The sequence below is a fragment of the Derxia lacustris genome, assembly GCF_002105195.1.
GTDB classification, from domain to species: domain Bacteria; phylum Pseudomonadota; class Gammaproteobacteria; order Burkholderiales; family Burkholderiaceae_E; genus Derxia; species Derxia lacustris.
The window spans coordinates 170,242-226,503 of sequence record NZ_MUHU01000002.1; the positions used below are offsets into that span (position 1 = coordinate 170,242).

The following is a 56,262-nucleotide window of genomic DNA, read 5'->3' on the forward strand; positions in this document are numbered from 1 at the left end:
TGCGGTAAGACTGGCGCCGGGCGCCCGCATCCTCGACCGCAACAACCGCTTCGTCACGCCGTCCAGCGTGCCGGCCAATTCGGTCGCGCGCCTGCGACTGGGCAGCGACAGCGCCATCAGCGACGTGTGGCTGCTGACCGATGAGGAGATCGCCCAGAGCGATCCCCTGCCAGCCTGGCCCCAACCCTGAGTCGACGCCGGCAGCCGCCGTTATCACCTGTTTGCGGGATGACTGCAAGCTTTTGCAGCGTCTGCCAGCCACGTCGTTTCAATTCCACCTTGCGGCATTTCGGCGCCCTTTCGGCTGCCGTCCGCCACCTCTGCAAGACCTCAGCACCATGACGAAGAAGCTCTACATCCGCACGTTCGGCTGCCAGATGAACGACTACGACTCGGCCAAGATGGCCGACGTGCTCGGCGAACATTTTGCGGCGATGGCCGAGACCTGCGAGCGCACCGAGAACCCGGAGGACGCCGATGTCATCCTGTTCAACACCTGTTCGGTACGTGAAAAGGCGCAGGAAAAAGTCTTCAGCGACCTGGGCCGGGTGCGGGCGCTGAAGCTGGCCAATCCCAACCTCGTGATCGGCGTGGGCGGTTGCGTTGCGAGCCAGGAAGGTGAAGCCATCGTGGCGCGTGCGCCCTATGTGGACGTGGTGTTCGGCCCGCAGACGCTGCACCGCCTGCCCGAGCTGATTTCGCGCCGGCGCGAAAGCGGCAAGTCGCAGGTCGACATCAGCTTTCCCGAGATCGAGAAGTTCGATCACCTGCCGCCGGCGCGCACGGAAGGCCCGAGCGCCTTCGTGTCGATCATGGAAGGCTGCTCCAAGTACTGCTCGTTCTGCGTGGTGCCGTACACGCGTGGCGAAGAGGTGTCGCGGCCGCTCGACGATGTGCTGACCGAGATCGCCGGCCTCGCCGACCAGGGCGTGAAGGAAGTGACGCTGCTGGGCCAGAACGTGAACGCCTGGCGCGGCCAGATGGGCGACACGGCCGAGATCGCCGACTTCGCGCTGCTACTGGAATACGTGGCCGAAATCCCCGGCATCGAGCGCATCCGCTACACCACCTCGCATCCCAAGGAATTCACCCAGCGGCTGATCGACGCCTACGGCCGCATCGACAAGCTGGTCGATCACCTGCATCTGCCGGTGCAGTCGGGCAGCGATCGCATCCTGATGGCGATGAAGCGCGGCTACTCGGCGCTGGAGTTCAAGCACACGATCCGCCGGCTGCGCGCGGTGCGGCCAAACATCTCGCTGTCGAGCGATTTCATCGTGGGCTTTCCAGGCGAGAGCGAGGCCGACTTCGCGCAGACGATGAAGCTGATCGACGACGTTCGCTTCGATGCGAGCTTCAGCTTCATCTACAGCAAGCGCCCGGGCACGCCGGCCGCGAGCCTGGAAGACGACACGCCCTACGAGACCAAGCTGGCGCGGCTGCAAGCGCTGCAAGCCGCCATCGACGGCGAGGCGCGGCGCATTTCGGCGGCGATGGCGGGCACGGTGCAACGCATCCTGGTCGAAGGCCCGAGCCGGCGCGATCCGGCCGAGCTGATGGGCCGTACCGAGAACAACCGCATCGTCAATTTCGCCGGGCCGGCGCGGTTGATCGGCCAGATGATCGACGTGACCATCACCGAGGCCTATCCGCATTCGCTGCGTGCCGCAGTGGTGACGACCGAAGGCTGACGCCGGCGCCGGGATGGGCCGGCGTCACATCGCCGTGCCGGCCGGCATCGGGCGCACGGCTTGCGTGCGCGCCGCGCAGGCACACTTCCCCTTCCCGCTCATTTCCGCCCGCCCCGACGTGAACCGACTCCGCCCGCTTGCCCTGCCCGTCCGCCATCACCCTGCCGAACTGCCGCCCGCGCGGCGCACGCCGCTGGCGCGACTGATCTGCGCCCTGGCACTGCCGGCGCTGCTGTCGGCCTGTGCGGCGCCAGTTGCGCGGCCGGACCATGACGCGGCCACGCCGAGCGCCGACAGCGCGCGGCCCGGCAATGGTGCGGCGCCGGCGGCGACACCGGCCGGCGCGCGACCGGCACCGGGCGCGCCGGGCACTCCAGGCGCCCCCGGCATGCCGGTCGCCCCGGCGCCGCAAGCCGGCCCCGCCGCCGGTCAGCCTGGTCAGCCCGGCCCGACCGCCGCAGCCCAGCCCGCGCCCGGCACGCCCGCGCTGCGCCCCTTCGCCGAACTCACGCGCGACGCCCAGCGCCATGACGGCTTCTTCCCGCTCTGGCAGAAGGACGACAAGGTCTGGATCGAGATCGCGCCGGCGCAGTTCGAGCAGCCCTTCCTGCTCAGCATTTCGCGCACGCGCGGCCTGGGCGAGCGCCGCGTGTACGGCAACTGGACGCTCGACGACCATCTTGTGCGCTTCCGCCGCATCGGCAACACGGTGCAGCTGGTGGCCAGCGATCCGCGCTTCACCTCGCCCGACGGCACGCCGCTCGCGCGTGCGCTCGGCCAGAGCTTTGCCGAAAGCCTGCTCGGCGCCAGCGCGGTGGCGAGCCAGCCGCGCGCCGAACGCGGCAGCGTGCTGGTCGAGCTGAATCCGCTGCTGCTCAGCGACATCCCCGGCGCCAGCACCCAGTTCGAGACGCTCTACCGCCTGCCCTACAGCTTCGATCCGCGCAATTCCAGCCTCGGCCGGCTGCGCTCCTCGCCCGAGGTGACCAGCGTGGAAGTCAATGCGCATTACGCCGTGCCGCGCATTCCGGCCGGCCCGGCCACGCCGCCGCCGCCCGGCACCCAGCTGCCGAGCACGCCGCGCAACATCGCCGATCCGCGCAGCTTTCTGATCGGCTACCTGTACAGCCTGGCGCCGCTGCCGGCCCAGCCGATGACGCCGCGCGCCGCCGACGACCGCGTGGGCCACTTCAACACCGCGCGCTGGGACTTTGCCGACGACCCGACCGATGTGCGGCCGCCGCGCAAGTTCTTCGTGAACCGCTGGCGGCTCGAAAAGAAGGACCCGGCCGCCGAGCTGTCCGAGCCGGTCAAGCCGATCGTCTTCTACCTCGACCGCAACATCCCCGAGCGCTACCGCGACACGGTGAAGGCCGGCGTGCTCGAGTGGAACGCTGCCTTCGAGCGCATCGGCTTCCGCAATGCGCTCAAGGCCGAGCTGGCGCCGGAAGACGCCGACTTCGATCTGGCCGACAGCCGCCATGCCTCGATCCGCTGGTTCCTCGATACCGAGGAAGGCGCGCTCGCCATCGGCCCGAGCCGCACCGATCCGCGCACCGGCGAAATCCTCGATGCCGACATCGCGGTCTCGCAGGGCTGGGTGACGGTGCCGCGCCGCTATGCGGTCGAGCAGACGCCGCGCCGGCCGGGCGGCAACCCGGCGCTCGCCGACAGCGACGCCTACAACGCGCAAGCGCTTGCAGGCGGCCTCGGCCATGACCATGCCCAGCCCGGCCTGCTCTGCGAACAGGCTAGCAACGCCTTGCAGGAACTCGGCTTTGCGCTCGAGCTGGCCGAACTGCGCGGCGAGATCGAGCCCGGCAGCCCCGAAGCCGAGGCGCTGGTCAAGCAGGTGCTCAAGGACGTCATCACCCATGAGGTCGGCCACACGCTCGGCCTGCGGCACAACTTCCGCGCCTCCACCATCTGGCCGCTCGCCAGCATCGAGAAGCCCGAGTTCGCGCGCGAGAAGCAGATTTCCGGCTCGGTGATGGACTACAACGCCTTCAACCTGCCGCTCGAAGGCGAGCCCTGGAGCGCCATCTCGATGACCGGCCTGGGCGTGTACGACTACTGGGCCATCGAATACGCCTACAAGCCGCTGCCGGCCGACGACGAGGCGCGCCAGCTGGCCGACATCGCCGCGCGCGGCAGCGTCCAGCCCGAGCTGGCCTACGGCACCGACGAGGAAGCGCAATCGCTCACCGGCAGCGGCGGCGAAGGCTATGACCCCGAAGTCAACACGCGCGACCTCGGCAGCGATCCGCTCCAGTTCGCGCGCCGCCGCATCAAGCTCACGCGCGAACTGCTCGACCGGCTGCAAACCAAGACGCTGCTGCCCGGCGAAAGCTATGACGTGCTGCGTCGCAACGTGCTCGGCGGTCTGGCGCAGCAGACCGCCGCCGCGCTGATCGCCGCCAAGTACGTGGGCGGCGTGGTCTATCTGCGCGATCACGCCGGCTCGCCGCGCGCCGCCTACACGCCGGTGCCGGCGGCGCGCCAGCGCGAGGCGCTGCGGCTGGTGCGCGATGCGCTGTTCGTGCCCAATGCGCAGGGGCTCAAGCCCGAGTTCGTCGCGCGGCTGGCGCAGGACGGCCTGATCCGCGGCTACGACTCGCCCGAGCCGCTGTCGCTCAATCAGGCCGCGCTCGCCGGCCAGCGCGCCGCACTCGACCGGCTGCTGTCCGACGGCGTGGCCCAGCGCCTGCTCGATGCGCCGCTGTCGGCCGCCGATCCGCACGACACGCTCGGCCTGAGCGAGCTGCATCTGCGCCTGCAGGACGCGATCTTTGCCGAGCTGGCCAGCGGCGCCGACATCCCGCAGCAGCGCCGCAATCTCCAGCGCGAATACCTGCGCCGGCTCGCCGATCCGCTGGTGCGGCCGGCGCCGTCGACCCCGGCCGATGTGCGCTCGGTGGCGCGCGCCAGCGCCACCGGCCTGCTCGCCCGCCTGCGCACCGCACGCCTGGGCGGCCTGTCGCCCGAAGCGCGCGCCCATGTGCAGGAAAGCGCCCAACTGCTCGACCTGGCGCTCAAGGCGCCGATCCAGCGCAGCTCCTACTAAGAACCGCATGCGACTCAGCCTCGACCAGCTCGACAACCCCCGCCTCGCCGAACTCTGCGGCCCGCTCGACGAGCATCTGCGCCAGATCGAGGCCGCGCTCGACATCACCGTGAGCCGGCGCGGCGCGCACTTCGACGTGCACGGCCGGCGTGCGCCCGAGGCCATCGCCCTGCTGCGCGGCCTGGGCGAACAGCGCGGCCGCATCGACATCGGCACCGTGCAGCTGGCGCTGGTCGAAGCCAGCCACGCGCGCGCCAGCGCGGCCGCGCAGCAGGCCGCCGAAGCCGAAGCCGCCGCACCGGCCAGCCGCAAGGCCGCCGGCACCGACGCCGACCCGCCCGCCGCCAGTCCGGCGCCCGCGCGCGCCGGCGCCGCACCGGCCCACACCGTGCGTCGCCATGCCCAGGGCCACGGCAATCCGGCCAATCCGGTCGTGCCCCATCCGCTCGACGACTCGGCCAGCCCCATCCTGCGCACCCGCCGGCACGATCTGCACGGCCGCACGCCGCGCCAGCGCGACTATCTGCGCGCCATCCTCAATCACGACATTTCCTTTGGCGTCGGCCCGGCCGGTACCGGCAAGACCTATCTCGCCGTGGCCTGCGCGGTCGATGCGCTGGAGCGCGACGCGGTGCAGCGCGTGGTGCTCACGCGGCCGGCGGTCGAGGCCGGCGAGCGGCTCGGCTTTCTGCCCGGCGATCTGGCGCAGAAGGTCGACCCGTACTTGCGCCCGCTCTACGACGCGCTCTACGACCTGCTCGGCTTCGACAAGACCGTCAAGCTGCTGGAGCGCCAGACCATCGAGATCGCGCCGCTCGCCTACATGCGCGGCCGCACGCTCAACACCGCCTTCGTCATCCTCGACGAGGCGCAGAACACCACGCCCGAGCAGATGAAGATGTTCCTCACCCGCATCGGCTTCGGCAGCAAGGCAGTCATCACCGGCGACACCACGCAGGTGGATTTGCCGCGTGCCCAGCGCAGCGGTCTGGCCGATGCGCTCGACGTGCTCGACGGCGTGCGCGGCATCTCGTTCACGCGCTTCACCTCGGCCGACGTGGTGCGGCATCCGCTGGTGGCGCGCATCGTCGAGGCCTACGAGCGCGCCGCGCCGACCGACTGAACGCCACCGCCCGGGCGCCGGCCGCGCGCCAGAACGCATCGCCATCCAGCCCGGGCTGCGCGACCATCGCCGCCACCGCCCTTCCCCAGACACCGCCATGCCCGACGCCGCCGCTCCGACCCTTCACCTTGCCGTCCAGTACGCGCCGCCGCTGCGCGTGGAAGAACTGCCCGCGCGCGACCGCATCCGGCGCTGGGCCAGATCGGCGCTGCTCGCCGGCCTGGCCGACGCCGGCCAGCCGCGCGACGCCAGCTTCACCGTGCGCTTCACCGGCGCCAGGGAAGGCCGCGCGCTCAACCGCGACCATCGCGGCCGCGACTACGCCACCAATGTGCTCACCTTCAACCTGCACGACATCGAGGACAACGCCGCGCCGATCGAGGCCGACATCGTCGTGTGCGTGCCGGTCGTGGCGCGCGAGGCCAGCGCCCAGCGCAAGACCTTCGAGCACCACTGCGCCCACATGATCGTGCACGCCGTGCTGCACGCCTGCGGCTATGAGCACGAGGCCGATGCCGAGGCCGACGCGATGGAAGCGCTGGAGACGCGCATCCTCAAGCGCTTCCGCATCGCCGATCCCTATCTGCCGCAGGAACCGCTGCTGCCGGCCAGGAAGCCCGCGAAGAAGAAGCCTGCACCCGCCGCCGACACCGCCGCGCCGGCCGCCAGGCGCGCAAAGAAAAAGGCGGCCGAAGCCGCCTGATTCAACGCCCGCGCCAGCGCGCCTCAGTGCAGATGCACCGGCGCCGGCTCGGCATCCTCGGGCAGCTCGGCGCGCACCAGCTCGCCCTGGGCATTGGGGAACAGCGGATCGCCGTACTCCTCGCTGAACTCGAGCGGAAACCGGTGCTCATGCTCGACGATGCGATTCACGCCCAGCTCGGTCAGCAGGGTGCGGATCTGCTGCGGCGCCTCTTCCAGGTCGGCATCGCTCAGCACCGGCCAGACCACGCCGTGGAATACCTCCTCGCTGCGCCCGAGCGTGAGGCCGATGCGGTACTCGACCATCTGCCCGTCGTGAAACGGCCCGAACGAGGCACTCAGCGCATCCGGCTCGCGCGTGAGCATCGTGCCCAGAAACTCGACCCCGGCGCGCAGATAGAACACGCGCGCCGTCTGGTCGACCCGCCGCAGCGACGAGTAGAACGCGCCCGGCGGCATCAGCTCGAACTGACAGCCGACGAGCATCGGCACCAGCGCGCCGTGGCCCTGCTCGGCCCAGGCGGTGGCGCTCGATTCGAGCGTGGCTTCCTCGCCCTGGTAGATGAACATCTCGGTGCCGGCCGGCACCGCCACCGCGCCGATCACATAGCGCGCGTCGGACACGAAATCGACCGCCTCCGGCACCTGGTCGGCGCGCTGGGCGTAGTTGCCGTTCTTGAGCGCCACGCCGAACAGCGCGCGCGCCAGCTGCACCTCCTGCGCATACGAGCCGGGCAGCTGGTCGGGCGTGTAGATGCGGTCGGCCAGGCCGATGCGCGCCTCGGGCGCGAACACATGGGCGCCGAGCTGGGTGCGCAATACCGCCAGATCGGCCTCGCGCAGCTTGCCGCTCGGGATGCGGCCGCGCGACCAGGCCAGCACCGGCGCGAGGAACATCAGGCAGTCGAACTGGGCGCCCTCGTGCGTGACCGTGGCGCTCTCGACCGCGCATTCGACCGCGTCGGCGAGCAGGTCGTAGGCGCGCGGATTGGTCTGGCCCAGGCGTTCGAGCGAGGTCTCGATGGTGTGCATGCCGACATTGGTCAGCAGCGGCTTGATGGCTTCGCCAAGGCGACGGTCCCACCACACATCCTCGATGCGGCTGCCGGCGGCCGAAGCCGCGGTCGCGAGCCGCACGAGCAGGCCGCTGCCGCGGCCCGCGCCCGAACGGTCGTTGCGTCGTAAGCGTCTCATCTGTCTGGTTCTCCGTCTGGGGCAGGGCATGGTACCCCAGGGTCGGAGGCCGAAAATCGGGCGTTTTCAGCCATTGGCAGGCTCAGATCGCGATCGATTCCAGCCCGCTGCGCTCCCAGATGCGATGCAGTGCAAGCGCCTCGGCGAAGCCTTGCAGCAAGGGCCCGGCGACCGGCTCGACGAACACGCCTTCGGCCGGATTCGCAGGGCCGGCCGCGCTCTGCGGCAAGCCCGCCGCGGCCAGCAGCGGCGCCGTGCCCTCGAAGGCGAGGATCGGCTTGCCGTGCGCATAGGCCTCGGCCACGAAGGTCCGCGCCTTGCCGATCGCCATGAGCGCGGCGCAATTGGCCGCACCGCCCGGCAGCGCCACCGCATCGAAGAACAGCGCTGCGCTGTTCTCGAAGGTGAAATCGGGCGCCAGCGGCGTGCCGCTCCTGCCCGCCAGCGGCTTGAGCGACGGCCCGACCAGCTGCGCCACCAGACCCAGCCCGGCCAGCGCCGACTTCAGCAGCTCGACGGCGGCATGGTCGGCACCGTCGGCGACCAGTAGCGCCACCTTGCGGCCGTCGATCGGGCCCGGCCCGCGCATCATCGACAGCATCGGCGACGGCACGACCTCGGCCAGTTCGCCGGCCGGCGCGGGCGCCACCAGCCCGAGCGGATCGGCCACCGCCGCCGCCAGTTCCGGATCGACATTGGCCAGATTGGCCACCATCCGCTCGCGCACATGCAGCGCCTCGACCTTGCTCAGCTCGAAGGCGATGGCGCTCTGCAAATGCTTGCGCTCGGCCGGCGTCTGGCTCAGGTAGAACAGGCGCGCCTGCGAGTAATGGTCGGCAAACGACGCCGGCTTGCCGCGCAGCTTCGTGCCCTCGACCGGCTCGGGAAAGCTGCGATAGCCGCCCTCCAGCAGCCCCAGATGCACCGGCTTGCCGGTCTCCAGCGAACTCGGCGCATAGCTCACGCGGCCGACTGGAATCGTCTGCTGGCCAAGGCCGTCGCGCTGATGGTGATGGAAGGGACAGACCGGCTTGTTGATCGGCAGCTGCGCAAAGTTGGGGCCGCCGAGCCGCAGCAGCTGCGTGTCGGTGTACGAGAACAGCCGGCCCTGCAGCAGCGGGTCGTCGCTGAAGTCGATGCCGCGCACCACATGGCCCGGATGGAAGGCCACCTGCTCGGTCTCGGCAAAGAAGTTGTCGGGATTGCGGTCGAGCACCATGCGGCCCAGGCGCGTGACCGGCACCCGCTCCTCGGGGATGAGCTTGGTCGGATCGAGCAGATCGATGCCGAGCCGCTCGACATCGGCCTCCTCGACGATCTGCACGCCCAGTTCCCATTCCGGAAAGCGCTGCTGCTCGATGGCTTCCCACAGGTCGCGGCGATGAAAGTCGGGATCCTTGCCGCTGATCTTGAGCGCCTCGTCCCAGGCCAGCGCATGCACGCCGAGCCTGGGCTTCCAGTGAAACTTGACGAAGCGCGACGTGCCCTTGGGGCAGACCAGCCGGAAGCTGTGCACGCCGAAGCCTTCCATCATCCGGAAGCTGCGCGGAATGCCGCGGTCCGACATCACCCACAGCACCATGTGCGTCGACTCGGGCGTGAGCGAGATGAAGTCCCAGAAGGTGTCGTGCGCGCTCGCGGCCTGCGGAATCTCGTTGTGCGGCTCGGGCTTTACCGCGTGGATCAGGTCGGGAAACTTGATCGCGTCCTGGATGAAGAACACCGGGATGTTGTTGCCGACGAGGTCGAAGTTGCCTTCGTCGGTATAGAACTTGACGGCGAAGCCGCGTGCATCGCGCGCCGCATCGGTCGAGCCGCGCGAGCCGGCCACGGTGGAGAAGCGCGTGAATACCGGCGTCTTCTTGCCGGGCTGGCTCAGAAAGCTGGCGGCGGTAAAGGCCGACCAGTCGCCATAGCTCTCGAAGTAGCCATGCGCCGCCGCGCCGCGCGCATGCACCACGCGCTCGGGAATGCGCTCATGGTCGAAGTGGGTGATCTTTTCGCGCAGCGCAAAGTCTTCGAGCAGGGTCGGGCCGCGCAGGCCAGCCTTGAGCGAATTGGCGTCGTCCTCGACCTTGAGGCCTTGCTGGGTGGTGATGTGCTCAAGATCGCGCGGCAGGCGGTCGGCATCGAGCGCGGCGAGCTTGGCATTGCCGGCGGTGGCAGGGACGGGACGCGATTTCTTCATGCATGACTCCGGTGCGGCCGGCGCGGCTGGCCCGCAGGCCGGGCGCCAGCCGGGATGGCTGGACCGGTCCATGGTCGGCATGACGCCGGCGCGCAACTGTCGGCGGCACGCCCGGCGCGCGGTGCGATTGCGCTGGCGCGCGCGTGGGAATGGCGGCATTGCGGCGTCGGCGGCCGGCGCGGCGGCAGCGCGCAGCTGGCGCGCGCCGATGGCGGCTTGCGGCGCGTCAGGTCGTCTCGAAGGCCGAGCGCAGCGTCACGCTCACGAGGCAGCCGGGCAGCCGCAGTTCGTCTTCGGTGGCGCCGGCGCGGAAGGCCGGCGCGCGCGGATTGAAGGTGAGCTGGATCTCGGCGCCGTGCTGCACCGCGATCTCGCGCACGATGGCCAGCCCCAGCCCCGAGCCATCCTGGCCCGAGCCGAGCACGCGGTAGAAGCGCTCGAACACCAGCGGCCGCTCGGCCTCGGGCACGCCGGGGCCGGTGTCTTCCACCTCCAGCGCGGCCTGGCCCTGGCCCGGCGTGATGCGCACGGTGACGGCGCCGCCCGGCGGCGTGTAGCGCAGCGCGTTGTCGACCAGGTTCTTGACCAGCTCGGCCAGCATCACCGGCATGCCCAGCACCGGCACCGGCTCGTCGGGCGCGTCCAGGCCGAGGTCGATGTGCTTGTCGAGCGCGCGCTCGAACATGTCGCTGACCACGTCGCGCGCCAGCCCCACCAGCTCGACCGATTCGAGCGGCGGCGCCTGCACGGTCTGCGCCTCGGCGCGGGCCAGCGCCAGCAGCTGGTTGATGAGCCGCGTGGCGCGGTCGGTGCTGTCGGCCACGTTGTGCAGCCGGCGGCGCAGCTCGGCCGGGTCGTGCTCGCGCAGCGCCAGTTCGGCCTGGGTACGCAGGCCGGCGAGCGGCGTCTTCATCTGGTGCGCGGCGTCGGCGATGAAGCGGCGCTGCCGCGTGACCGTGGTGTCGAGCCGCGCCAGCAGATCGTTGAACGACTCGATCAGCGGCAGCAGCTCCTCGGGCGCGTCGTTGGGATTGATCGGGCTCAGGTCGTCGGGCGAGCGGGCGCGGATGCGGCGCTGCAACTGGTTGAGCGGCAGGATGCCGCGCGACAGCCCGGCCCAGACCAGCAGCACGGCGATCGGCAGGATGAGGAACTGCGGCAGGATCACGCCCTTGACGATCTCGCTGGCGAGCTGGGCGCGCTTCTCCAGCGTCTCGGCCACCTGCACCAGCACCGGCGCGTCGGCGGTTTCCTCGGCGCCGGCATACACGCTCGGATCGAGATAGAGCGAGGCCACGCGCAGCTGGTCGTCGCCCATGGTTTCGGGCCGGAAGCGGACGATGCCGCGCACGGTCATCTCGTCCTCCACATGCACGCCAGGCGGAAATGGCGGCGCCAGATTGCGGTCGCCGCTCAGCACCTGGCCGTCGGCGCTCCACACCTGGTAGTACACGCCGGTGGCGTCGTCGGCATGCAGGATCTCGCGCGCCGCCTCGGTGAAGTCGAACACCAGCCGGTGGTCGCGCACCTGCACCTGCTGGGCCAGGGTGCGCACCGTGGCTTCGAGCGCGCGGTCGAACGGCGTGTTGGCGATCGACTGCGCGACCAGATAGGTGACCGCGATCGACATCGGCCACAGCAGCAGCAGCGGCGCCAGCATCCAGTCGAGGATTTCGCCGAACAGCGAGTAGGGCGCGGCCTGGGGATTGGGATCGGCCTCGTCGGCCGGCGACGGCGCGGGCCGGATCGGCGCCTCGTCGAGCAGCGCGCGATTGGCCGGCGGTGCCGCGGCCAGCGCGGTGTAGGCGGCCGTCAGATCGGGCGGCGGCGCCGGTTCGGGCGTGGGTGCGGCGGGCAGGCCGTGACGCTCGCCCATCAGGCGGCAGGTTGCTGCGGCTCGCTCGGCTCGACCCATTTTTCGAGGCAGTAGCCGAGCCCGCGCACGGTGATGATGCGCACGCCGCCGGCCTCGATCTTCTTGCGCAGCCGATGCACGTAGACCTCGATGGCGTTGTTCGACACCTCTTCGCCCCATTCGCAGAGCTGGTCGACGAATTGCTCCTTGCTCACCAGCCGGCCGGTGCGTTGCAGCAGCACCTCCAGAATGCCCAGCTCGCGCGCCGACAGCTCCAGCGGCACTTCATTCAGGTAAGCCATCCGTCCGACCGAGTCGAAGGACAGCGGGCCGTGCTTGAGCAGCGTCGGCCCACCGCCCACGCCGCGCCGCACCAACGCGCGCACCCGCGCCTCCAGCTCGCTCAGCGCGAACGGCTTGGCCATGTAGTCGTCGGCGCCCAGATCGAGGCCGCGCACCCGGTCCTCGACCGAATCGGCGGCGGTCAGGATGAGCACCGGCAGCCGCGAATTGCGCGCGCGCAGCCGGCGCAGCACTTCGAGCCCGGGCATCTTGGGCAGGCCCAGGTCGAGGATGAGCAGGTCATAGCTCTGCGACGCGAGGACCGCGTCGGCCTGGGCGCCGTTCTTGAACACGTCGACGGCAAAGCCGCTCTGGCGCAGCGTCGACTGAAGGCCGTCGGCGAGCGTGTTGTCGTCTTCCGCGATGAGGATGCGCATGCCACGATCTCCCTGCTTGATGGGTGGGGGACGCTCAGCCGCGCGCTTCGTTGATGGCGTCGCGGGTGGCCATCGCCGCGATGCGTGCCGCCGCCCCGAAGTCGTCGCCCGAGCCGGCATACAGGATGGCGCGCGAGCTGCTGATGATCATCCCCGTGCCATCCCCGGTGCGGCCGGCGCGCACGGTGGCGAGCACATCGCCGCCCTGGGCGCCGATGCCCGGGATCAGCAGCGGCATGTCGCCGACGATCTCGCGCACCTTTGCCAGCTCGGCCGGATAGGTGGCGCCCACCACCAGGCCGCAGTTGCCGTGCCTGTTCCACTTGCCGGCGACCAGTCTTGCGACGTGCTGGTACAGCGGCGTGCCGCCACAGTCGAGGAATTGCAGGTCGCTGCCGCCCGGGTTGGAGGTGCGGCACAGGACGATGACGCCCTTGTCCGCATGCTCGGCATAGGGCGCGACCGAGTCGGCGCCCAGATACGGGTTCACCGTGACCGCATCGGCGCGATAGCGCTCGAAGGCTTCGCGCGCGTAGTACTCGGCGGTGCTGCCGATGTCGCCGCGCTTGGCGTCGAGGATGACCGGAATGCCGGGATGCGCGTTGTGGATGTAGTCGATGAGTTCTTCGAGCACTTCCTCGGCGCCCTGGGCCGCGAAATGCGCGAACTGCGGCTTGAAGGCGCAGGCGTAGTCGGCGGTGGCATCGACGATCACGCGGCAGAACTGGAACAGCGCGTCATTGCGCGGCAGTTGCGGCGGGATGCGATGCGGATCCGGATCGAGGCCCACGCAGAGCAGCGTGTTGGCATTGGTCCAGCGCGAACGCAGCAGGGAATTGAAGCTCATGGGCGGTTCCGGTCGTCTTGCCAAACCCGCAAGTCTAGGCGGTTCGGCGCCGGCGCCCGCATTCGGGTGAGGCGGACTCAGGCCAGCCGCACCCGCGCCACCGGCTCGACCAGCTCGCGCAGCTCGGCCAGGATCGGTGCGATGTCCACATGCGAGATCGGCCCCTGGCGCGCATCGAGGGCTGCGAGCCGGGCCAGCACCTGCTCGATCGCCATGCGTTCATCCTGGGACATGGGTATCTCCGTTGTCGAAACCAGCCGCATTCAATCCCGGAACACCAGCCAGCTTCCGCCCCGAATGTAAAAAAAGCCCGCCGGGATAACCCGGCAGGCTTTTCCTTGCAGCCGCTGCGGCGCCAGGGCGCCGCGTTGCGGAAGGGGCAATTACATGTCCATGCCCATGCCGCCCATGCCGCCATGCGGCGCCGGCGCGGGCTTGTCTTCGGCCAGCTCGGCCACCATCGCGTCGGTGGTCAGGATCAGGCCGGCAACCGAGGCGGCGTTTTGCAGCGCCGAGCGGGTGACCTTGGCCGGGTCCAGCACGCCGAGTTCGACCAGGTCGCCGTAGCTGCCGTTCGAGGCGTTGTAGCCGTAGTTGCCGGTGCCTTCCAGCACCTTGTTGATGACCACGCTCGGCTCGTCGCCGGCGTTGGCGACGATCTGGCGCAGCGGTTCTTCGACGGCACGCAGGACGATCTTGATGCCGGCGTCCTGATCGGCGTTGTCGCCGACCACGGCCTTGACGGCCGAGCGGGCACGCAGCAGAGCCACGCCGCCGCCAGGAACCACGCCTTCCTCGACGGCGGCACGGGTGGCGTGCAGCGCATCTTCGACGCGGGCCTTCTTTTCCTTCATTTCGACTTCGGTCGCGGCACCGACGCGGATGACCGCAACGCCGCCGGCCAGCTTGGCCACGCGCTCTTGCAGCTTTTCACGGTCGTAGTCGCTGGTCGATTCCTCGATCTGGGCGCGGATCTGCTTGACGCGCGCTTCGATGCTCTTGGCGTCGCCCGAGCCGTCGATCAGCGTGGTGTTTTCCTTCGCGATCTCGACGCGCTTGGCCTGGCCCAGATCGGCCAGCGTGGCCTTTTCGAGCGTCAGGCCGACTTCTTCGGCGATGACCGCGCCGCCCGTCAGGATGGCGATGTCTTCGAGGATGGCCTTGCGACGGTCACCGAAGCCCGGCGCCTTGACGGCAACGGTCTTGAGGATGCCGCGGATGTTGTTGACCACGAGGGTGGCCAGCGCTTCGCCTTCGACGTCTTCCGCGATGATCAGCAGCGGACGACCGGCCTTGGCAACCTGTTCCAGCACCGGCAGCAGATCGCGGATGTTCGAGATCTTCTTGTCGTGCAGCAGGATGTAGGGGTTGTCGAGGGCGGCAACCTGCTTTTCCGGGTTGTTGATGAAGTACGGCGACAGATAGCCGCGGTCGAACTGCATGCCTTCGACGACGTCGAGTTCGTTGTTCAGGCTCTTGCCGTCTTCAACGGTGATGACGCCTTCCTTGCCGACCTTTTCCATCGCGTCGGCGATGATCTGGCCGATGTCGCTGTCGCTGTTGGCCGAGATCGAGCCGACCTGGGCGATTTCCTTGCTGGTGGTCGTCGGCTTGGCGATGACGGCCACTTCGGCAACGATGGCCGCGACGGCCTTGTCGATGCCGCGCTTCAGATCGGTCGGGTTGAAGCCGGCGGCGACGTACTTGAAGCCTTCGCGAACGATGGCCTGGGCCAGCACGGTGGCGGTCGTGGTGCCGTCACCGGCGTTGTCGCTGGTCTTGCTGGCGACTTCCTTGACCAGCTGGGCGCCCATGTTCTCGAACTTGTCCTTCAGTTCGATTTCCTTGGCGACCGACACGCCGTCCTTGGTCACCGTGGGGGCGCCGAACGAGCGCTCCAGCACCACGTTGCGGCCCTTGGGGCCCAGCGTGACCTTGACCGCATTGGCCAGGATGTTGACACCGTTGACGATCTTCGCGCGCGCGTCGTCGGCGAACAGAACTTGCTTGGCTGCCATGTGTATTACCTCTGAATTCTGGGTGAACTGACTGGTGCGAAAGCCGACTTAGGCTTCGACGATCGCGAAGAGGTCTTCCTCGCGCAGGACCAGCACTTCGTTGCCGTCGACCTTGACGGTCTGGCCGGCGTACTTGCCGAACAGGACGCGGTCGCCGACCTTGACTTGCAGGGCGACGACATCGCCCTTGTCGTTCTTCTTGCCCGGGCCGACGGCCAGGACTTCGCCCTGATCGGGCTTCTCGGCGGCGTTGTCCGGCAGGACGATGCCCGAGGCGGTCTTGGTTTCGTTGTCGAGACGCTTGACGATCACGCGATCGTGCAGGGGACGAAGATTCATGCGAAACGCTCCTTGAATGCGGTGGTATTGCCACTTCGGCTTTGCGTGCCGGCGATGCCGATGGGCACCTGCCGGCATTGCCCGTCGAGGGCAAACCGGGGCGCATGCCACGATGACGGGGCCGGATCGGCCGCTGCGTCATGCATTTAGCACTCACCCCAGGCGAGTGCTAATAATAGGGACGGCACACGCGCATTTCAAGGCGGGGCGGCGAGGGAATTTCCCCGATGGGGGTGGCGCCCGTTTCCTGCCGGTGCCGGCGGAACGGATTTCCGAACGATCGCGAGCTGGCTCGAAAGCCTGCGGAAAACTTTCAACGACAGAAGCCTGGCCCGCTCAAGCGGCACGAAGCGCATGCCGCGCAGGGATGCGCGGGCGGTGGTGCCGGTTCGTGCCGCAGCACGGCCGAGGCCCGCCCTCAGCCCGCCTGCTGCCCCACCCACGCCACGAAAGCCGCCACCTCGGGCCGCTTGCCGTGCCGCGCCGGATACACGAGGAAGTGCGCCTCGACCTGCGGCGACAGCGCCGGATCGAACACCGGCGCCAGCCTGCCCGCCGCGATGTGACCAGCACCGAGCACGCTGCTTTCCAGCGCGATGCCAAGGCCCTGGATCGCCGCGTCCATCGCGAGCTGGGCGCGGTCGAAGCGCAGCGCGAAGCGCTCGGGCAGCTGCTCGACGCCCTGGCGCGCGAGCCAGTCGGCCCATTGCACGATGTTCACCGTGCTCTGGATCAGCGGCACGCCGAGCAGGTCGGCCGGCTCGCGCAGGCCCCAGCGCTCGATGAAGGCCGGGCTCGCGAGCGGCAGGATGGTCTCGGTGAACATCGGCGTCACGACCAGATCCGGCCATTGCGGAATGCCGTAGCGCACATCCAGATCGGCCTGCCCGAGCGCGAAATCGCTGTGCGTGTGCGACGCCGACATGAACAGCGAGATGCCCGGATGCGCCTGCGCAAAGTCCGCCAGCCGCGGCAGCAGCCACAGGCTCGCGAGGCTGGGCGACACATGCACGTACAGGCTGTTGCGCACGCCCTGGCGCACATCCTCGGTGGCGGCGCCGATCGCGCCGAGCGCGCCCGCCACCCGCCGCAGATAGCCCTCGCCGGCCGCGCTCAGCTTCACGCCCTGGGCCGAGCGGTCGAACAGCTTCACGCCGAGAAAGCCTTCCAGCTTGGCGATCTGATGGCTCACCGCCGACGGCGTGAGATGCAGCTCGATCGCGGCGAGCGCAAAGCTGCGCCGGCGCGCGACCGTCTCGAAGGCGACCAGGGTGGACAGGGGTGGCAGGTGGGCCATGCAAGCGCCTTCAGGTCTGGCGCGAACGCGCTACGGGGCTATCCCTGAGCCGCATCGCGACATGACAAAGTTTCATCCAACCCTGAAATCTTATCGTTTGTCTTCATGTTTGGCGGCCAGCAGCATGCGCTCCACCCAAGCAACGCAATCGGAGACAGACGCATGCTGCTCAAGGACAAGGTCGCCGTAATCACCGGCGGCGCCGGCCTCAACGGCCTCGGATTCGCCACCGCCAGGCTGATGGCCGAGCACGGCGCCCGGGTCGTCATCCTCGACCTCGAACGCGCCGAACCGGCCCAGGCCGCGAAGCTGCTCGGCGAGGGCCATCTGGGCCTTGTCGCCAACGTGGTGGACAAGGCCTCCTGCGACGCCGCCGCCGCCGAGGTGCTGGCCGCCTACGGCCGCATCGACATCCTCGTGAACAACGCCGGCATCACCCAGCCGATCAGGACGCTCGACATCAGGCCGAGCGACTACGACGCGGTGCTCGACGTGAGCCTGCGCGGCACGCTCCAGATGTCGCAGGCGGTGCTGCCCGCGATGATCGAGGCGAAGTCGGGCTCGATCGTCTGCATCTCGTCGGTGTCGGCCCAGCGCGGCGGCGGCATCCTCGGCGGGCCGCACTACTCGGCCGCGAAGGCCGGCGTGCTCGGCCTGGCGCGCGCCATGGCGCGCGAATACGGCCCGCTCAACATCCGCGTCAACAGCATCACGCCGGGCCTGATCGGCACCGACATCATCAAGGGCAAGCTCACCGAGGAGCGCAAGGCCGAGATCGCCGAGTCGATCCCGCTGGCCCGGCTCGGCGCGCCGGCCGACATCGCCGGTGCCGTCGTCTTCCTCGGCAGCGAGCTGAGCAGCTATCTCACCGGCGTCACCCTCGACGTGAACGGCGGAATGCTCATCCACTGAGCCGCCTCCCGCCGCCGGCCCGCGAATGCGCGCCGGCCGGGCCGCGATCGCCCGCGCGACGCGGCCCATCCCGATTCCGCCCACCTCGGCGCAAACCCGCCCGGCGCAAGACCGGGCGCGGCACACACAACAACAAGCAGTGAGTCCGGCGACGCGCCCTTCCCGCGTCGCTCACTTCCGGAGACAGGCGATGAGCCAAACCCACCAGCCCGCCAGCGCACGACGCCGGCAAGCGATCAAGGCGGCCGCCGCGCTGCCGCTGTTCTCGATCCTCACGCGCCGCGCCGACGCGGCCGAGTTCACCTACAAGCTCGCCACCGGCCAGGACCCGACCCATCCGGTCAACCGGCGCGCCCAGGAAGCCATCGACCGCATCCGCAACGCGACCAACGGCCGGCTCGAAATCCGCCTGTTCCCGGCCAACCAGCTCGGCTCCGACACCGACCTGCAAGCCCAGGTGCGCAGCGGCGGCGTCGAGTTCTTCAACCAGGCCAACGTGGTGCTGACCTCGCTCGTGCCGGCGGTCGGCATCGTCAACACCGGCTTCGCCTTCCATGACTACGACGAGGTCTGGCGCGCGATGGACGGCGCCCTCGGCAAGCATGTGCGCGCCCAGATCGAGAAGATCGGCCTCATCACCATGTCGCGCCCCTGGGACAACGGCTTCCGCCAGGTCACCACGTCCACCAGGCCGGTCAAGACGCCCGACGACCTGCGCGGCCTCAAGCTGCGCGTGCCCTCGGCGCCGATGCTGATGTCGCTGTTCCAGGCGCTCGGCGCGGGCGCCACGCCGATCAACTTCAACGAGGCCTACTCCGCGCTCCAGACCAAGCTGGTCGAGGGCCAGGAGAACGCGCTGCCGATCATCTCGACCGCGCGCCTGTACGAAGTGCAGAAATTCTGCTCGACGACCAACCATGTGTGGGACGCCTACTGGATTCTCGGCAACCGCCGCGCGGTCGAGCGCCTGCCGGCGGATGTGCGCGAAATCGTGTTCCGCGAATTCGACCGCGCCGCGCTCGACGAGCGCACCGACATCGCCGCGCTGAGCCAGAGCCTGCGCGCCGAGCTGTCGGGCAAGGGCCTGCAATTCGTCGATGCCGACAAGGCCGCCTTCAAGGCCGCGCTCGACAAGGCCGGCTTCTACAAGGAGCTGCGCGCCAGGTACGGCGACGAAGCCTGGAAGCTGCTGCAGGACGCCGTCGGAGCGCTGGGATGAGCGCCGGCCTCGCCCTCACGCCGCCGGCCACCGCCGGCGATGGCTGGATCGGCCGCATCGACCACTGGCTCGGCCGCTGCATCGAGGTGCCGGCCGCGATCGCGGTGCTGGCCGAGGTGCTGATCCTGCTCGGCGCGGTCATCGCGCGCTTCGTGTTCAACATGCCGCTGACCTGGGCCGACGAACTCGCGTCCATCGTCTTCCTGTGGCTGGCCAACTTCGGCGCCGCCGTCGCGCTGCGCCACGGCTCGCACATGCGCATGACGGCGCTGGTCGGCCAGCTCGGCCCGCGCGTGCAAGCGTATGCGGAGGCGCTCGCGATCGCCGCGCCCTGCGTCTTCCTGCTGATGCTGCTGCCGCCGATGATCGATTACGCCGAAGGCGAATGGGTGGTCGAGACGCCGGCGCTCGGCTGGTCCAACACCGTGCGCGCGGCGGCGGTGCCGGTCGGCAGCGTGTTCATGGTGGCGATCAGCCTGCTGCGCCTGGCCCGCCTCGGCTGGCGCGAGGTGGGGGTGGCCGCCGGTCTGATCGCGGCGCTGGCCTGCGCGGTGTGGCTGGGTCGCGATGCGCTCGTCGCGATGGGCAACTGGAACCTCGTCCTGTTCTTCGCCGTGCTGCTCGGCGCGGGCGTGCTGGCCGGCGTGCCGATCGCGTTCTGCTTCGGCCTCGCGACGGTGGCCTTTCTGCTCGGCACGTCGAGCACGCCGCTGGAGGTGGTGGCCGGCCGCATGGACGAGGGCATGAGCTCGCTGATCCTGCTGGCGGTGCCGCTGTTCATCCTGCTCGGCCATCTGGTGGAGATGACCGGCATGGCCAAGGCGATGGTGGACTTCCTCGCCTCGCTGCTCGGCCATGTGCGCGGCGGCCTCAACTACGTGCTGCTCGGCGCGATGCTGCTGGTGTCGGGCATCTCGGGCGCCAAGACGGCCGACATGGCCGCCGTCGCCCCGGTGCTGCTGCCCGAGATGAAGAAGCGCGGCAATCCCGAGGGCGAGACGATCTCGCTGCTCGCCGCCTCGGGCGCGATGGCCGAGACGATTCCGCCGTCGCTGGTGCTCATCACGATCGGCTCGGTGGCCGGCGTGTCGATCGGCGCGCTGTTCACCGGCGGCATCCTGCCCGGCGTGGTGCTCGCGCTGCTGCTCGCCGTGCTGGCGCGCCAGCGCAGCCACGAGCATCTGCTCGACATCCGGCGCGCGCCGATGGCCGTGGTGCGAAAGGCGCTGCTCGTCGCCCTGCCCGCGCTGCTGCTGCCGCTGCTGATCCGGACCGCCGTGGTGCGCGGCGTGGCCACCGCGACCGAGGTCTCGACCCTCGGCATCGCCTACACGGTGCTGGCGGGCATCGTCATCTACCGCCGCTTCGACTGGAAGCGCCTGCCCGGCGTGCTGGTCGAGACGGCGGCCCTGTCGGGCGCGATCCTGTTCATCATCGGCACTGCCACCGGCATGTCGTGGGCGCTGACGCAGTCGGGTTTCGCCCATGCGCTGGCCGAGTTCATGGCCGGCATGCCGGGCGGGCGCTGGGGCTTCCTGCTGGTGTCGATCGCGGCCTTCGTCGTGCTCGGCAGCGTGCTGGAGGGCATTCCGGCGATGGTGCTGTTCGCGCCGCTGCTGTTCCCGATCGCCCGCCAGCTCGGCGTGCACGAGGTGCACTACGCGATGGTCATCATCCTGGCGATGGGCATCGGCCTGTTCGCGCCGCCCTTCGGCCTCGGCTACTACGCCGCCTGCACCATCGGCCGCGTGAGTCCCGATGCCGGCCTGCGCCGCATCTGGCCCTATCTCGGCGTGCTGCTGCTCGGCCTGATCCTCGTCGCGGCCGTGCCCTGGTTCTCGATCGGCTTCCTCACCTGAGCGCAGGCCGCCGGCCCCGGCGCCACGAGCGCCGGCGGCGGGCGGCAGCGAGCCAAGCCATGCAAACTTTTGCAACCCAGCGCATCGTGGCCGTGTCGTCGGTGGCCTACGACGGCTACCCGGCCGACCGCATGCTCGACAGCCTCGCCCGCCTCGGCGCCACGCATGTCGAGCCGTCGATGGTGCCGGTGTACGCGATCTCGGCCGACGAACGCGAGTTCGGCGAGCGCCAGGCCGCGACGCTGGCCCGCGACATCGCCGCCGCCGGCCTCGCCTGCCACACGGTCTCGGCCCACATGGACCTCGGCCGGGCCGACGCGGTGAAGGTGTTCGGCAGGCGCATGCGCTTCGCGGCCCGCCTCGGCGCGAAGCTGGTCAACACCCACGCGGCCGACCGGCCGGTGGAGGCGCGCTTCCTGCGCAACCTCGAACGCCTGCTGCCGCTGGCCGAGGAGCTGGGGCTGGTCATCTGCTTCGAGAACCCCGGCCACGGCAGCGACAACCTGTTCAACCGCGCGGCCGACGGCATCGCCCTGCTGGCCCGCATCGGTTCGCCGCGCGTCGCGCTCAACCACGACCTCGGCAACCTGCTGTCGCACCGGCCCGGCACCGACGCCGCCGCCGATGCGATCGCCGCCCTGCCCCATTGCGCGCAAGTCCATCTCAAGGACGTGCGCGCGCGCGCCGACGGCTGGTTTCTGACCGCCCTCGGCGACGGCGATGCCGGCTGCGCCCGCGTGATGCCCGCGCTGGCCGCCCGGCCGGCCGTCTGCGTGTCCATCGAGCTGCCGATGCGCCTGCATCGCGGTCCCGACGGACTGCCGAGCCGCACGCCCTTCCGCGTGCCGCTCGCCGACATCGAGTCGCGGCTCGCCGCCGCGCTCGCCTACGTCCACCACCACCTCAGTGCAAAGGCCCGAGCCGCATGAATCCGCACGACATCCCCCCCGCCGGCAGCGCGCCGGCCACCGATCCCGAACTGCTTGCAAAGCTGCGCGCCCGCGCCCTCAACATCCGCCGCCTCGCGGTGCGCATGGGCGAGGTGCAGGGCCAGGGCTATGTGGGCCAGGCCCTCGGCGTGGCCGATGTGCTCGCCGTCTGCTACGGCCATCTGCTCAGGCTCGATCCCGCCGACCCGCACTGGGAAGGCCGTGACCGCTTCCTGCTGAGCTGCGGCCATTACGCGATCGCGCTCTATGCCGCGCTCATCGACGCCGGCGTCATCCCCGAGGACGAACTCGAAACCTACGGCTCCGACGAAAGCCGCCTGCCCATGAGCGGCATGGCCAGCTACACGCCGGGCATGGAGATGTCGGGCGGCTCGCTCGGCCAGGGCCTGACGATCGCCGTCGGCATCGCGCTCGGCCTGCGCCAGAAGGGCAGCGGCAACTGCGTCGTCAACCTGATGGGCGACGGCGAACTCGACGAAGGCTCGACCTGGGAAGCCGCTCAGGCCGCCGCCCACCACGGCCTCGCCAACCTCATCTGCATCGTCGATGCCAACAACATGCAGGCCGACGGCCATTCGAGCGACGTGATGCGCTACGAGCCGCTGGCCGACAAGTGGGCCGCCTTCGGCTGGGCCGTGCGCCGCGTCGATGGCAACGACCTGCCCGCCGTGCTCGCCGCGCTGACCGAGCTGCGCACCCTGCCCGGCAGCCAGCCGCGCGTCCTCATCGCCGACACCCGCCTGGGCCGTGGCGTGCCCTTCCTCGAATCGCGCGACAAGGCCCACTTCATCCGCGTGGAGGCCAATGAATGGGCGCTCGCGCTCGCCGTGCTCGACGACAGCAACAAGGAAACCGCATGAACGCGCCGACCGCTCCCGCGCCCGTGAAGAAGAAGCTGACCACCTCGGCGATGATCGCCTCGATCGCCGCCGAAGGTCAGCGCACCAAGCCCGCGCCCTTCGGCCATGCGCTCGCCGCGCTGGCCGAGCAGCGCGCCGACATCGTCGGCCTGACCGCCGACCTGGCCAAGTACACCGACCTGCACATCTTCGCGAAGCAGCATCCGTCGCGCTTCTTCCAGATGGGCATGGCCGAGCAGGTGCTGATGGGCGCCGCCGCCGGCCTCGCGCACGAGGGCTTCGTGCCCTTCGCGACGACCTACGCGGTGTTCGCCACCCGCCGCGCCTACGACTTCATCCACCAGGCGATCGTCGAGGAGAACCTGCCGGTCAAGATCTGCGCCGCGCTGCCGGGCCTGACCACCGGCTACGGCCCGAGCCACCAGGCGACCGAAGACCTCGCGCTGATGCGCGCGATCCCCAATCTCACGGTGATCGACCCCTGCGACGCGACCGACATCGAGCAGGCCGTGCCCGCCATCGCCGCGCACGACGGCCCGGTCTACATGCGCCTGCTGCGCGGCCAGGTGCCCTGCGTGCTCGACGAATACGGCTACCGCTTCGAGATCGGCAAGGCGAAGACGCTGCGCGACGGCCGCGACGTGCTCATCGTCTCGACCGGGATCATGACCATGCGCGCGCTCGAGGTGGCCGACCAGCTCAAGGCCGACGGCGTGGACGTGGGCGTGCTGCATGTGCCGACGATCAAGCCGCTCGACGAGGCCGCCCTGCTCGACGCCTGCCGCCGCGAAGGCCGGCTGGTGGTCGTGGCCGAGAACCACACCGTCGTCGGCGGTCTCGGCGAGGCGGTGTCGGCGCTGCTGATGCGCGAGCGCGTGTTCCCGGCGGGCTTCCGGCTCGCGGGCCTGCCCGACGCCTATCTGCGCGCCGGCGCGCTGCCGACGCTGCACGACCTCTACGGCATCTCGCGCGAGGTGCTGGCCGAGCGCATCAAGGGCTGGCTGGCCTGACGGCCGGCCCCACGGGCGATGCGGCGCAGAACGCATCGCCCGCACCACAACCACCAAGAGGAAAGACATGAGGGGACGACTCATCGCGCGCGGCGCGCTCACCACCGCCGCGCTCACGCTGGCCGGCAGCGCCGCCGCGCAATCGACCGTGACGCTGTTCGGCATCGCCGACGCGGCCTATGTCAACCAGGGCAACCGGCCCGGCGGCAGCGGCCGCGCGATCCAGTCGGGCGCCTGGCAGACCTCGCGGCTCGGCTTCCGGGGCACGGAGGATCTGGGCAACGGCTACTCGGCGGTGTTCGACATCGCGCAATCGCTTGCACTCGATACCGGCGCCCAGGCGAACGCGGGCCGGCTGTTCGACCGCAATGCCTTCGTCGGCATCGGCAGCGCGGCGACCGGCACGCTCACGCTCGGCCGCCAGACCACGGTGCTGACCGAGGGCTTTGCCGCGACCGATCCGCTGCGCGCGAACAACTCGGCCACCAACCTCAATGTGCGGCTCGGCTATCTGGCCGGGCCGGCGGCGCCGATCGCGGGCAGCTTCGGCGCGAACCCGGGCTTCGCGGGCAATGCGCTCGACCGGCAGGACAACGCCGTGAAGTACAGCCTGCGCAAGGGCGGCTTCACCGGCACGGCGATGATGGCCTTCGGCGAGTCGGCCACGGCGGGCGCCTCGGCCAACCGGTCCTGGGGCGCGCTCGCGGGCTGGGATGGTGCGGGCTTCGGCCTGCGCGGCGCCTTCGCGCGCTTCGAGGATGCGACCGGCGCCCAGCTCGACGCCGGCATGGTCGGCGCGACCTGGCGCAACGACAGCCTGCGCCTCGCCGCGACCTGGACGCGCAATGCGATCGAGGGCAATGCGGCGGCCTATCACGGCCAGGAAACCGGCATCCAGTCGGCCGGCCTCACCTGGTCGGCCACGCCGGCGCTCGATCTGACCTTCGCGGCCTATCGCGCCAGGCGCGGCTTCGACAACGCGGCCGACCAGGTCGCGCGCAAGTTCTATCTCGTGCCGGAGTGCAAGTTGTCGAAGCGCACGACGCTCTACGCGGTGGCCGATGCCGAGCGCTTCAACGCGGGCGGCGCGGCGCTGGACACGGGCACGGCGCTGAAGGCGGGCGCGCGGTCGTCGATGTATCTGGCGGCGGGCGTGAGCCACACGTTCTGAGGCGCGGCGGCACCGGCCGGCGGGCGGCGCTTCATCCGGCGGCGGCACGGCCGTCAATCCGGGCAAAGCGCTTCCCGACACGCCCATGAACATCACGTCATCCGCCCTGTTCGCCGCGCTTGCAACCACGACGGCGGGCGATCCGGCCGCCGCCCGCACGGCCCGGCACCAGCGCGAGCAGCAGACGCTGGCCCAGGCGATGAACCAGATGCGCAACCTGCCCGACGCGAAGCAGATCGCGCGGCAGCGCGCCGCCGGCAAGATCGCCCGGCTCCAGGCGCGCCTGATGGAATTGCGCATGCTGCTGCAGCATGCGAGCCCGCAGCAGGCCAGGCTGCTCGCGCGCGAGATCGGCGGCCTTGCCGGCGAACTCGCGCAGGCCGCACGCGCCGCCGGCATGGCCGGAAGCGGCTCGGCCGGCGCCACGCCCGTCAGCGCCGAGCCGATCCCGAGCGGCGGCACCGACATCGCCCCGACAGGCAGCCCGTCGGCCGACGCGGCCGACGAGTCCTCCGCCTCTGACCAGGATGCCGACCGCGATTCCGACCGCGACTCGTCCGCGTCCGCCGCCACCGACGCCGCGGGCCGCAGCCGGCACGCCCGCAGCCCGGCGCAATCGGGCGGCGACGCTTCCCCGCTCCAGCGCCAGCTCGAAGACGCCAGGCGCCTGCTGCGCGAGGTGATCGCGCTCGCACGCGCAAGGCTGCGCGAAGGCGACGAGGACGCCCGGCGCGAACTCGCGCAGGCCGAGCGCGCGCTGTCGGCCTCCGGCACCGCATCGACCGCGAGCGCCGCCCCGGCCGCGCCAGCCAGCGGCGTCACCGCCGCGCTCTATACCTCGCTCGGCACCGCCGACGGTGGCGCCGCCGCTTCCGCGAGCGGCGGCCTCAGCCTCCAGGCCTGAACCCGCCGGACCGCCACGGCAGCGACCGCCATCAGAAGAAGCGCGCGTCGCCGAGCGACTCCGCCGTGCGCTCATGCGCATCGATCAGCGCCGCGACCGCCGCCGCGCCGTCGGTCTCGGCCAGCTTCAGCACCCGGCCGTCGATCGCCGACATCTGCGTGTAGCGCAGCACCGGCAGCGCCGCCTCGTCGAGCGCGAGCGTGGTGCCGACCACCAGCTTCGGCCGGTGCCCGGTCTCGCGGATGATTTCCATCAGCAGCACGATGGCGTCGAGCGTGGCGCCGGCCACCGCGCCGACCGTCGTCAGGTCGAAGATCGCGCAGTAGTCGGCATCGATCAGCTCGCCGAGCAGGCTCGGATCGTCGTAGCGGCCCGACACGTTTCGGATGCGCTTGTCGGCCGACTTCTCGGCCGGCGCGCTGTCGAGCAGCAGGATGCGATCGATGGCGCTTTCGCGGCCGCCCGAATCGGTGAGCCGGTTGCGCTCCAGCAGCTGCGTGGCGAGTGCGCGGGCGAGCGGGCTGGCGCCGTGGGTGATGAAAACTTTCATGAATCTCTCCGGCGCGGTCGTTGCCGCGCGCTTGTCGTGAATGGAACACAGCGCGACAGACATGCCAGTCGCGTGCCGAGCGGCGACGCCGACGGCCGGCCGCGCAAACGCATCGTTCCGCCGCATCCGCGGCCGTGCATTGCCGGTCGGGCGCCCGGCTGCCGTGGTGAATCGGCCCTTGCACGGCCCGCTGCGGCCGCCTTCGGTCGCCTGCGAAACGCCGGCCGATGGCAGCGCGCACGGCGGTTGCTTCGGAGTGTCCGGCAGCAACCATTCAACCATCCGGCGCGAAGGAAATTTCAGATGGACGTCGTCTACAAGACAAAGATGCTCACGCAAGGCGGCCGCGGCGGCCAGATCCAGAGCGATGACGGCAGCTTCAAGCTCAAGCTGTCGGTGCCGAAGGAGATGGGCGGCAAGGGCGAGGGCCCCAATCCCGAGATGCTGTTCGCCGGCGCATTCGCCGCCTGCTTCGAGCATTCGGTGCGCCACATCGCCAAGCTCGACAAGCTCCCGCTCAAGGGCAGCTATGTCGAGTCGGACATGACGATGTACGTGACCTTCGAGGGCCAGTACAAGATCGCGCTCACGCTCACCGTGCACATGGCGGCGAGCTTCGACCAGACCACCGCCGACAGCCTGCTCGAACGGGCCAAGGCCATCTGCCCGTACTCGGATGCGACCAAGGGCAACATGACGCTCAATCTCGTCGCCCTGCTCGATCCGCCGCCGGGCGCCTGAAGCGCCACGCGGCAAGCCGCGTCGGCACCATCGACGGCCCGACCGCCCGACAAGGCGGCCGGGCCGTCTTGCTTGCGGCCGCCCAATGAGCGCCATGCCGCGCAGGCCACGGGTGCCCGGCGCCGCTCGTCCGTATTGAATCGGGCGCCAAGCCCGGTCGCCCGTTCAGGACGGCGGCGTCAGGCCCGGTGACCGCCGCAGCGCCTGCGGCAGCGGCTGATCCGGGCCCGTCGGCTCAGAACGGCAGCGCCACGCCCGGCCGGGCCGTCTGGATCGCGGCGCGGAAGGCGGCCTGCACCCGCTTGTAGGCCGCGTCGCTCGCGCCCTCGAAGCGCAGCGTCAGCGCCGGCCCGGTGCTCGAGGCGCGCAGCACGCCGAAGCCGTCGGGCCAGATCACGCGCAGGCCGTCGGTCGTGACGATTTCCGGCGCGCCGTCGAAGCTGGCCTTGGCCGCGATCTCGGCCACCAGCGGTCCGGCCTCGCCCTCGTTGACCTTGATGCGCACTTCCTGCGCGGTGAAGGCCTTGGACAGCGCCGCCACCGCCGCCGGCCCGTCGGGCTGGTGCGACAGCGCCTCGGCGATGCGCGCTGCGGCGTAGAGCGCGTCGTCATGGCCATGCCAGCGGTCACGGAAGTAGAAGTGGCCGCTGTACTCGCCGCCGAGCGTCGCGCCGTCGGCCGTCATGGCGGCCTCGATGAAGCCGTGGCCGCTCGGCGCATAGCCGATGCTCGCGCCGCGCTCGGCCAGCCAGCCGGCCAGGCGCGGCGAGGTCTTCACGTCGCCGACGACCTTGAGCCCGGGCGTGGCCGCGACCTGATCGGCGGCCAGCAGCATCAGCACGCGGTCGGCCTCGATCGCATAGCCGCGCGTGTCGACCACGCCCAGACCGGCGCCGTCGCAGCTGAACGCGATGCCGACTTCGCCCTGCGCGCTGCTGCGCTGGGTCGAGACCAGGTCGATGAGGTTCTCGCGGTTGGTCGGATCGGGAAAATGGTTGGCGAAATTGCCGTCCACCTGCGGCCAGATCACGCTCACCGTCGCGCCGATGCGGCGGAACAGCTCCTCGGCGATGGCGCCGGTCGCGCCGTTGCCGCAGTCGAGCGCCAGCTTCACCGGACGCGCGAGCTTGATGTCGGCCGCGACCTTGTCGATGTAGGCCTCGTCGAAGCTTTCGCGCTCGTAATCGCCCGAGCCCTTGGCGAAGTCGCCGGCCTCGACGCGCTGGTACAGCGCCGCGATCGCATCGCCGCACAGCGGCACGCCGGCGAGCATCACGCGCAGGCCATCCCACTGGGCGTTGCTGCGACCGCCGGTAATCATCACGCCGCTGCCGCCGGCCGCTTCGTGCGCCGCGAACTGCAGCACCGGCGTGGCGCACAGGCCCACGTCGATCACGTCGACACCGGCATCGTTGATGCCGCCGGCGACGGCGCTGGCGTAATCGGCCGACAGCAGGCGGCCATCGCGCCCGACGGCGATGCGCTTGATGCCGCGCGCGGCCGCTTCGCTGCCGATGGCAAGACCGATCTTCTCGGCAATCTGGGGGGTGAGCGTCTGGCGTACGAGCCCGCGAATGCTGCTCGACCGGAAAATTTCTGCTGGCACTGACATGCGCGCTCCCGTGGAGGTGTGGGTTCGGGGCCGCCCGGCCGGCGCTGTCGGGTTCGTGCCAATGCGCACATCGATTGCGCCCTGACCGCGACACCGCGCGCCTTGGCCGACGGTTTTTGTCGGATTCGGCCCACCGGAGAAGGCTGAATGCGAGCGGTGTGCCAGACCGCGCGATTCATGCCTGCCGACCACGCTGCGTCCATCGCGGTGATGTTTCGAAGCCCAAAACGTAACCACGGCCCAACGCATTTCCAAACCCTGCTCGACTGCGGGGTACACTGGCTGCCACAGATATGCGCAAGACCCGTTTTTCAAGGTCTTTTTTCCCACTCCGCTCCGCGTGCAAGTTTGCGGGGCCGGCCTGGTTTGAGCTCCCGGTTGGCGTTTCTTGAGTGTTTCTGTTCCTGCCGTTCAAGCGGCCGGAGGGTTTTACTTTTTTATTTCACTCGGCAAGGAAACAAGTTCCATGAGTATTCAGACTGGCACCGTGAAGTGGTTCGACGACGCCAAAGGCTACGGCTTCATCACCCCCGAAGACGGCAGCAAGGATCTGTTCGCGCACTTCAGCGAAATCCGCAACGAAGGCGGTTTTCGCAGCCTGAAGGAAAACCAGCGCGTTGAGTTCGAAGTCAAGCAGGGCCAGAAGGGTCTGCAAGCCGCGAACATCCGCGTGATCTGATCACCGCCGCCGGAGCTACCCGCTCCGGCACGCGGCGTTTCGGTCGGCGCGTCATCCATGTCACTCCGCGAGTCGGGGCATGGATGACGCGCCGATCTTCATTTCAGCCCCAGCAAATGCGCATGTACACCACCGCGATCTTCGACATGGACGGCCTGCTGCTCGACAGCGAACGGCCCATTCGCGACGCCTGGGCCGTGAGCCTGCCGAACTTCGGCTTCGTGTTCGACGATGCGGTCTGGCTCGACATCATCGGCCGGCCGATCAATGAATCGCGCATCCGGCTGTGCGCGCATTACGGCCCCGACTTCGACTACGACGCGGTGTTCCGTCACGCCAATCTCGCGCTGCGCGCCCATCACGATGTGCACGGCTACAACGTGAAGCCCGGCGTGCAAGCGCTTGTCGCGGCGCTCGCGGCGGCCGGCGTGCGCTGCGGCGTGGCCTCGTCCACCCGGCGCGAAGAGGTGGCGCGCCGGCTCGACCGCACCGGCCTGCTGCCGCTGTTCGCCAGCATCACCGGCGGCGACGAAGTAGCGCGCGGCAAGCCCGAGCCCGACATCTTCCTGCTCGCCGCCGAGCGCCTGGGCGCCGCCGCGCCCGACTGCCTGGTGTTCGAGGACTCGGATCACGGCGCGCGCGCCGCCTTTGCCGCCGGCATGGGGCTGGTGGCCGTGCCCGACCTCAAGCCGGCCTGCGACCACACGCGCGAGCATGCCGTCGCGGTGCTCGAATCGCTCGAACACGCCCTGCCGCATCTGCCGCGCTGGTTTGCCGGCGGCGCCACCACTACCATCGTCGGAAAACCGCCCCCGGAAAACCCCAGGACGCCGCGCCAGCCATGACTGCCGCCTTCACCGAACTGCGACGCGCCGATGCCGACGACCGCCCGCTGGTCGAGGCGATGCTGGTCGAACACTGTGCCGAGCTGTGCATCGCGCCGGGCGACATCGAGCGCTACTGGCGCGACGACAACTACTTTCCCTTCCTCATCCAGCAGGACGGCCGGCTGGCCGGCTTTGCGCTGGTGCGCCGGCGCGTGGAAGACGGCCGCTTCGAGCTGGCCGAGCTGCATGTGCGGCCCGAATGGCGCCGGCACGGCATCGGCCGCTGGGCCGCGCGCGCGCTGCTGTGGAAATTTCCGGGCGAATGGAAGGTGGAGACGCTGCCGCGGCTCGACGGCGCGCGCGACTTCTGGCGCTCCACGCTCAGCACACTGCCGCGCCTGGCCGACGTGAGCGAGCGGACCGACGGCGACCGCAGCCTGTTCCGCTTCGTGCTGCCGCCCGGACGCGGCGCGGTGCGGCCGGCGCGCGCCAGCGACGCCGCCGCGATCGCGCGCATCCATGTCCACGCCTGGCAGGCCGCCTATCGCGGGCTGCTGCCCGAGAGCTTTCTCGCCTCGCTCTCGGCCGGCGAGCGCGAGGCCTACTGGCGCGATGCCATCGTGCGGCGCAGCGCCACCGTGTTCGTCGCCACCGACGATGCCGACCGCGATCTCAACGGCTGGATCGCCATCGGCCCGGCGCGCGACGCCGACGCACCGGCCGGCGCCGGCGAGGTGCTCGGCCATTGCGTCGATCCGATGATCTGGTCCAACGGCGTCGGCACCGCGCTGTGGCGCGCCGCGCGCGAGGCGCTCGGCCAGCTCGGCTTCCGGCGCGTGCTGCTCTGGGCGCTGGCCGACAACCGGCGCGCGCGCAGCTTTTACCAGCGCGCCGGCTTCGGCCCCGACGGCAGCGAAAAGACCATCGTGCGCGGCGAGAGCGAAGTGCGCGAGATCCGCTACGTCACCGATCTGGCGCGCCCCGACGCCAGCGTGTTCGCGCAACTGCCGCCGCCCGGCGACGCCGCCGATCCGGCCTGACGCCGGCGCCGGCTGTCGCGTCCAGCCATCCCGCGCGCCAATATCCTTGCGCCGCGCCCGGGAATCCGCACACTGGACGCACGACAACCAGAAACCTCCCCCGCCATGCCAGCCCTCACCGAGTCCGACTTCGCCCGTTTCCGGCAATGCCCGCGTCGCCACTGGCTGCACCGCCAGCGCGGCGATGCCGAGTCCGCCGCCCCGGTCGATGCGCTGGTCGCCGACGTGCTCGGCCGCGCCTGGCCCGGCGCGGTGCGCATCCCGGCCGACGCGCCGTTCGCCGAACGCGTGGTGGCCACCGCACGCGCCCTGACCGCCGCCGCGCCGCGCCCGATCATCGATGCCTGCTTCAGCGGCGACGACGGCCTGGATGTGCGCGTCGACCTGCTGGTGCCGCTCGAAAAGGGCGCGCCGGGCCGCTGGCGCGTGGTCGGCATCCGCCACGCCAGCAGCTTTGGCGAGCATGAGATCGACCTGGTCGCGCTCGCCGCGCGCGCGGTGCGCAATGCCGGCGTGCATGTGGCCGGCGTCGACGTGGCGCGCATCGATACCGACTTCGTCTATCCCGGCTACGGCTGGTACGGCGGCCTGTTCGCGCCGATCGAGGTCAGCGCCAGCGTCGAGGACCGGCCGCTCGGCCAGTGGATCGCCGACCTGCACCATCTGCCCGAGGGCCCCGAGCCCGCCATTCCGCCCGGCGCCCACTGCCTGCGGCCCACGCCCTGCCCCTATCTCGACAGCCACTGCGCGCCGCCGCCCCAAGGCCCGGCCGCCGAAGCCGACCGGCTGCGGCTCGACCTGTTCGGCCGCGACCTCGCCGCCCAGCTGCGCGCCGAAGGCCGCACCAGCCTCGCCGACGTGCCGCTCACCCGCCTGCCCAGCGACCGGCTGCGCCGCATGCAGCGCGCCGTGCTCGCCGGCCAGCCCATCGTCGAGGCCGCCGCCGCGCGCGAACTCAGCCGCTACCCGGGCCGGCGCCGCTGGCTGCGCTTCGAGACCATCGGCTTTGCCGTGCCGATCTGGCCCGGCACCCGGCCCTACCAGGTGCTGCCCTATCAATGGGCCTGCGATGTCGAGCGCGCCGACGGCAGCGGCGTGGAGCACCACAGCTTTCTGGCCGACCGCAGCGGCGACCCGCGCCGCGCCTTCACGCTCAGCCTGCTGGCGGTGCTGGGCGAGACCGGCCCGGTGTTCGCCTACAACGCCGGCTTCGAGCGCAATCGCATGACCGAGCTGGCCCAGCTGTTCGACGACCTCGCGCCGGCGCTCAACAACGCCGCCGCCCGCATCGTCGACCTGTTCCATCTGCTGCGCGCCAACGCCTACCACCCGGCCATGGACGGCTCCTGGTCGGCCAAGTCGGTGTTCCGCGCCTTCGCGCCCGATGTCGAAGCCGACCGCTTCGATGCCGCCGACGGCGCCGCGCCGCTCGAAGCCTTTGCGCTCTCGCTGCGCGACAAGCTCGATCCGGCCGAAGTGACCCGGCTGCGCGCCGCGCTGGAGGACTACGGCCAGCGCCAGACGCTCGCGCTGCGGCGCCTGACCGAAGCGCTCGGCGGCGAAGCCACCGGCTACTGACGCCAGCCACGTCGGCGCGCTGCGCGGCCTTGCCGGCGCGCCCGCCAGCGCCCGAGCATCGCGCCCAAACGAAAACGGCCGCCCGAAGGCGGCCGTTTCTCATTGCCGATCGGCGCTAGCCGATCACACCTGCTCGATGCCGGCCAGACGCCAGCCGTCGCCCTGCTCGCGCAGCAGATGCCAGACCTCGTCCACCGTTTCGGCCGGCGCGCCGGCTTCGCTCACATGGCCACGGAAGCGCAGGCTCGCCACCTGGGCACCGTCGCCGTTGCGCGTGAAGTCGACCACCTCGGCACGCATGTCGACCACCTGGGTGTCGGCCGGGCCGCCACGGCCGTCCAGATCGACGCGCAGCTGCTCGAACATCATCGGCGTGGTGTATTTGCGCAGGCCTTCCACGTCACCGCTGTTGTTCAGGTCCTGCATGGTCTTGAAGAAGGCCGGCGCGACACGTTGCAGCTCGTCGGCATCGGGCCCGTAGCCGACGGCACCGGCCGCCGGCGCCGCCGTGCGATAGGCATTGCTGCCGCCGGCCGAATACGCGCCCGGCACCGCCGCCGCCGGCCGCGCCTGATTGCGCTTCCACATGTAGAAGGCGCCGGCGCCCAGCAGACCGACCAGCAGCCACAGCCACATGCCGCCGCCCGACGACTGCTGGCCCGGCATCGCGCCATAGCCGGCCGCCGGCGCCGCCGCACTGGCCGCCGCCGGCTCCATCGGCGCGCCGCCGCCGCTCACGCCACCGTTGTTGTAGTTGCCGCCACCGGCAGGCGCATTCGGCCGCATGGCTTCACTGGCCACATAACCGGCCGCCGCGCCCACGGCCGCACCGGCCAGCGCCGGGGCGACCCAGCTGCTGCCCGAGCGTGCCGGCGCGCCGGCTGCCGCGCCTGCCGGCGCTGCCGCAGCACCGGCCGCCGGCGCCGCATAGCCACCGGCCTGGGCCGGCTGGGCATCCTGGCCGCGCACGCGGTTCATCACCTCGGGCCGCTGCATGCCGCTGGCACCGCCCGAACCCACGCGCGACGACGACGGCGCCACGGCATACGAGGAAGAAGACGAGCGCGAAGCGCCCGCCGACGAGGACCTGCCACTGCCAACGCGCGCCTCGGCAGGCGCGGCGACCGACAGAACTACCGACGTCGCAATGAGAGCGGCGACGAGACGGGAAGGGGTCTTGCTCACTTGGATGGACTCCATTCACGAAGAAACCGGCGGGCGCGCGCCTGCGACGCAGGGCGCGATCCGGCCTGAAGGCAAGTTTGGGACGAAAAGCCCAAAGCCAAGCCGAAGCCTAGCTTACAAAAAGGTTTCAAAACCGCCGCAAACCTGCCCAGACGTCACAGGCCGAACACCACGATGGTCGCGCTGCCGCCCGCCGCCTGATAGACCGGATGGGTATAGCCGCTCGCCACCGCCAGGCGCTGATGGCCGCCCGCGCGATACGAAATCACGCCGCCGCCGTTGGGCGCGCCGGTGCGGATCATGCGCAGCTGCACGCCGCTGGTCGCATCGATGGCCACGAGGCGGCCTTCGAGGTCGGCGGTGAACACCAGCTGGCCCGCCGTCGCCGTCACGCCGGCCAGCAGCGGCTTGCTCGAATGCCAGCGCCAGCGCGCCATGCCGGTGTGCGAATCGACCGCCGTGATCCAGCCGCCGGCCAGCTCGATCGGATCGCGCGTGCCATAGCCGTTGGCCCAGCCCAGATAAGGCTGGCGCAGCGTGAACACCGGCGTCGGGCCCTGGATGGCGCGCGCGCACCAGTCGATGGCGCCCACATAGACCAGATTGGTCATCGGGCTGTAGGCCGGGCCGTTCCATTGCACCGCCGCCACCGGGCAGAACCACAGGCCGGGCGCCGGCGGAATGTCGCCAGTGGTGTTGACCTGCGGCACCACCGGCAGCTTGAACAGCGGCTTGCCGGTGTTCTGGTCGACCACATGCAGCACGCCGTCCTTGCCGGCCACGGCCACCACGCGGCGCCCATCCCAGTCGGTGTAGGACGACACCACCGACGTATCCCAGTCGCGGTCCTCGGGGCCGAGCAGCTGATAGCTCCACCTGAGCGCGCCGGTCGTCGCATCGAGCGCCACCAGGCTGTTGGTATAGAGGTTGCGGCCCGGTCGCACCGCCTTGTTGTAGTCGGGCCCCGGATTGCCCACGGGAATCAGCAGCAGATTGGCGAAGGGCACGAGCGAATAGCTGGTCCAGGTGCCGCCGCCGCCATGCGCCAGGCTGAGCGGATTGGTCCAGGTTTCGGCGCCGGGCTGGCCCACCTGCGGCACCGTGTCGAAGCCCCAGAGCTTGTGCCCGTCGACCGCCGAGAACGCCATCATCTGGCCGCGAATGCCCGAATCGCCGCCGGCCTTGCCGATGTAGACCTGTCCGTTGGCCGACAGCGGCGCCGCCACCGCGTACTCGCCCAGGTTGGGATCGGCGGCGGCGGTCTGCCACAGCAGCCGGCCGGTGACGGCGTCGAGCGCAATCAGATAGCCGTCGTTGGTTCCGCGGAACACCCGGCCCTCGGCAATGGTCGCGCCGTTGTTGCTGCGGCCGTTCTCGGGGCCGAGCGGCTGCCATTCATGCTTCCAGCGCAGCGCGCAGCTGTTGGCGTCGATGGCATAGGTGCTGCGCGCGGTGGTGAAGAACAGCGTGCCGTCGTAGACCACCGGCCCGCTGCGGAAGGCCAGCGTCTCGCCGCTGTCGAAGCGGCACAGCTCGCGCACGGCGCCGATGTTGGCGCGGTTGATCTCGTCGAGCTGCGAATAGCGGAAGCCGCGATAGCCCTTGTTGAAGGTGGTCCAGTGGCTGCCTTCGTAGTCCACGCCTTCGCTCAGCGATTGCGGCGGCACATTGCTGGCCGGGCGGCTGGCGTAGAGGGTGGTCTGGGCGCGGGCGGATGCGGCGCAGGCGAGCGCCAGGCTTGCAAGCGCAATGCGCAGGGTGGTGCTCATGACGGGTCTCCGGATGGCCGTCCCGGCGCGCTCGATGTCGGCGGCGGGATCGGCTCAGCCGGCGATCATCGACGCCGCCTCGCGTGGGCATCCACTCGCAGCGCACCCGCGCATGACAGGCGGGAGCCGGCCCGTCGCGGACGGGTGCCGCTTCAGCGCGGCCGCACGTAGGCCAGCAGGCGCACGTCGCCGTCGGCCAGCAGCTCGACCGAATGGGTGTCGAGCGCGAGCCGGCCGTCGAGTTCGGTGAGTTCGGGCAGCGCCGCCATGCCGCGTCCGGGGCCGAGCAGGCAGGGCGCGAGGTAGATAAGCAGCTCGTCCACGCAGCCCTCGCGCAGCAGCGAGCCGTTGAGCTTTTCGCCGGCCTCCACATGCAGCTCGTTGATGCCGCGCTTGCCCAGCTCGGTCAGCATCGCGGGCAGATCGACCTTGTTGCTGGCGTCGGGCAGCGACACCACTTCCACGTCGCGGCGCGCGAGCGCGTCGGCCTTGAGCGCAACGGTCGGGTCGTGCAGGCCGGCGGCAAACACCAGCGTGCCGGTCGCCACGATCTTGGCTTCAAGCGGCACGCCGAGGTGGGCATCGATCAGCACGCGCCTGGGCTGGCGCGGGGTTTCGACCAGCCGCACATTCAGCTGCGGATCGTCGGCGCGCACGGTGCCAAGGCCGGTGAGCACGGCGCAGGCGCGCGCGCGCCAGGCATGGCCGTCGGTGCGCGCCGCCTCGCCGGTAATCCATTGCGACACGCCGTTCTCGAGCGCGGTGCGCCCGTCGAGGCTGGCCGCGATCTTCATGCGCACCCAGGGCCGGCCGCGCGTCATGCGCGAGATGAAGCCGCGATTCAGCGCCTCGGCCTCGCTGCGCAGCAGGCCGCAGCGCACGTCGATGCCGAAGTCGCGCAGGGTTTGCAGGCCGCGTCCGGCCACCTGCGGATTGGGGTCTTCCATCGCCGCCACCACGCGGGCGATCTTTGCCTCGCGCAGCGCGCCGGTACACGGCGGCGTGCGGCCGAAGTGATTGCAGGGTTCGAGCGTGACGTAGGCGGTCGCGCCCACGATGCCGTCCGGCCCGACCTTGGCGCGCGCATCCATCAGCGCCATCACCTCGGCATGCGGCTCGCCGGCGCGGCGATGAAAGCCCACGCCCAGCACCTCGTCGCCGCGCGCGATGACGCAGCCCACGCGCGGATTGGGTGTGGTGGTGAACAGCCCCTGGCGCGCGGCGGCAAGCGCGCGGCGCATGTGGGCATGGTCGAACTCGGTGAACATCGTCGGCTCCCCCGCCGGTCGCGGGATGGCTCAGCGCCGCCGCGACTTCTCGACTTCCTGGATGACTTCCTTGAACTCGCCCACGTCGTTGAAGCTGAAGTACACGCTTGCAAAACGGATGTAGGCGATCTTGTCGAGCTTCTTCAGCTCGCGCATCACGAGTTCGCCAATGCGCTCGCTCGGCACTTCCTTGGCGCCGAGCGATACCAGCTTGTCCTCGATCCGCGTGATCGCATCATCCACCGCCGCGGCGCTCACCGGGCGCTTGCGCAGCGCCAGCGTGAAGCTGGCCTTGAGCTTGTCGCGGCTGTACTCCACGCGGCTGCCGTCGCGCTTGACCACCACGGGCAGCATCACCTCGATGCGCTCGTAGGTGGTGAAGCGCTTGTCGCAGGCCGGACAGCGCCGGCGCCGGCGATTGACCTGACCGCCATCGGTCAGGCGGGTTTCGAGCACCGACGTGTCGTCGTGTCCGCAGAACGGGCAGTGCATGCCGGTGCCCTCGCCGCTTACTTGCTGCCGTACACCGGGAAGGCGTCGGTCAGCGTCTTCACCTCGGCGCGCACGCGCTCCAGCACGGCGGCATCGCCCGGCGCGGCCAGCACGTCGGCGATGAGGTTGGCGGTCTTCTCGGTCTCGGCTTCCTTGAAGCCGCGCGTGGTCAGCGCCGGCGTGCCGACGCGGATGCCCGAGGTGACGAAGGGCTTCTCCGGGTCGTTGGGGATGCCGTTCTTGTTCACCGTCAGGTGCGCCTCGCCGAGCACCTTCTCGGCTTCCTTGCCGGTGATCTTGAGCGCGCGCAGGTCGACGAGCATGACGTGGCTCTCGGTGCGGCCCGACACGATGCGCAGACCGCGCTTGATGAGCGTCTCGGCCATGACCTTGGCGTTCTTGGCCACTTGCTCCTGGTAAGCCTTGAACTCGGGTTGCAGCGCCTCTTGAAACGCCACCGCCTTGCCCGCGATCACATGCATGAGCGGACCACCCTGGATGCCGGGGAAGATGGCCGAATTGATCGCCTTCTCATGCTCGGCCTTCATCAGGATGATGCCGCCGCGCGGGCCGCGCAGGCTCTTGTGCGTGGTGCTGGTGACCACGTCGGCGAAGGGCACCGGGTTGGGGTACACGCCGGCGGCGATCAGGCCCGCGTAGTGCGCCATGTCGACCATGAAGATCGCGCCGACTTCCTTGGCGATCTTGGCGAAGCGCTCGAAATCGATGCGCAGCGCAAACGCCGAGGCGCCCGCGATGATGAGCTTGGGCTTGGCTTCGCGCGCCAGCGCTTCCATGCGGTCGTAGTCGATGTCCTCGGCTTCGTTCAGGCCGTAGGACACCACGTTGAACCACTTGCCCGACTGGTTGAGCGCCATACCGTGCGTGAGGTGGCCGCCTTCGGCCAGGCTCATGCCCATGATCGTGTCGCCGGGCTTGAGGAAGGCCATGAACACGGCCTGGTTGGCCTGCGAGCCCGAGTTGGGCTGCACGTTGGCGGCTTCGGCGCCGAACAGCTTCTTCACGCGGTCGATGGCGAGCTGCTCGACCACGTCCACGAATTCGCAGCCACCGTAGTAGCGCTTGCCGGGATAGCCCTCGGCGTACTTATTGGTCAGCTGGGAGCCCTGGGCTTCCATGACGGCCGGCGAGGTGTAGTTCTCGCTGGCGATGAGTTCGATGTGGTCTTGCTGGCGACCGTTTTCGGCCTGGATGGCCGACCAGAGTTCGGCATCGACCGAGGCGATGGTGTGGGTAGCGCGATTGAACATGGATTCCTCAGGGACGGGACGGGGGTGGAATGCCGGCCACGGGGCGGACTGACCGCCGCGCGAGACCGCTGTTTCACCATCGATGCCCAGGCGAACGGCTGATGCGGCAGGTGCTGGAACCCTTGCGCGGTGGCGGAGCCGGTTGGCCTGCCATCACCGCGCTGCGGGTTCTCGACCGCCGCGCCCTGCGCTCCCCCGTGGTGAGCCCACGTATTCGCCAGTCACGCAGGATTGAATGGTCGGCGGATTGTAGGGGACAGACACTAGCTGGTAAATAAAAAGAATGTTGAATCGGCTACGAAATTATATTAAATCGATCAGGTAAACCGCAGGTATTCAGCAACCCTTCGTCATCAATCAAAGAGGTGGCATGCAAATATTTTCATGCATATACTTTATGCTTTTAAAACCATGAAACACAAAGCCCACACGTTATGAGCGACCGAACCCAACAAACACCCAACAGCTCCGCCAAACCCGAAAAGAAAGATCAAAGTGCCGAACCAGCCAATACCCGCTGGTGGGAATCATATCTCGTTCGTTATTTCATAGGATTTGTATGTGCCTGCGCTTGCATTATCGCCCTATCATTTAAGTTCGGCCTACTTGAGGCCGCACACAGCATCATTGCACCCACAGCATCCAACCTTAAGCCAGATTGGTCTGCGCTTGTTATCCTTGGAAGCGCATTGAGCGTTGGATTTTGTTATATCGCCAGTAGCCCAATTACCGTCTTACATGCCGGACGCTACAGAAAAGGAAGGGTCGATCAGCATTCAAGAAATTTCTGGCTTGCTTGGACACCTATTGCAGCAATATCAGTCTTTCTGAATATCGAATGGGATTTCGAGGCAAGTGAATGGTTATCTTGGTGCGTTGCCATATTTATTCTTTGCATTCTATTTTCTCCCGCGTCCCCCTCGGACAGGGCGAAGCTTTCCCAGCACACCGGCATCAATGCTAGAGAAAACTTTATAACTCGCAACCCACGCTCCTGGTTCGCTGCTCAATGGCTCTGCTGGCTTATAGGGCTAATTGGATTCATTCGGTACATGGCAAATTTTGAAATTATTCACATTACCCGCCAAACGTTCAATTGGTGGATTCTATCACTTCCCGTTGCATGGATTGGCATTGCCCAATACGCCGTATTGTTCCGCGTACTATTCGAACAAGATCAAATCAATATTTTTTATCAACAGCTCTTTAACTCAAGGAGGCAGGCACACGCACGAGATATTCGCGACACATATACTCACCTACGAGAGCACTCCAACTCCGTCTTTATTGTAGTTGTCGAAATAGCCATTTTTTCCTGGGTTAATGCACTTTATGATTCAATGAATTATAACTGGCATTCACAATCAGAATTCCCAACAGATTTATTGCAGCACTTGCTCGGCGGCTTATTCATATGGATGGTACCCACTGTGTTCCTATGGTCACGCGCAAATGCAATGGAACGTGCGTTTGCAGAAAACCCAGAACTGTTCCTATCACGCAGGCGCCATCGAAAAGTGTATTAGAGCAAATACAATTTGGCGTGATTTCATTGCAATGCTCTTGCGTTCTTAAGGACTCTCCATGCCCCTCACCGCCCTCATCACCGGCGCCACCGCCGGATTCGGCGCGGCAATCGCCCGCCGTTTCGTGGCCGAAGGCCACCGCGTCGTCATCGCCGGCCGCCGCGCCGAGCGGCTTGATGCCCTCGTCGCCGAACTCGGCGCCGCCGCGCACCCGGTCGTGCTCGACGTGCGCGACCGCGACGCGGTGTTCGCCGCCGTCGCCGCGCTACCGGCCGACTTCGCCGCCATCGATCTGCTGGTCAACAACGCCGGCCTCGCGCTCGGGCTGGAGCCGGCGCAGCGCGCCGACCTCGACGACTGGGAGCGGATGATCGACACCAACATCAAGGGCCTGGTCTACATGACGCGCGCGCTGCTGCCCGGCATGGTCGAGCGCGGGCGCGGCCATGTGGTCAACCTCGGCTCGGTGGCGGGCGAGTTCCCCTATCCGGGCGGCAACGTGTATGGCGCGACCAAGGCCTTCGTCCATCAGCTGTCGCTGAATTTGCGCGCCGACCTGCTCGGCACGCCGGTGCGCGTGACCGATGTGCAGCCGGGCCTGTGCGGCGGCACCGAGTTCAGCAACGTGCGCTTCAAGGGCGACGACGCCAAGGCCGCCAAGGTCTACGAGAACACCCAGCCGCTCACCGCCGAGGACATCGCCGACACCGTGTTCTGGGTGGCGACGCGGCCGGCGCACATCAATGTCAACAGCATCCAGCTGATGCCGGTGTGCCAGGCCTTCGGGCCGCTGGCGGTGCACAAGGGCTGAGCGACGGCGCGCGCGGGCAAGTGCCTGTCGCGCGGCGGCAAGCGCGGCGCTGGCGCGGCTTGTCATTCGCAGCCTGAATGGCGCGGATTCAGAACATTCAGTTCAGCGATGATTGGGCAATCCGTATAAAGGCGACCAGTTCGCTCGATTAAGGGTTTACCCCATGACCATCCAACGCCTTCCGCTGCGCGCCCGCGCCCTCCTCCGTCACAGCCGGCTGTTGCAGATCGGCCTGCTGATGTCGGTCTGGTGGCTGGCGGAAAGCCTGCGCCACTGGCTCGGCCTGCCGGTGCCGGGCAGCGTGCTGGGCCTGGGCGCGATGCTGGTACTGCTGCTCACGCGGCTCGTGCGGGTCGAGAGCTTTCGGCAGGGCGCGCGCTGGCTGCTGGGCGAGATGCTGCTGTTCTTCGTGCCGGCGGCGATGGCGCTGCTCGATCACCCCGAGTTTTTGAGCGTGACCGGGCTGAAGCTGCTGGCGGTCGTGGCCGTGGGCACGCTGCTGGTGATGGGCACGACCGCGCTGTCGGTCGAGGCCTGCTATCTGTGGACGCGCCGGCAGGCGGCGCGCTGAGCATGGACGCCGCCTTCAGCCTCGCCACCGGCGCCAATCTGCTGCTGTGGCCGGCCGCCACCATCGGCGTGTACTGGCTGGCCAAGCTGGCTTACCGGCGCGTGCGCCAGTGGTGGGCCATGCCGCTGCTGCTGGCGCCGGTGCTGCTGCTGGGCCTCGCGCTCATGGCCGGCGCGCGCTATGACGACTACATGCGCGGCTCGCACTTTCTGCTGCTGATGCTGGGCCCGGCCACGGTGGCGTTTGCGCTGCCCATCTACGAGCGGCGCGCGCTGATTGCGCGCCACTGGAAGGTGCTGGCGGTGGGCGTGTGCGCTGGCAGCGGCATGGCGATGACCAGCGCCTGGCTGCTCGCGACCTGGCTGCATCTGTCGCCGGCGCTGCGGCTGAGCCTGCTGCCGCGTTCCATCAGCACGCCGTTTGCCATCGTGATTTCGGGCGATGTGGGCGGCGTGCCCGACCTGACTGCGGTGTTCGTGATCATGACCGGCGTGTTCGGCGCGGCCACCGGCGGGCTGCTGCTGCGCTGGCTGCCGCTGCGCTCGGCGGTGGCGCGCGGTGCGCTGTTCGGCATGGGCGCGCACGGCGCCGGCGTGACCCGCGCGATGTCGGTCGGCGATGAGGAAGGCTCGATCGCCGGGCTGACGATGGTGCTGGCCGGGCTGCTGAATGTGGCGGTCGCGCCGCTGCTGGCGCAGTTGCTCGGCTGATCCGGCGGCGTGACGCCTGTCCGGGCGGCTCGGCGCGGGCGCCGTCCACCGGGCGAGCATTGCGGCAAAACGAAAAGGGCGGCCTCGCGGTCGCCCTTTTGCATTCAGCGCGCCAACGTGGCGCTCACTCGTCGAGCGTCTCGCTCAGATGCTCGATCTCGCCCCAGCTGCCGATGCGGAAACCGCCGGCCTCGTCATGCAGCAGGCGGTTGATGCTGGCGTTCATCGCGCGCCACTGGCGCGGCGTATCGAGGCCGGTGTTGGCGCCGAGGCGGTAGGCGCAATCGAGCACGCCGCCGTGCAGCGCCACCACCACCTTGCCGCCGGCGTGGGCGCGCGCCACCGTCTCCAGCGCGCCGCGGATGCGCTCGTAGAACGCCCGGCGCGTCTCGCCGTCGTCGGGTTGCAGCATCAGCAGATCGGACGAGTTCCAGCGCGCGAACAGCTCGGGATGGCGCTGCGGAATCTCGGCGATGTACTCGCCTTCCATCGAGCCGAAATTGCGCTCGCGGAAGGCCGGCATCAGCGTGACCGGCGTGGCGCGGCCGGCGGCGATGGCCAGCGCGGTGGCGTGGGCGCGCTTGAGGTCGCTGGAGTAGATCGCGTCGAAGCACTCGCCGGCGAGTGCGCGGCCGGTGGCTTCGGCCTGGCGCCGGCCGAGTTCGTTCAGCTCGATGTCGGCATGGCCCTGGATGCGGTGGGCGCGGTTCCAGCTGGTTTCGCCGTGGCGCACCAGCACGATCTCGGTGACGCCGGGGCCGCGCTCGACGCGCGGGCCGGTCGAGCGCGCGAACGGGATGTCGCTGGGCGCGGCGTTGGCGCTGCCGGCGGCGCTCGTGCCGCCAGCCCGCGCCGCGCCGTCTGCGCTGCCGGTCACGCCGGCACCGCCGGATTCAGGCTGTAGGTGCCGCCGATGCTGGCGCTGTCGAGCACCTTGCCGTCGATGGCGGCAAGCACGTCGGCGCGCGTGAAGCGGCCGGCAATCGTCGCGGGGATGTCGACCTGCGCCACCGACAGCGCATACAGCGTGAAGTGGTAGTGGTGAACGATGGAGTCGTTCCACGGCGGGCAGGGGCCGTCGTAGCCGAAGTAGTCGCCCGACATGTCGGGGTCGCCGTGGAACCAGCCGGTGTAGTCGTTGATGCCGTGGCGCAGCAGCGTGCCGTCGGCGCGCGCGATGGCCGGGCCACCCTTGCCGCGCGGCGTGACGGCATGGCTGAACTCGCCGGCCGCGATCGGCGCGCTGGCGGCCGGCAGGTCGATCAGCACCCAGTGCGTGAAGTCGGCGCGCGGCAGGTCGGCCGGCACGCTGCGGCCTTCCTGGTTCACGTCGTCGGGTTTGGTGGGCACGTCGCTGTCGTGGCAGATGAGCGCCAGCGATTGCGTGCCGGCCGGCAGATCGCTCCACGCGAGATGCGGATTGCGGTTGGCCGACAGCGCCACATGGCTGCCGGCGGCCGGCACCGCGAAGGCAAATTCGCCGGGGATCGGCGACTGGTCGGTAAAGCTGTCGCTCCAGAGTTTCATGTCGGCCTCGGGGTGGGAACGTGGGTGACGGGAGGTTGGTGCAGCCAGATCGTGACCGGCCCGTCGTTGACGAGCCGCACCGCCATGTCGGCGCCGAAGCGGCCGGTCTCGATGGCGGCGAGCCGGTCAGCGTAGCGGGCACGCGTGTCGGCGACGAGGGCGTCGTACAGCCTGCGGCCTTCGTCGGACGGCGCCGCGCGGGTAAAGCTCGGACGCGTGCCCGAGCGCGTGTCGGCGGCCAGCGTGAACTGCGAAACGATGAGCAGGCCGCCGGCCACGTCGAGCAGGCTGCGGTTCATCTTGCCGGCGTCGTCGTAAAAGATGCGGCACTTGGCGAGCTTGTCGAGGATGAGCCGGCCCTCGGCTTCGGTATCGCCGCGCTCGGCGCAGACAAACACCAGCAACCCGCGGCCGATGGCGCCGACGGTCTCGCCGTCGACCACCACCGCCGCCTCGCTCACGCGCTGGAGCAGCGCCAGCATCAGCTCAGCGCGACGCGCGCGAACTTGCGCTTGCCGACTTGCAGCACATAGCTGCCGGCGTCGAGCTTGAGGCCCTTGTCGCTCACGACCGTGCCGTCGATGCGCACGCCGCCCTGCTCGATCATGCGATTGCCCTCGCTCGTGCTCGGCACGAGGTTGGCCTGCTTCAGCAGCGCCGCGATGCCCAGCGGCGCGCCGGTCAGCACCACTTCCGGAATGTCGTCCGGAATGCCGCCCTTCGAGCGATTGACGAAATCGGCCTCGGCCTCCTCCGCCGCCTTGGCGCCGTGAAAGCGCGCGACGATCTCCTTGCCGAGCAGCACCTTGCTGTTGCGCGGATTGGCGCCCTGCTCGATTTCGGCCTTGAACTGCGCGATCTCGGCCAGCGGCCTGAAGCTCAGCAGCTCGAACCAGCGCCACATCTGCACATCCGAAATGCTCATCACCTTGGCGAACATGTCGTTCGCCGGCTCGCTGATGCCGATGTAGTTGTTCTTGCTCTTGCTCATCTTCTCCACGCCGTCGAGCCCTTCGAGCAGCGGCATGGTGAGGATGCATTGCGGCTCCTGCCCGGCCTGCTTCTGCAACTCGCGGCCGACCAGCAGGTTGAACTTCTGGTCGGTGCCGCCCAGTTCCAGATCGCTGTGCAACGCCACCGAGTCGTAGCCCTGCATCAGCGGGTACAAAAACTCGTGGATGGAAATCGGCACGCCTTCCTTGAAGCGCTTGGTGAAGTCGTCGCGCTCCAGCATTCGGGCCACGGTGTGGCTGGCGGCCAGCTTGATCATGCCGCGCGCGCCCAGCGCATCGCACCACTCCGAGTTGTAGCGGATCTCGGTGCGCTCCGGATCGAGCACCAGGCTGGCCTGGCGGTAATAGGTTTCGGCGTTGGCCTTGATCTGCTCCGCCGTCAGCGGCGGCCGGGTGCTGTTTCTTCCCGACGGATCGCCGATAAGAGAGGTGAAGTCGCCGATCAGAAAGATGACCGTGTGGCCGAGGTCTTGCAGCTGGCGCAGCTTGTTCAGCACGACGGTATGGCCGACGTGGATGTCGGGCGCCGTGGGATCGAGCCCGAGCTTGATGCGCAGCGGCTTGCCGCTGGCTTCGCTGCGCTTGAGCTTCTCGATCCATTCGGCTTCCACGAGGAGTTCGTCGCAGCCGCGCTTGGTGACGGCCAGCGCCTCGCGGACGCGATCGCTGAGGCCGGTAGTTTCTTGGGTCATCGGAGGTCTTCGGTGATGTCGCGCGCCCTGCCCGGCACCAGGGCACGGCGCTTGCTAAAGCCTGCCGCCCGCAGGGGCTTGGCTATGGGGCCGATTGCTATACTCGTTGGCTTCGACTAGCCGCCAGACGTTTCAAAGGATTCTAGCGAATGGATTTCGGCTCTCTTTGCCGATGGCCCCGGTTCTCGCGTCGCGCGAAATACGGACTGGTTGCCGGATCGGCCCTCATGCTCGCGAGTTTTGCGGGCGCCATCGCCTCCCTCGGCGAGCAATACGCAGCACAGCCCATGACCAATGGCGCGGTGCTCACCCTTGAACTTCCCCTGCCTTCGCTGGCGGCCCAGGTCGATGTGATCGAGTCGCAGGCGCATGAATACATCGCCGAAGAAGCCGTGCGACCGGGCGATTCGCTCGGCAGCCTGCTCGACCGGCTCGGCCTCGGCGAAGACTTCGCCGCCGCGCGCTTTCTGCGCAGCGACGATCTGGCGAAGCGCGTGATGCAGGTGCGCAATGGCCGCACCGTCACCGCCAAGGTCGACAGCAACGGCAATCTGGTCTGGCTGCGCTTTCCGGTCGCCGGCAGCCTGGCCAGCCGCAATCAGTCGCCGCGCGCCCGCCGCGGCCGCACCACGACCGACGGCGCCAGCGACACGCCGACGCCGCCGGCAGCCGACGAGCAGCTGGTCATCGTCGAGGCCAAGGGCGACAACTTCGTCGCGCGCCAGGAAGCGGTGCGCTTCGAGCGCCGCATCGAGATGCGCGCCGGCAGCATCGCCAGCACGCTGTTCGCCGCCACCGACGCCGCCGGCCTGCCCGACGCGGTCACCAAGCAGCTCGCCGACATCTTCAACAGCGAGATCGATTTCCGCTCCGACCTGCGCCGGGGCGACCGCTTCCGCGTGGTCTACGAGGCGATGTACGCCAACGGCGAATACCGTCAGGCCGGCCGCGTGCTGGCGGCGCAGTTCGTCAACGACGGCAAGACGCATGAGGCAGCCTGGTACGAGCCCGAGCCGGGTCGCGGCAGCTATTACGGCTTCGACGGCAAGAGCCGCCGAGCTGCCTTCCTGCGCGCGCCGCTGGAGTTTTCGCGCGTGACTTCCGGCTTCTCGATGAGCCGGCTGCATCCGATTCTGCAAACCTGGCGCGCCCATCGCGGTGTCGATTACGGCGCGTCTACCGGCACGCCGGTGCGCGCGGTGGGCGATGCGGTGGTCGAGACCGCCGGCTGGCAGAACGGCTACGGCAACGTGGTCATCCTCAAGCACCAGGGCGCGATCAGCACGGTCTACGGCCATCTGAGCGGCTTTGCGCCGGCAGTGCGCAACGGTTCGCGCGTGAGCCAGGGCGATGTCATCGGCTATGTGGGCAGTACCGGCTGGGCCACCGGCCCGCATCTGCACTACGAGTTCCGCATCAACGGCGAGCAGCACGATCCGCTCAGCGTGGCCCTGCCGCAGTCCACGCCGCTCGACGGCCGCCAGCGCATCGCCTTCCAGAGTCAGGTGATGGACTACCAGAAGCGGCTGGCGCTGCTGGCCGAGGTGCCGGCGCAGCTGGCCGCCGTCGCGCCGCGCGCGCGCTGAACGGAGCCGGCGTGCTCTGCATCGGCCTGATGTCGGGCACCAGCCTCGACGGCATCGATGGCGTGCTCGCGCGCTTCGATGCCGATGGCCGGCCGGCACTGCTCGGTCATGCACATCGGGCGTTCGCGCCCGCGCTGCGCGCCGAGCTGCTCGCGCTCCAGCAACCGTCGGCTGATGAATTGCATCGGGCGGCGGTTGCGGCGGTCGGCATTGCCGATGCCTATGCCGAGGTGGTGGCCGCGCTGCTGCCGGCGGCAAATGGCGAGCCGGTGGCGCTGATCGGCGCCCACGGCCAGACCGTACGCCACCGGCCCGACTGCGGCTACACGCTGCAACTGCTCGACGGCGCAAGGTTGGCCGAGCGCAGCGGCATCACCGTCATCGCCGATCTGCGCAGCCGCGATGTGGCGGCCGGCGGCCAGGGCGCGCCGCTGGTGCCGGCCTTCCACGCGGCGGTGTTCGGCGCCGCTGGCGAAGAGCGGCTGGTGGTCAACATCGGCGGCATCGCCAATGTGAGCCGGCTCGGCGCCGACGGTGCGGTCGCCGGCCACGACACCGGCCCCGGCAATGTGCTGCTCGACCTGTGGGTCGAGCGCAACCTCGGCGAGCCCTTCGACCGCAACGGCGCCTGGGCCTCGATCGGCGAGCTCGACGATCTGCTGCTGTCCGACCTGCTCGACGACGATTTCTTCTTCCGCCCGCCGCCCAAGAGCACCGGGCGCGATCTGTTCAATGCCGACTGGCTCGACACGCGCCTGCGCGCCTACGGCCATCTCGCGCCCGAGGATGTGCAGCGCACGCTGGTCGAGCTGACCGCCGCCAGCATCGCGCACGAAGTCACGCCCGAGACCGCGAGCGTCATCGTCTGCGGCGGCGGCGCCCGCAATGCCGAGCTGATGCTCGCGCTCGCCGCGCAGGTCGGCATGCGCGCGCCCGGCTGCGCGGTGGAAACCAGCGCCGAGCACGGTGTGGCGCCCGAGCATGTCGAGGCGCTGGCCTTTGCCTGGCTGGCGCTGCGCCATGAACACGGCCTGCCCGGCAATCTGCCGGCGGTCACCGGCGCCGCCGGCCCGCGTGTGCTCGGCGCGCGCCATCCGGCCTGAATCACAGCGCCAGAAACGATTCGAGGCGCTCGGTCCGCTGGAAGTCCAGCAGTCCGGGCGCCTCGCAGCCCGCCGACCCGGCGCTCACCGGGCCCGAGCATCAACGCATCAGCCCGCCGAGAACGACGAGCCGCAGCCGCAGGTGCTGGTGGCGTTGGGATTGGTAATGACGAATTGCGCGCCCGACAGCTGTTCCTTGTAGTCGATCTCGGCGCCGACCAGGTACTGGAAGCTCATCGAGTCGATCAGCAGCCGCACACCGCCGCGTTCCATCATCGTGTCGTCCTCGTTCACGTCCTCGTCGAAGGTGAAGCCGTACTGGAAGCCCGAGCAACCGCCGCCCTGGACGAACACGCGCAGCTTGAGGTTGGGATTGGCCTCTTCCTCGATCAATTCGCGCACCTTGTTGGCGGCGGCGTCGGTGAACAGCAGCGGGCCGGTGGGGACTTCGGGGGCAAGGTTTTCGGTGACAGCGTTCATTCGGAGCTCCTGGTTACGGCGCGCTCGGCTAGCGCCCTAGTCGGATGAGTGTATGCAGTGACGGGTGCAAACGTCAGCTTGACTGCATCGGCGGAATGGGTTTGACAACACCCCACCCGCCGGTGCGGCGACCGACGGCCGCGCCAGACCGGCTCAGGGCAGGATCGGCAACAGCGTGAGGCCGGTGGTTTCGGGCAGGCCGAACATCAGGTTCATGCACTGCACACCCTGGCCCGACGCGCCTTTCACCAGATTGTCCTCAACCACCAGAATCACAAGCTGGTCGTCACCACCGGGGCGATGAATGGCGATGCGCACCGTGTTGGCCGAACGCACCGAACGCGTCTCGGGATGGCTGCCGGCCGGCATCACATCGACGAAGGGTTCGCCGGCAAAGGCGGCCTCGTACAGCGCCTGGAAGTCGGTGTCGCGCGCCTCGGGGAGGATGCGCGCGTAGAGCGTGGAATGGATGCCGCGAATCATCGGCACCAGATGCGGCACGAAGGTGAGCCTGATGTCGTCATGGCCGGCGATCGCGCGCAACCCCTGCTCGATCTCGGGCAGATGGCGGTGGCCCTTCACACCATAGGCCTTGAAGTTGTCCGACGCCTCGGCCAGCAGCGCGCCGACCTCGGCCTTGCGCCCCGCGCCCGACACGCCCGACTTGCAATCGGCAATCAGATTCGTGCCATCGACCAGTTGCGCGCCATTGCGCAGCAGCGGCAGCAGGCCCAGTTGCACGCTGGTGGGATAACAGCCCGGCAGGCCGATCAGCCGCGCCTTGCGGATGCGCTCGCGATTGACTTCGGGCAGGCCGTACACCGCCTCGTCGAGCAGCCCGAGCGCCGAATGCGGCATGCCGTACCAGCGCTCGAACACCGCCGGGTCGCGCAGGCGGAAGTCGGCCGCCAGATCGATCACGCGCACGCCGGCCTCGATGAGCGCCGGGCCCTGCTCCATCGCCACGCCGTGCGGCGTCGCGAAGAACACCACGTCGCAGGCCGCGAGTTGCGCCAGATCGGGCGCGGTGAAGGCCAGATCGACCCGCCCGCGCAGCGACGGAAACATGTCCGCCACCGGCATGCCGGCTTCCTTGCGCGAAGTGATCGCCTTCAATTCAACGCCTGGATGCTGGGCCAGCAGCCGCAGCAACTCCACGCCCGTATATCCGGTACCGCCAACAATGCCGACCTTGATCATGGCTTGCCTCGTTTCAGTCATCAAATCAGTACCACCAATGCAAAAAGCCGCCCTGGGGCGGCTTTTGTTCGGACGACTGGCTTGCCAGCCGCAACCCGATCAGCGCTTCGAGAACTGCTTGCGGCGACGTGCGCCATGCAGACCGACCTTCTTACGTTCGACTTCACGCGCATCGCGGGTCACGAGACCGGCGGTCGACAGCGTCGGCTTAAGCGTCGCGTCGTAGTCGATCAGCGCACGGGTGATGCCGTGGCGAACCGCACCGGCTTGGCCCGATTCACCGCCGCCTTGCACGTTGACCTTGATGTCGAAACGGGCGGCGTTGTCGGTCAGCACGAGCGGCTGGCGAATGATCATGCGACCGGTTTCGCGCGAGAAGTACTCGTCGGCCGGCTTGCCGTTGACGACGATGAGCCCCGTACCCGGCTTGATGAAGACACGAGCAACCGCAGTCTTGCGACGGCCGGTACCGTAGTTGTAGTTACCGATCATGGCTGACCTCAGACTTGGAGCGACTTGGGTTGTTGCGCGGCATGCGGATGCGTGGCTTCGGCGTAGACCTTGAGCTTCTTGATCATCGCGTAGCCGAGCGGACCCTTCGGCAGCATGCCCTTGACAGCCTTCTCAAGCGCACGCCCCGGGAAGCGAGCCTGCATCTTTTCGAAGTTCGTTTCGTAGATACCGCCGGGATAGCCCGAGTGACGGTAGTACTTCTTGTCGAGTGCCTTGGTGCCGGTCACGCGAATCTTGCCGGCGTTGACGACGACAATGAAGTCACCGGTATCAACGTGAGGCGTGTATTCGGGCTTGTGCTTGCCACGCAGGCGGCGAGCGATTTCGGCGGCGAGCCGACCCAGAACTACGTCGGTAGCGTCGACCACGAACCACTCGTGATTGACTTCAGCCGGCTTGGCGGAAAAAGTTTTCATGTTGCATCGCAAAGTGCAGACCGGGAAAGCCCGGGGGGTTCAGCGCACCCCAGAAATCCGACCCGGAAGTGCAGGCGAGAACCGCTTGGACGGCCGAGTTGCCATGCTGAAGGCAAGCGGCGTTCGGTCGGATCAGTAAACGGAAAGTCGGCTACTTTAATGCGTTGAGCATCGAACTGTCAAATCGCACGACAGCCAAACACAGATAGCCAAGACAAAAAAAAGCCCAGGCACCTGAGGCACCCGGGCAGAATCCACCAAAGAGGAGGGTGGAGGAGACGCGGTGATCAACCATGCGACTTCCAAACTCATCACGTTGGAAGCACATAGCTGGCATGAGGCAAACTATAGCTAACCCTATTGTGCAACGCAAGAAATTGCCGCCCCACCCACCCATCAACCCGTAACTTTCTACATCATGAAATGTACCGTTCGTTGGTTATCGTCTGCCGGCATGGCCTTTCTTGGCGAGTCCGGCAGTGGGCACACGACCATGATGGATGGCGCCCCTGAGGGCGGCGGTCGCAATCTGGCTCCTCGCCCGATGGAACTGCTTCTGATGGGCACGGGTGGCTGCACCGCCTACGACGTGGTCCACATCCTCAAGAAGGCGCGCGCTGACGTACGGGATTGCGAAGTCAGCCTTGAAGCAGAACGTGCGGCCGAAGATCCGAAGGTTTTCGAGCGCATCCACTTCCATTTCAAGGTGGTGGGACGCGGACTGCAGCAAAAGCAGGTGGAGCGCGCGATCAACCTGTCGCACGACAAATACTGCTCGGCCTCGATCATGCTGGCCAAGTCGGCTGCCATCACGCATTCCTACGAGATCGTCGAGGCGCAATAGCTTCAGACGGCGCCGCCAGAACACTCGCCTGCCGCCGATCACACCTTGGCTGCGACCGAGGTCATCACCCTGGCGGCAAGACGCATGCAGCCCTTGACCGGCGCCGGCAAGCCCCAGCCACCAGCCGCCACAGCGGCATCCGCATGCGCCACCTCGTCCGCCTTCATCTGCTCGACGATGGCGCGACTGCGCACGTCGGTCGCCGGCAGCCGGTCGAGATGCCCGGCCAGATGCGCCTCAACCTGTCGCTCGGTTTCCGCCATGAAGCCAAGACTGGCCGCATCGCCGATCCGGCCGGCCACCGCACCGATCGCGAACGCACCGAGGTACCAGAGCGGATTCAGGCGCGACCGATGCGCACCCAGCTCCTCGATGCGCCGAGCGGTCCAGGCGAGATGGTCCCGCTCCTCGGCAGCCGCCTGACGGAACTGCTCGCGAACCCGCTCGTCACGCGCGGTCAGCGCCTGCGACTGGTAAAGCGCCTGGGCGCAGACCTCGCCCACATGGTTGACGCGCATGAGGCTGCCTGCCAGCTCCCGCTCCGATGCCGGCAAGTCATCCGACTGCACAGGAAACTCCAGCTCACGCGATGTCGCCGGCACGCCGAAAACCGAGCGCAACGCGGTGTCGAACTCGACAATGACGCGATCACGCGTGGAGAGTTGCCGGGCGGACGCAGTGGCGACGAATGAGCTCATTTGCGGACAGGTAGGTGGAGTAGATGTGGTTATCTATAGAGCGTCGGCGTGGCTCGAAGTGACTCGGCGCAACCGAAAACATTGCTGTTGCGCGAATCCGACAGCCCAACACTCCGATACAAGGAAAAGGGGTGTCGACCGTGCTCGCTACAACGTTCTCTGAAAGAATCGCCAGCAGCTTCCCAGCAGGTCCAGGAAGTTACTGAACTCTGGGCGCGGCCGAAATGTCAATTTCAAGAGTGGCGCCCTCACGGAAGAGTATTCAGGCTTTCTACAAACATCGTGGAGAAAACCTTATGAAGAAGTCGCTTCTGGCGCTGGCCGTCCTCGGCACGTTTGGCGGTGCTGCTTATGCCCAAAGCACCGTTACTCTTTACGGTATTGCGGACGCGTATTACGAGAATCTCGATAACGGCCCCAAGTCCATCAATCGCATTTCGAGCGGTGGCATCAGCGGTTCGCGTATCGGCTTCCGCGGCAACGAAGATCTGGGCGGCGGCACGTCGGCCATCTTCACGATCGAAGGCGGCATCAACCTGGACGACGGCACGAACGGTCAAGGCGCTGTCTGGGGCCGTCAGGCTTTCGTCGGCCTGAAGGGCGGCTTCGGTCAAGCCACCATCGGTCGTCATCAAACCCCGCTGTACGACATCGTCGTCAACTACGGTGGTGCTGGTAACGGCCAAAGCATCGGCGGCGCGTCGAACGTGTTCGCGTTCAACAACGGCACGCCCTACACCACCACGGCGACCGTCGCTTCCGCCGCGCAAGCCCGCGTGAACAATTCGGCCAAGTACGTCAGCCCGAGTTTCTACGGTCTGACCCTGACGGCCTTCGTTGGCTTCGGTGAAAACTCCACCACCAACGTCAAGACCACGGCCGGCAACACGCTCGCCATCGGCGGTGAGTACAAGAACGGCCCGATCGCTGCCAGCGCCCTGTACCAGGAAACGAAGGCGAATCCCACGACCAACGTGACGGTCGACAAGCTGCGTACGTTCGCTGTCGGCGCCTCGTACGACTTCGGCGTGGTCAAGCCCTTCGTGCTGTACCAAGCCAACAAGTCGTCGCAATTCGCCACCTACGTCAACACGACGACGACCCCGACCTCGACCGCCTACACGGCCAAGGCTCTCAGCGGCTACTACGTCGATCTCGGCGTTGCTGCTCCCCTGGGCGGCGGTGTCCTGAACGTCGACTACGGCTTCCTGAACAACCGCAACACGCAAGGCGTGCTGAACGACGACGGCGATGCCAAGTCGGCTGGCCTGCGTTACGACTACAGCCTGTCGAAGCGCACCCTCGTATACACCGGCGTTCAAAAGCTCTGGAACGACGCGCAATCGGCGTACAACCTCGGCGGCACGACCGGCAGCCTGGTCAACTACCGTGGCCAAGACCCGCGCACCGTGTTCGCTGGCGTCCGTCACACCTTCTAATGAAGGCATGTTCCCCGGCTTGCCGGGGAATTCGAAAAAGCCACCTTCGGGTGGCTTTTTTCATTTCCAGGCGCCGAATATGTCAGTGCGCCGCCTCCCAATTGGGTCCGATTCCCACTTCTGCGATGAGCGGAACACTGAGTTGCGCAACCTCGGCCATCAGCTGGGGAATCCGGATGCGGACATGCTCAAGCTCCGCCTCGGGAACCTCGAACACCAGTTCGTCATGCACCTGCATGACCATGCGCGTGCGCCAAGCTTCGGCATCGATGGCCTTTTGCGTGGCGATCATCGCCAGCTTGATGAGGTCCGCAGCCGTGCCCTGCATCGGCGCGTTGATCGCGGCGCGTTCCGCCCCCTGCCGACGCGGGCCGTTCGGCGAATTGATCTCGGGCAGCCAGAGGCGCCGGCCGAATACTGTTTCGACATAGCCATTCTGCTTGGCCAATACGCGCGTGCGTTCCATGTAATCGGCGACGCCCGGATAACGGGTGAAATAACGATCGATATAGAGCTTTGCCGCGTCTCGGCTTATGCCTAGATTTCCCGCCAACCCGAATGCGCTCATTCCGTAAATCAAGCCGAAATTGATGACCTTGGCATAGCGCCGCTGTTCATTGCTGACCGATTCCGGTGCAATTCCAAATATTTCTCCGGCCGTGGCGCGATGGACATCGATTCCCTCGGTAAAGGCGCGCTTGAGATTCGCGTCATCGGCGATATGGGCCATGATTCGCAATTCAATTTGCGAATAATCGGCGCTGACAATCACATGCCCGGGCGCGGCGATGAAAGCCTCGCGGATGCGCCTGCCTTCGGGCGTGCGGATCGGGATGTTCTGGAGGTTGGGCTCGTTGGAGGCCAGCCGCCCGGTCACCGCCACCGCCTGCGCATAGTTGGTGTGCACGCGACCGGTGGCCGGATTGACCATGCGCGGCAACTTGTCGGTATAGGTGCTCTTCAGCTTCGAAAGCCCGCGATGTTCGAGAATGATCTTGGGCAGCGGATAGTCCTCGGCGAGCTTTTGCAGCACTTCCTCGTCGGTGGACGGCGCGCCACTCGGCGTCTTCTTGACCACCGGCAAACCGAGCTTGCCGAACAGCAATTCGCCGATCTGCTTGGGCGAGCCGATGTTGAATGGCTGGCCGGCGGCGGTGTGCGCTTCCTGTTCGAGTTCGAGAATGCGCTGGCCGAGCGCATGGCTTTGGGCGGCGAGCAGATCGGCGTCGATCAGCACGCCGCAGCGCTCGATACGCGCAAGCACTTCCGAAACCGGCAGCTCGATTTGCTCGTACACATAGCTGAGCCCGGCTTCGCGCTCGACCTGGGGCCAGAGATTGCGATGCAGCCGCAGCGTGATGTCGGCGTCCTCGGCGGCGTATTCGGTCGCGCGGTCGACCGCGACCTGATCGAAGCAGATCTGCGCCGCGCCCTTGCCGGCCACCTGCTCGAAAGTGATGGTGGTCTCGTTGAGATGGCGCAGCGCGAGCGAATCCATGTCGTGGCTGCGGTGCGATTCGAGCACATAGCTTTGCAGCAGCGTGTCGTGCGCGACGCCGGCCAGCGCGATGCCGTGATTGAGCAGCACATGGCGGTCGTACTTGAGGTTCTGGCCGACCTTGCGCCGGGCCGGATTCTCGATCCAGGGCTTGAGGCGGGCCAGCACGGCTTCGCGGCCGAGCTGGTCGGGCGCATCGGCATAGCGATGCGCGAGCGGGATGTAGCAGGCCGCGCCCGGCTCGACGCTGAGCGACAGGCCGACGATCTCGGCGCGCATCGGATCGAGCGAGGTGGTTTCGGTATCGAAGCTGGTCAGCTCGGCCGCCTCGATGCGCGCCAGCCAGGCGTCGAGCGCGTCGGGCGTGGTCACGCAGTCGTAGTGGCGCTCGATGGCGGCGGCGAACAGGTCGCCGGCGGCGGCCTCGGTGGGCAAGTCGGCTGCGGCGGCCGGGCCCGGCGCGGTCGTGCCGGCGCCGGCGCGCGCGCTGCCCAGCTCGCGCAGCCAGGTACGAAAGCCGTAGCGCTCGTACAGCTCGCGGATCGCGTCCAGATTCGGCTCCGCGGGCAGCAGGCTTTCCACCGTCGCGCCCTGCGCCGACAGATCGCAGTCGCACTTGACCGTGAGCAGCTCGCGCGTGAGCGGAAAGTTCGGCACGGCGCGGCGCAGGTTCTCGCCGGTCACGCCCTTGAAGCTGTCGG

At 68.5% G+C, this 56,262-nt stretch carries 52 protein-coding genes (2 of these 52 cut by a window edge); 26 read left to right on the top strand and 26 right to left on the bottom strand.

What is annotated here, in order from left to right:
* From B9P64_RS02645 to ybeY, 5 genes are all read left to right on the top strand, one after another.
* Nucleotides 1-190 carry the 3' portion of a hypothetical protein gene (locus B9P64_RS02645; RefSeq protein ID WP_139826106.1) on the top strand. The gene continues 143 nt to the left of window position 1, outside the view, so only the last 190 of its 333 coding nucleotides appear in the window; its start codon lies beyond the left edge, outside the window; its stop codon occupies nt 188-190.
* Nucleotides 191-338: 148 nt separating this feature from the next.
* Nucleotides 339-1,691, top strand: coding sequence for a tRNA (N6-isopentenyl adenosine(37)-C2)-methylthiotransferase MiaB (gene miaB / locus B9P64_RS02650; protein ID WP_085314724.1), 1,353 nt, complete (start codon nt 339-341; stop codon nt 1,689-1,691).
* 118 nt (nt 1,692-1,809) lie between these two features.
* A complete protein-coding gene (locus B9P64_RS02655; RefSeq protein WP_139826107.1) occupies nt 1,810-4,755 on the top strand; it encodes a zinc-dependent metalloprotease in 2,946 nt (981 codons plus the stop codon).
* A gap of 7 nt (nt 4,756-4,762) precedes the next feature.
* Nucleotides 4,763-5,878 carry a PhoH family protein gene (locus B9P64_RS02660; protein WP_085314726.1) on the top strand — a complete coding sequence of 372 codons (1,116 nt, stop codon included), beginning with the start codon at nt 4,763-4,765 and terminating at the stop codon, nt 5,876-5,878.
* Between the two features lie 97 nt (nt 5,879-5,975).
* The gene (gene ybeY, locus B9P64_RS02665; RefSeq protein WP_085314727.1) at nt 5,976-6,581 is read left to right on the top strand and encodes an rRNA maturation RNase YbeY; all 606 of its coding nucleotides are present in this window, start codon (nt 5,976-5,978) and stop codon (nt 6,579-6,581) included.
* 23 nt (nt 6,582-6,604) lie between these two features.
* Here the strand turns inward: ybeY and B9P64_RS02670 are convergent, their stop codons facing one another.
* From B9P64_RS02670 to B9P64_RS02705, 9 genes are all read right to left on the bottom strand, one after another.
* A complete protein-coding gene (locus B9P64_RS02670; protein ID WP_176256695.1) occupies nt 6,605-7,774 on the bottom strand; it encodes a DUF2863 family protein in 1,170 nt (389 codons plus the stop codon).
* 82 nt (nt 7,775-7,856) lie between these two features.
* Nucleotides 7,857-9,962 (bottom strand): catalase, encoded by a 2,106-nt coding sequence (locus B9P64_RS02675; protein WP_139826108.1) that lies wholly within the window; start codon nt 9,960-9,962, stop codon nt 7,857-7,859.
* Nucleotides 9,963-10,188: 226 nt separating this feature from the next.
* On the bottom strand, nt 10,189-11,838 hold the full coding sequence (locus B9P64_RS02680; protein WP_085314729.1) for a sensor histidine kinase: 1,650 nt from the start codon (nt 11,836-11,838) through the stop codon (nt 10,189-10,191).
* On the bottom strand, nt 11,838-12,536 hold the full coding sequence (locus tag B9P64_RS02685; RefSeq protein WP_085314730.1) for a response regulator: 699 nt from the start codon (nt 12,534-12,536) through the stop codon (nt 11,838-11,840). Before B9P64_RS02685 ends, B9P64_RS02680 begins: the two co-directional genes overlap by 1 nt.
* Nucleotides 12,537-12,570: 34 nt before the next feature.
* Nucleotides 12,571-13,383, bottom strand: coding sequence for an orotidine-5'-phosphate decarboxylase (pyrF, locus tag B9P64_RS02690; RefSeq protein ID WP_085314731.1), 813 nt, complete (start codon nt 13,381-13,383; stop codon nt 12,571-12,573).
* Between the two features lie 77 nt (nt 13,384-13,460).
* Nucleotides 13,461-13,616: a hypothetical protein gene (locus B9P64_RS24885; protein ID WP_176256696.1), complete on the bottom strand. Its 156-nt coding sequence runs from the start codon at nt 13,614-13,616 to the stop codon at nt 13,461-13,463.
* A gap of 150 nt (nt 13,617-13,766) precedes the next feature.
* Nucleotides 13,767-15,401: a chaperonin GroEL gene (gene groL, locus B9P64_RS02695; RefSeq protein ID WP_085314732.1), complete on the bottom strand. Its 1,635-nt coding sequence runs from the start codon at nt 15,399-15,401 to the stop codon at nt 13,767-13,769.
* A gap of 48 nt (nt 15,402-15,449) precedes the next feature.
* The gene (groES, locus tag B9P64_RS02700) at nt 15,450-15,740 is read right to left on the bottom strand and encodes a co-chaperone GroES (RefSeq protein WP_085314733.1); all 291 of its coding nucleotides are present in this window, start codon (nt 15,738-15,740) and stop codon (nt 15,450-15,452) included.
* Nucleotides 15,741-16,158: 418 nt separating this feature from the next.
* Nucleotides 16,159-17,037, bottom strand: coding sequence for a LysR substrate-binding domain-containing protein (locus B9P64_RS02705; protein WP_085314734.1), 879 nt, complete (start codon nt 17,035-17,037; stop codon nt 16,159-16,161).
* A gap of 162 nt (nt 17,038-17,199) precedes the next feature.
* Here B9P64_RS02705 and B9P64_RS02710 point away from each other — a divergent pair, with 162 nt between their 5' ends.
* The 8 genes from B9P64_RS02710 to B9P64_RS02745 all read left to right on the top strand — a co-directional run bounded on the left by B9P64_RS02710 (nt 17,200) and on the right by B9P64_RS02745 (nt 25,922).
* A complete protein-coding gene (locus tag B9P64_RS02710) occupies nt 17,200-17,949 on the top strand; it encodes an SDR family NAD(P)-dependent oxidoreductase (protein WP_085314735.1) in 750 nt (249 codons plus the stop codon).
* A gap of 190 nt (nt 17,950-18,139) precedes the next feature.
* Nucleotides 18,140-19,168, top strand: a complete 1,029-nt coding sequence (locus B9P64_RS02715) for a TRAP transporter substrate-binding protein (protein ID WP_085314736.1) — start codon at nt 18,140-18,142, stop codon at nt 19,166-19,168.
* Nucleotides 19,165-21,027 carry a TRAP transporter large permease gene (locus B9P64_RS02720; RefSeq protein WP_085314737.1) on the top strand — a complete coding sequence of 621 codons (1,863 nt, stop codon included), beginning with the start codon at nt 19,165-19,167 and terminating at the stop codon, nt 21,025-21,027. The genes B9P64_RS02715 and B9P64_RS02720 overlap by 4 nt, the downstream gene beginning before the upstream one ends.
* Nucleotides 21,028-21,086: 59 nt before the next feature.
* The gene (locus B9P64_RS02725) at nt 21,087-21,956 is read left to right on the top strand and encodes a sugar phosphate isomerase/epimerase family protein (protein WP_085314738.1); all 870 of its coding nucleotides are present in this window, start codon (nt 21,087-21,089) and stop codon (nt 21,954-21,956) included.
* Nucleotides 21,953-22,837, top strand: coding sequence for a transketolase (locus B9P64_RS02730; protein WP_085314739.1), 885 nt, complete (start codon nt 21,953-21,955; stop codon nt 22,835-22,837). Before B9P64_RS02725 ends, B9P64_RS02730 begins: the two co-directional genes overlap by 4 nt.
* A complete protein-coding gene (locus B9P64_RS02735; RefSeq protein ID WP_085314740.1) occupies nt 22,834-23,847 on the top strand; it encodes a transketolase family protein in 1,014 nt (337 codons plus the stop codon). The genes B9P64_RS02730 and B9P64_RS02735 overlap by 4 nt, the downstream gene beginning before the upstream one ends.
* A gap of 67 nt (nt 23,848-23,914) precedes the next feature.
* Nucleotides 23,915-25,018 carry a porin gene (locus B9P64_RS02740; protein ID WP_085314741.1) on the top strand — a complete coding sequence of 368 codons (1,104 nt, stop codon included), beginning with the start codon at nt 23,915-23,917 and terminating at the stop codon, nt 25,016-25,018.
* Nucleotides 25,019-25,103: 85 nt separating this feature from the next.
* Nucleotides 25,104-25,922 carry a hypothetical protein gene (locus tag B9P64_RS02745; RefSeq protein WP_085314742.1) on the top strand — a complete coding sequence of 273 codons (819 nt, stop codon included), beginning with the start codon at nt 25,104-25,106 and terminating at the stop codon, nt 25,920-25,922.
* A gap of 31 nt (nt 25,923-25,953) precedes the next feature.
* On the opposite strand, the gene B9P64_RS02750 is transcribed toward B9P64_RS02745, so the two are convergent.
* Nucleotides 25,954-26,472, bottom strand: a complete 519-nt coding sequence (locus tag B9P64_RS02750) for a Rossmann-fold NAD(P)-binding domain-containing protein (protein ID WP_085314743.1) — start codon at nt 26,470-26,472, stop codon at nt 25,954-25,956.
* 303 nt (nt 26,473-26,775) lie between these two features.
* On the opposite strand from B9P64_RS02750, the gene B9P64_RS02755 reads away from it, so the two are divergent.
* Nucleotides 26,776-27,213: an Ohr family peroxiredoxin gene (locus B9P64_RS02755; RefSeq protein WP_085314744.1), complete on the top strand. Its 438-nt coding sequence runs from the start codon at nt 26,776-26,778 to the stop codon at nt 27,211-27,213.
* Between the two features lie 235 nt (nt 27,214-27,448).
* Here the strand turns inward: B9P64_RS02755 and B9P64_RS02760 are convergent, their stop codons facing one another.
* Entirely contained in the window at nt 27,449-28,825 is a 1,377-nt protein-coding gene (locus B9P64_RS02760) for a phosphomannomutase/phosphoglucomutase (protein ID WP_176256697.1), read from the bottom strand.
* Nucleotides 28,826-29,297: 472 nt separating this feature from the next.
* Here B9P64_RS02760 and B9P64_RS02765 point away from each other — a divergent pair, with 472 nt between their 5' ends.
* The 4 genes from B9P64_RS02765 to B9P64_RS02780 all read left to right on the top strand — a co-directional run bounded on the left by B9P64_RS02765 (nt 29,298) and on the right by B9P64_RS02780 (nt 32,949).
* Nucleotides 29,298-29,504 (top strand): cold-shock protein, encoded by a 207-nt coding sequence (locus tag B9P64_RS02765; RefSeq protein ID WP_176256720.1) that lies wholly within the window; start codon nt 29,298-29,300, stop codon nt 29,502-29,504.
* Nucleotides 29,505-29,626: 122 nt separating this feature from the next.
* Nucleotides 29,627-30,349, top strand: coding sequence for an HAD family hydrolase (locus tag B9P64_RS02770; protein ID WP_176256698.1), 723 nt, complete (start codon nt 29,627-29,629; stop codon nt 30,347-30,349).
* Nucleotides 30,346-31,371 (top strand): GNAT family N-acetyltransferase, encoded by a 1,026-nt coding sequence (locus B9P64_RS02775; protein WP_085314748.1) that lies wholly within the window; start codon nt 30,346-30,348, stop codon nt 31,369-31,371. Before B9P64_RS02770 ends, B9P64_RS02775 begins: the two co-directional genes overlap by 4 nt.
* Nucleotides 31,372-31,476: 105 nt before the next feature.
* Nucleotides 31,477-32,949 (top strand): DUF2779 domain-containing protein, encoded by a 1,473-nt coding sequence (locus tag B9P64_RS02780; protein WP_085314749.1) that lies wholly within the window; start codon nt 31,477-31,479, stop codon nt 32,947-32,949.
* Between the two features lie 123 nt (nt 32,950-33,072).
* Here B9P64_RS02780 and B9P64_RS02785 read toward each other — a convergent pair whose 3' ends face one another.
* From B9P64_RS02785 to glyA, 5 genes are all read right to left on the bottom strand, one after another.
* Entirely contained in the window at nt 33,073-34,134 is a 1,062-nt protein-coding gene (locus tag B9P64_RS02785; protein ID WP_176256699.1) for a Tim44 domain-containing protein, read from the bottom strand.
* Nucleotides 34,135-34,289: 155 nt separating this feature from the next.
* Nucleotides 34,290-35,903, bottom strand: coding sequence for a pyrroloquinoline quinone-dependent dehydrogenase (locus tag B9P64_RS02790; RefSeq protein ID WP_085314751.1), 1,614 nt, complete (start codon nt 35,901-35,903; stop codon nt 34,290-34,292).
* A gap of 152 nt (nt 35,904-36,055) precedes the next feature.
* Nucleotides 36,056-37,171 (bottom strand): bifunctional diaminohydroxyphosphoribosylaminopyrimidine deaminase/5-amino-6-(5-phosphoribosylamino)uracil reductase RibD, encoded by a 1,116-nt coding sequence (gene ribD / locus B9P64_RS02795; protein ID WP_085314752.1) that lies wholly within the window; start codon nt 37,169-37,171, stop codon nt 36,056-36,058.
* A 30-nt stretch (nt 37,172-37,201) separates the two neighbouring features.
* Entirely contained in the window at nt 37,202-37,663 is a 462-nt protein-coding gene (nrdR, locus tag B9P64_RS02800; RefSeq protein WP_085314753.1) for a transcriptional regulator NrdR, read from the bottom strand.
* A gap of 17 nt (nt 37,664-37,680) precedes the next feature.
* Nucleotides 37,681-38,934, bottom strand: coding sequence for a serine hydroxymethyltransferase (glyA, locus tag B9P64_RS02805; protein ID WP_085314754.1), 1,254 nt, complete (start codon nt 38,932-38,934; stop codon nt 37,681-37,683).
* 434 nt (nt 38,935-39,368) lie between these two features.
* Here glyA and B9P64_RS23475 point away from each other — a divergent pair, with 434 nt between their 5' ends.
* The 4 genes from B9P64_RS23475 (at nt 39,369) to B9P64_RS02820 (ending at nt 42,552) form a co-directional block, all read left to right on the top strand.
* On the top strand, nt 39,369-40,460 hold the full coding sequence (locus B9P64_RS23475) for a hypothetical protein (protein ID WP_139826109.1): 1,092 nt from the start codon (nt 39,369-39,371) through the stop codon (nt 40,458-40,460).
* A 58-nt stretch (nt 40,461-40,518) separates the two neighbouring features.
* Entirely contained in the window at nt 40,519-41,271 is a 753-nt protein-coding gene (locus B9P64_RS02810; protein ID WP_085314755.1) for an SDR family NAD(P)-dependent oxidoreductase, read from the top strand.
* Between the two features lie 163 nt (nt 41,272-41,434).
* Nucleotides 41,435-41,842 carry a CidA/LrgA family protein gene (locus B9P64_RS02815; protein ID WP_085314756.1) on the top strand — a complete coding sequence of 136 codons (408 nt, stop codon included), beginning with the start codon at nt 41,435-41,437 and terminating at the stop codon, nt 41,840-41,842.
* Between the two features lie 2 nt (nt 41,843-41,844).
* The gene (locus tag B9P64_RS02820; protein WP_085315084.1) at nt 41,845-42,552 is read left to right on the top strand and encodes an LrgB family protein; all 708 of its coding nucleotides are present in this window, start codon (nt 41,845-41,847) and stop codon (nt 42,550-42,552) included.
* A 124-nt stretch (nt 42,553-42,676) separates the two neighbouring features.
* On the opposite strand, the gene B9P64_RS02825 is transcribed toward B9P64_RS02820, so the two are convergent.
* Genes B9P64_RS02825 through tyrS form a run of 4 tightly spaced genes read right to left on the bottom strand, consistent with a single transcriptional unit; the run spans nt 42,677 to nt 45,784 of the window.
* Nucleotides 42,677-43,429 (bottom strand): histidine phosphatase family protein, encoded by a 753-nt coding sequence (locus B9P64_RS02825; protein WP_085314757.1) that lies wholly within the window; start codon nt 43,427-43,429, stop codon nt 42,677-42,679.
* Nucleotides 43,426-44,079, bottom strand: coding sequence for a YbhB/YbcL family Raf kinase inhibitor-like protein (locus tag B9P64_RS02830; protein WP_085314758.1), 654 nt, complete (start codon nt 44,077-44,079; stop codon nt 43,426-43,428). Before B9P64_RS02830 ends, B9P64_RS02825 begins: the two co-directional genes overlap by 4 nt.
* Entirely contained in the window at nt 44,076-44,561 is a 486-nt protein-coding gene (gene dtd, locus B9P64_RS02835) for a D-aminoacyl-tRNA deacylase (protein WP_085314759.1), read from the bottom strand. The genes B9P64_RS02830 and dtd overlap by 4 nt, the downstream gene beginning before the upstream one ends.
* Entirely contained in the window at nt 44,561-45,784 is a 1,224-nt protein-coding gene (gene tyrS / locus B9P64_RS02840) for a tyrosine--tRNA ligase (RefSeq protein ID WP_085314760.1), read from the bottom strand. Before tyrS ends, dtd begins: the two co-directional genes overlap by 1 nt.
* 227 nt (nt 45,785-46,011) lie before the next feature.
* Here tyrS and B9P64_RS02845 point away from each other — a divergent pair, with 227 nt between their 5' ends.
* Together B9P64_RS02845 and B9P64_RS02850 are read left to right on the top strand one after the other, a co-directional pair.
* Nucleotides 46,012-47,370 (top strand): M23 family metallopeptidase, encoded by a 1,359-nt coding sequence (locus B9P64_RS02845; protein ID WP_176256700.1) that lies wholly within the window; start codon nt 46,012-46,014, stop codon nt 47,368-47,370.
* A gap of 11 nt (nt 47,371-47,381) precedes the next feature.
* Entirely contained in the window at nt 47,382-48,473 is a 1,092-nt protein-coding gene (locus B9P64_RS02850) for an anhydro-N-acetylmuramic acid kinase (protein WP_268877127.1), read from the top strand.
* A gap of 108 nt (nt 48,474-48,581) precedes the next feature.
* On the opposite strand, the gene erpA is transcribed toward B9P64_RS02850, so the two are convergent.
* From erpA to rplM, 4 genes are all read right to left on the bottom strand, one after another.
* A complete protein-coding gene (gene erpA / locus B9P64_RS02855) occupies nt 48,582-48,953 on the bottom strand; it encodes an iron-sulfur cluster insertion protein ErpA (RefSeq protein WP_085314762.1) in 372 nt (123 codons plus the stop codon).
* 153 nt (nt 48,954-49,106) lie between these two features.
* Nucleotides 49,107-50,153: an N-acetyl-gamma-glutamyl-phosphate reductase gene (argC, locus tag B9P64_RS02860; RefSeq protein ID WP_085314763.1), complete on the bottom strand. Its 1,047-nt coding sequence runs from the start codon at nt 50,151-50,153 to the stop codon at nt 49,107-49,109.
* Nucleotides 50,154-50,252: 99 nt separating this feature from the next.
* Nucleotides 50,253-50,645, bottom strand: coding sequence for a 30S ribosomal protein S9 (gene rpsI, locus B9P64_RS02865; RefSeq protein ID WP_085314764.1), 393 nt, complete (start codon nt 50,643-50,645; stop codon nt 50,253-50,255).
* Nucleotides 50,646-50,653: 8 nt separating this feature from the next.
* The gene (gene rplM / locus B9P64_RS02870) at nt 50,654-51,082 is read right to left on the bottom strand and encodes a 50S ribosomal protein L13 (protein WP_085314765.1); all 429 of its coding nucleotides are present in this window, start codon (nt 51,080-51,082) and stop codon (nt 50,654-50,656) included.
* Between the two features lie 418 nt (nt 51,083-51,500).
* Here rplM and B9P64_RS02875 point away from each other — a divergent pair, with 418 nt between their 5' ends.
* Complete coding sequence (locus B9P64_RS02875; protein ID WP_085314766.1) at nt 51,501-51,926, top strand: OsmC family protein; 426 nt, start codon at nt 51,501-51,503, stop codon at nt 51,924-51,926.
* A 38-nt stretch (nt 51,927-51,964) separates the two neighbouring features.
* Here B9P64_RS02875 and coq7 read toward each other — a convergent pair whose 3' ends face one another.
* Entirely contained in the window at nt 51,965-52,624 is a 660-nt protein-coding gene (gene coq7 / locus B9P64_RS02880) for a 2-polyprenyl-3-methyl-6-methoxy-1,4-benzoquinone monooxygenase (RefSeq protein ID WP_085314767.1), read from the bottom strand.
* A 296-nt stretch (nt 52,625-52,920) separates the two neighbouring features.
* On the opposite strand from coq7, the gene B9P64_RS02885 reads away from it, so the two are divergent.
* A complete protein-coding gene (locus B9P64_RS02885; RefSeq protein ID WP_176256701.1) occupies nt 52,921-54,063 on the top strand; it encodes a porin in 1,143 nt (380 codons plus the stop codon).
* Between the two features lie 82 nt (nt 54,064-54,145).
* Here B9P64_RS02885 and polA read toward each other — a convergent pair whose 3' ends face one another.
* A protein-coding gene (polA, locus tag B9P64_RS02890) for a DNA polymerase I (RefSeq protein ID WP_085314769.1) crosses the window boundary here: on the bottom strand, nt 54,146-56,262 show its 3' portion. The gene runs 652 nt beyond the window's last position; the window shows 2,117 of its 2,769 coding nt (coding positions 653-2,769); the start codon falls outside the window, past its right edge — the gene reads right to left on this strand; its stop codon occupies nt 54,146-54,148.

Coding starts and splice junctions, on each gene's coding strand:
- miaB (WP_085314724.1), top strand. CDS start 339: ATGACGAAGAAGCTCTACATCCGCACGTTCGGCTGCCAGATGAACGAC.
- rplM (WP_085314765.1), bottom strand. CDS start 51,082: ATGAAAACTTTTTCCGCCAAGCCGGCTGAAGTCAATCACGAGTGGTTC.
- B9P64_RS02715 (WP_085314736.1), top strand. CDS start 18,140: ATGAGCCAAACCCACCAGCCCGCCAGCGCACGACGCCGGCAAGCGATC.
- B9P64_RS02885 (WP_176256701.1), top strand. CDS start 52,921: ATGAAGAAGTCGCTTCTGGCGCTGGCCGTCCTCGGCACGTTTGGCGGT.
- tyrS (WP_085314760.1), bottom strand. CDS start 45,784: ATGACCCAAGAAACTACCGGCCTCAGCGATCGCGTCCGCGAGGCGCTG.
- B9P64_RS02740 (WP_085314741.1), top strand. CDS start 23,915: ATGAGGGGACGACTCATCGCGCGCGGCGCGCTCACCACCGCCGCGCTC.
- B9P64_RS02735 (WP_085314740.1), top strand. CDS start 22,834: ATGAACGCGCCGACCGCTCCCGCGCCCGTGAAGAAGAAGCTGACCACC.
- B9P64_RS02675 (WP_139826108.1), bottom strand. CDS start 9,962: ATGAAGAAATCGCGTCCCGTCCCTGCCACCGCCGGCAATGCCAAGCTC.
- B9P64_RS02820 (WP_085315084.1), top strand. CDS start 41,845: ATGGACGCCGCCTTCAGCCTCGCCACCGGCGCCAATCTGCTGCTGTGG.
- B9P64_RS02845 (WP_176256700.1), top strand. CDS start 46,012: ATGCTCGCGAGTTTTGCGGGCGCCATCGCCTCCCTCGGCGAGCAATAC.
- B9P64_RS02775 (WP_085314748.1), top strand. CDS start 30,346: ATGACTGCCGCCTTCACCGAACTGCGACGCGCCGATGCCGACGACCGC.
- ybeY (WP_085314727.1), top strand. CDS start 5,976: ATGCCCGACGCCGCCGCTCCGACCCTTCACCTTGCCGTCCAGTACGCG.
- B9P64_RS02780 (WP_085314749.1), top strand. CDS start 31,477: ATGCCAGCCCTCACCGAGTCCGACTTCGCCCGTTTCCGGCAATGCCCG.
- B9P64_RS02710 (WP_085314735.1), top strand. CDS start 17,200: ATGCTGCTCAAGGACAAGGTCGCCGTAATCACCGGCGGCGCCGGCCTC.
- groL (WP_085314732.1), bottom strand. CDS start 15,401: ATGGCAGCCAAGCAAGTTCTGTTCGCCGACGACGCGCGCGCGAAGATC.
- B9P64_RS02705 (WP_085314734.1), bottom strand. CDS start 17,037: ATGGCCCACCTGCCACCCCTGTCCACCCTGGTCGCCTTCGAGACGGTC.
- B9P64_RS02730 (WP_085314739.1), top strand. CDS start 21,953: ATGAATCCGCACGACATCCCCCCCGCCGGCAGCGCGCCGGCCACCGAT.
- B9P64_RS24885 (WP_176256696.1), bottom strand. CDS start 13,616: ATGTCCCAGGATGAACGCATGGCGATCGAGCAGGTGCTGGCCCGGCTC.
- B9P64_RS02685 (WP_085314730.1), bottom strand. CDS start 12,536: ATGCGCATCCTCATCGCGGAAGACGACAACACGCTCGCCGACGGCCTT.
- ribD (WP_085314752.1), bottom strand. CDS start 37,171: ATGTTCACCGAGTTCGACCATGCCCACATGCGCCGCGCGCTTGCCGCC.
- B9P64_RS02760 (WP_176256697.1), bottom strand. CDS start 28,825: ATGTCAGTGCCAGCAGAAATTTTCCGGTCGAGCAGCATTCGCGGGCTC.
- B9P64_RS02720 (WP_085314737.1), top strand. CDS start 19,165: ATGAGCGCCGGCCTCGCCCTCACGCCGCCGGCCACCGCCGGCGATGGC.
- B9P64_RS02745 (WP_085314742.1), top strand. CDS start 25,104: ATGAACATCACGTCATCCGCCCTGTTCGCCGCGCTTGCAACCACGACG.
- B9P64_RS02790 (WP_085314751.1), bottom strand. CDS start 35,903: ATGAGCACCACCCTGCGCATTGCGCTTGCAAGCCTGGCGCTCGCCTGC.
- nrdR (WP_085314753.1), bottom strand. CDS start 37,663: ATGCACTGCCCGTTCTGCGGACACGACGACACGTCGGTGCTCGAAACC.
- B9P64_RS02830 (WP_085314758.1), bottom strand. CDS start 44,079: ATGAAACTCTGGAGCGACAGCTTTACCGACCAGTCGCCGATCCCCGGC.
- B9P64_RS02810 (WP_085314755.1), top strand. CDS start 40,519: ATGCCCCTCACCGCCCTCATCACCGGCGCCACCGCCGGATTCGGCGCG.
- erpA (WP_085314762.1), bottom strand. CDS start 48,953: ATGAACGCTGTCACCGAAAACCTTGCCCCCGAAGTCCCCACCGGCCCG.
- argC (WP_085314763.1), bottom strand. CDS start 50,153: ATGATCAAGGTCGGCATTGTTGGCGGTACCGGATATACGGGCGTGGAG.
- B9P64_RS23475 (WP_139826109.1), top strand. CDS start 39,369: ATGAGCGACCGAACCCAACAAACACCCAACAGCTCCGCCAAACCCGAA.
- dtd (WP_085314759.1), bottom strand. CDS start 44,561: ATGCTGGCGCTGCTCCAGCGCGTGAGCGAGGCGGCGGTGGTGGTCGAC.
- B9P64_RS02770 (WP_176256698.1), top strand. CDS start 29,627: ATGTACACCACCGCGATCTTCGACATGGACGGCCTGCTGCTCGACAGC.
- B9P64_RS02660 (WP_085314726.1), top strand. CDS start 4,763: ATGCGACTCAGCCTCGACCAGCTCGACAACCCCCGCCTCGCCGAACTC.
- B9P64_RS02755 (WP_085314744.1), top strand. CDS start 26,776: ATGGACGTCGTCTACAAGACAAAGATGCTCACGCAAGGCGGCCGCGGC.
- rpsI (WP_085314764.1), bottom strand. CDS start 50,645: ATGATCGGTAACTACAACTACGGTACCGGCCGTCGCAAGACTGCGGTT.
- B9P64_RS02670 (WP_176256695.1), bottom strand. CDS start 7,774: ATGAGACGCTTACGACGCAACGACCGTTCGGGCGCGGGCCGCGGCAGC.
- groES (WP_085314733.1), bottom strand. CDS start 15,740: ATGAATCTTCGTCCCCTGCACGATCGCGTGATCGTCAAGCGTCTCGAC.
- B9P64_RS02875 (WP_085314766.1), top strand. CDS start 51,501: ATGAAATGTACCGTTCGTTGGTTATCGTCTGCCGGCATGGCCTTTCTT.
- glyA (WP_085314754.1), bottom strand. CDS start 38,934: ATGTTCAATCGCGCTACCCACACCATCGCCTCGGTCGATGCCGAACTC.
- B9P64_RS02725 (WP_085314738.1), top strand. CDS start 21,087: ATGCAAACTTTTGCAACCCAGCGCATCGTGGCCGTGTCGTCGGTGGCC.
- coq7 (WP_085314767.1), bottom strand. CDS start 52,624: ATGAGCTCATTCGTCGCCACTGCGTCCGCCCGGCAACTCTCCACGCGT.
- B9P64_RS02750 (WP_085314743.1), bottom strand. CDS start 26,472: ATGAAAGTTTTCATCACCCACGGCGCCAGCCCGCTCGCCCGCGCACTC.
- B9P64_RS02680 (WP_085314729.1), bottom strand. CDS start 11,838: ATGGGCGAGCGTCACGGCCTGCCCGCCGCACCCACGCCCGAACCGGCG.
- B9P64_RS02815 (WP_085314756.1), top strand. CDS start 41,435: ATGACCATCCAACGCCTTCCGCTGCGCGCCCGCGCCCTCCTCCGTCAC.
- pyrF (WP_085314731.1), bottom strand. CDS start 13,383: ATGAGCTTCAATTCCCTGCTGCGTTCGCGCTGGACCAATGCCAACACG.